This is a genomic window from Amycolatopsis speibonae (assembly GCF_042647925.1).
Lineage (GTDB): Bacteria > Actinomycetota > Actinomycetes > Mycobacteriales > Pseudonocardiaceae > Amycolatopsis > Amycolatopsis speibonae.
The window spans coordinates 1-51,424 of the sequence record NZ_JBHRWK010000096.1; the positions used below are offsets into that span (position 1 = coordinate 1).

The window sequence follows — 51,424 nt, forward strand, 5'->3', positions numbered from 1 at the left end:
TCCCAGTCCGCCCAGCGCAGCAACCGCTGCATCCCGTCCGGCGACACCTCACCCGCCTGTTCAGCCAGCGTCCAGCCGTTCTTCCGCTCCAGGCCCGCCACCAGCCCGGACACATACTCCCGAGCCCGAGCCCGCGGCTCCGAACGCGTGAAACGACCCGAAATCCGCTCATGAACCCGGCCCAGCTCACCCATCGCCACATCAACCACCACACGGATGATCTACCACACGCGCACCAAATGCCGTTGCAGTACTAAGCCTGGAGTTGCTCCACGTGCTCGCCAGCAGCTTCGGAAGGGCGACCGCCAGCCGACGCCGGCGGGGGACGACGGCGCGGGTGTTCAGCACGTCGTAACCAAGGGCCGCGATCTCGTCGAGAATGCCTTCGTAGAGCCCGAGCGCGGTCCGCACGCAGTCGCGGGATTCCTCGCGCAGCAACGGGATTCCCGCTTCGGCGCGGCGGTACACCGCCCGGTTGCGCGCCACCGCGACGGCGAGCGCGCGCCGCACCCGCCGGTCGGGCAGTCCGCGCGCGCGGGACCATTCGAGCAACTCGCGGTCGACGCCGAACGCGGCCAGCTCCTCGGTGGGCAGATACAGCCTTCCCCGGTCGAGGTCTTCGCCGACGTCGCGCAGGAAGTTGGTCAGCTGGAACGCTTCGCCCAGGGCGGCCGCGCCGGGCACGGCGTCGGCGACCGGGCCGACGGTGCCGAAGACCGGCAGCATCTGCAGCCCGATCACCTCGGCCGAACCGTGGATGTACTCCTGGAGATCGGCGTAGGTCGCGTACTCGGTGACCTTGAGGTCCATCGTCATGGACCGCAGGAACGCGTCGAACAGCCCGCGGTCCAGGTCGTGGCGCCGCACGGTGTCGGCGAGCGCGGCCGGCACCGGATCTGCGGGGGTGCCCCCGTCGAAGACCTGCCCGACCATGACGGCGACCTCGTCCAGCGCGACGGCGGGATCGGTGCCGGGCGCGGGGTTGTCGACCACTTCGTCCGCCATCCGCGCGAAGCCGTACAACGCGTGCGCGAACGGCCGCGTCCGCGGCGGCAGCAGTCGCGTCGCGAGGAAGAAGGTGCGGCCGTAGTGCGCGTTGATGCGGCGGCATTCGGTGTACGCGGCCCGCAACGCCGGTTCGGTGATGCCCGCGGCGTCGAGTTCGTTCATCGGCCGGTGACCCTTCCCGCCGCGAGCCTGCCGGAGATCACCGCCGGCGGGATGCCGACGCCCGGTGTCGTCCCGCAGCCCGCCAGGACGACGTTGTCCGCCGCCCGCACCAGGTTCCCCGGCCGGAACGGGCCGGTCTGGGCGAAGGTGTGCGCGAGTGAGAAGGGGGTGCCCGCGGAGAGCCCGCGCTCCGCCCAGCCCGCCGGGGTGATCGACTCGTCGACGGTGAAGCCGTCCGCGAAGCCGGTGAGGCCGCGTTTTTCCAGTGTGCGCAGGAGTTCCGTGCGATAGGCGGGCCCGACGCGGCCCCAGTCGATCTTGCCGCGGCGCAGGTTCGGCGCCGGGGCCAGCACCGAGATCACCTGGTCGCCGCCGGGGGCGAGGCCCGGTTCGGTCGCGGTCGGCCGGGTCACCAGCAGTGACGGATCGCTCATCAGCCTGCCCTCGCGAATGATCTCCGAGAACGTCTTTTCCCAGGCGTGACCGAAGAAGATGGTGTGGTGGCCCAATTCCGGCCACGATTTCGGCGCGTGCCCGTGCAGCACGACGGCCGACGGCGAATACCTCAGCGGCAGCGGACGCCGGGGGCGCGCGCCGAGCAGCCGGTACGCGGTGCCGAGCTCGGTCGCGAGAACCACGGTGTCGCAAGGGATCCGCTCGCCCGAGCGGGTCCGCACCGCGCGCACCCGCGAGGAAACCCTTTCCAGCCAAGCGGCTTCGGTGCCGAAGCGTACTTCGGCACCGGCGCGTTCGGCCGCGTTCGCCATCGACCGCGCGATTTCGCCCATCCCGCCCGACGGGTAATAGACCCCGCCGATGGTGTCCATATAGGAGATGACGCCGTACGCGCCGATCGCGCTGGCCGGGTCGAGTCCGGCGTAGAGCGCCTGGAAGGAGAACAGGCGGCGCACCCTTTCGTCGCGCAGGAAGCCGTCGATCTTCGGGCCGAGCCTGCCGAATCCGCCCAGCGCGGCCAGTTTCGCCAGTTCCGGGCGCACCAGATCGAGCGGGGAGTCGAAGTTCGCGCCGATGAAGTGGTCCTTCTGCACCGCGTACAGCTCGGTCAGCCAGCGGCGCAGACGGCGGTAGCCCTCGGCTTCGGCGGGCCCGGCGGCCGCGCGGATCTCGGCCTCCATCGCCGCCGCCTCGGTGTGCACGGCGATCGTGCTGCCGTCGGCGAACCTCGCGCGATAGGCGGGGTCCAGCCGCGTCAGCGTCAGGTTGTCCGCCAGGGATTCCCCGACCGCCGAGAAAGCCTCGTCGAGCAGTTCCGGCATGGTCAGCACGCTGGCCCCGGTGTCGACGGTGTGACCGCCGAAATCCGCCTGCCCGGCCCGGCCTCCGGGGGTCTTTTCCTGCTCCAGCAGGGTCACCCGGCGTCCGGCGCCGAGCAGGTGCAGCGTCGCCGACAGCCCGGCGAGCCCGCCACCGATCACCACCACGTGGTCACTCGGACCGGTGACGGTGCGCATCAGTACGTCCGCTGGGTCGCCTTGACGACCAGTCCGGTCAGCGCGGCGGGGGCGGGCTCGGCCAGGTGAGCGCGGTCCAGCGCCGCCATCGCGGACTCGGTGAGTTCGTCGATGCGGCGTTCCACCGCGTCGACGGCGCCGACGTCCTGCAGCGCCTCGCGCACGGTCTCGACGGCTTCTTCGGACAGGTGCGCGTCGCCGATGGCGTCGGAGATGACCTTCGACGCGGCGTCCTTGCCCTGTTTTGCGGCCCGCTGGAGACCCAGCGCGACCAGCAGCGTCCGCTTGCCCTCGCGCAGGTCGTCGCCCGCGGGCTTGCCGGTGACCGACGGGTCGCCGAAGACGCCGAGCAGGTCGTCCCGCAGCTGGAAAGCCACGCCGACCTCGTCGCCGAACTCGCGCAGCGTCGCGATCAGGGCGTCGTCGGCGCCGCCGAGCGCGGCACCGAGGTGTAGCGGGCGCAAGACGGTGTACGCGGCCGTCTTGAGCTTGCAGATGTGCAGCGCGGCCTCGGGGGAGGCGTCGCCGGTGGCCTGGGTGCGGACGTCGAGGTACTGACCGGCGAGCACTTCGGTGCGCATCGCGCGCCACGCCGGCCGGGCCGCCGCGAGGGCCGAGGGCGGAAGCGGGGCCTCGCCGAACATGTCGTCGGCCCAGGCCAGTGCGAGGTCGCCGACCAGGACGGCGGTCGCGAGCCCGAACGTGCTCGGCGAACCGAGCCAGCCGCTGTCGGCGTGCAGCTTCGCGCCCGCGATGTGCACCGTCGGCGAACCACGGCGCGAATCGGAGGAGTCGATGAGGTCGTCGTGGATCAGCGCGCACGCCTGGATCAGCTCCAGGCTCGCCACCGCCTGCAGCACGCCTTCGACGTCCGGCCCCGCCGGATCGCCGCCCGCGCCGCGCCAGCCCCACCAGGCGAACGTCGGGCGCAGGCGTTTGCCGCCGCCCAGCACGAATCCGGCCAGCGCGTCGATCCCGACGCCCACGGTCGGTTCGGTGCGGCGGATCTCGGCTCCGGCACGCTCGAGGAACCCGGCCAGCGCCCGCTCGACGTGGGCGGGCAGATCGGCGTCGTAGGCGGACGTGTCCATGGGCACATCTTCCGGGAAGGAGGCCGCCGTGACCCAGTCGGGTGCCTCCGAATGTGGTGAAACAGACGTCAGCCGCGGCCCTTGTCGCGCACCTCCTTGTCATAGTGCCGCTTCGCCCGCGCCCGGTTTCCGCAGTCCGACGAGCTGCACCAGCGTCGTGACCGGTTGCGGGTGTGGTCGGTGAACATCCAGCCGCAGCCGGGCCCTTCGCATTCCCGGACCCGCGCGAGCTCCTCGGAGCGCAGCAACGCCTCGGCCTCCAGCGCGAGGAAGTGCGGCAGCGCGGCGTCGTCCGTCAACGGCACCGTCCACTTCAGCGGGAGAGCGGGCGTGAGTTCGGCGTACCGGTACGCCGCGAGCAGGGGCTTTCGCAGCGCCGCGACGTCCGGTGGAGTCGACACGAGCACCCGGTAGAGCGTCTCGCGGAAGGACTTCACCGTGTCCAGGGCGGCCTCGGAGACCTCCAGACGTTCGGTGCCCGCACCGGCCAGGACGACCCACTCGGACAACCGCACCGGATCCGAAAGCCGGTCTTCCCGTCTGGCCGGATCGCGGCGCCAGGAAACGGTGTTGACCAGGTCCAACGGCACGCTCCCGCCGATGCTGTCGTACCCGTGCCAGTGGCCGTCCACGATTCCTCCTAATGGTCAAACTGAGTTTAGCTTGTTAGAGTCGCCGGTATGACAACGCTCCGGCGGCACTATCTGGCCGGCGCCCGCGTCGGGCTCGGGCTGGGTGTCGCGACCTTCGTCCTCGGCGTCACCTTCGGCGCCTACAGTCAAACTCTGAGCTGGGGGATCGCGGCCCCGATCGTGGCGTCGCTCGTCGTGTTCTCCGGCTCGGCCCAGTTCGCGATGGCCACCGCGCTCGCGGGCGGCGGCAACCTCGCCGTCGCGGTCGGCGCCGCGGCCCTGATCAACGCCCGTTTCCTGCCGATGGGCGCCGCCGTCGCCGCGGATCTGCGCGGCGGGCGCCTGCGCCGGGCGTGGGAGGGCCAGGCCGTCGTCGACGGTTCGTGGGTCGCCGCCCATCTCGGCGGAGGACGCTTCGACCGCGAGAAACTCATCGGCTGCACACTCGTCCAGCTGCCCGCGTGGGTGCTGGGCACGGTGCTCGGTGTCGTGGCCGCGCCACCGCCGGACGTCGTCGCGCGCTTCGGGCTCGACGTCGTCTTCCCCGGCTTCTTCCTGGTCCTGCTCATCGACGAGCTGCGCCGTTCGCGTGAAGCGGTCCGGACAGCGGCGCTCGCCGCCTGCCTGGCCGGGGTCCTGGTGCTGTTCGTACCGGTCGGGCTCGCGCTGATCGGCGCGTCGGCCGCCGCGCTGCTGGGCCTGGGGGTTCGGCGATGACGCTCTGGCTCGCGATCGTCCTCGTGGCGCTGGTCAGCATCGGGTTCAAGGCGGCGGGCCCGGTCCTGCTCGGCGACCGGGAGATGCCGCCGCGCCTCGCCCGGGTGATCGCCCTGCTCGCACCCGCCCTGCTGGCCGGTCTCGTGCTCACCGAGGTGACCGGCCCGGCCTGGTCCGGGGTCGACTGGACGCTCTGCGCCGGGCTGGCCGCGATCACGGTGACCTACCTGCTGCGCGTGCCGGTGCTCGCCGCGATCCTCTGCGGCGTCGTCGTCACGGCGGCCCTGCGCTTCCTGATCTAAGACCAGAACGCGCCGCTCAGCCCGGCTCGGGTGAAGTACGCGGCCGCGTCGGCCGGGGTCCGGTGGGTGTAGCCGTGGTCGAGCCTGCCGTCGTACCAGCCGGCCGCGAGCCGCCACAACGTCGCCAGATCCATGACGTAACCCTTGTCCTGTCCCGTTTCCGTGAGCCATTCGTCCACACAGGACTCGCCGCAGAACAGTCGCTGGTTGCCGCAGGTGTGCACGACGTCGTCCCACATCCGCGCCGCCGGGACCAGGAAGTGCGCGACCAGATCACCCGTCGGCGGGGTCCGGTCGTTGACCATCAGGGCCTGCGGTTCGCCACAGCCGCGACAGCGCGTGGACACCAGCACCTCGGGTTCGGCCTTGACCAGATGCGGGATCGCGAACGCGTCCCACGCGCAGCCGCCCCACCACAGCGTGCCGGCGCCCATCACGGAGAACCCCAGCGGGATCGCCGCGAACGGGTGAGCCATCACGACGTGTTCGCATTCGTCGAGCACCAGGTGCCGTTGCTCCGCGAGCCTGTGCAGCGCCTGCTTCGCCACCGCGAGCGATCCGTGGGCGGCATCGGCCAGCTCAGGCGCCGTCGGTGGCCTCCCGTGCTCGGCGAACGCGCGGTAGACCGCGACGCGGACGTCCTCGTCCCAGCTGGTGTCGTTTTCGGCGCTCATGGCTGCTCCCTGTGCTCGTCTCCGAAGTCTCCCCAGGCGAGCGCCGCTCGGCAACCGCTCGGGTCCGGCTGGAGTCGCACGTCCACAGCCTGAGAGGGGGCTCCCGGCCAGCGGACTTTCCCCCTTAACATGGCGGTATGACGTCGGTGGTCGAGCGGTTGCAGGGTGATGGTCCCGTGTTCTCCATCGAGTTCTTCCCGCCTCGCGACGCGGCCGACGAGGCCGTGCTGTGGAAGTCGATCCGGGAACTCGAGCCGTTGGACCCGGCGTACATGTCGATCACGTACGGCGCCGGCGGCTCCAGCCGGGACGGCACGATCCGCAGCATCGCCCGCGTCGCCACCGAGACCACGCTGGTGCCGATGGCGCACCTCACCGCCGTGAACCACTCGGTCGCGGAACTGCGCAACGTCATCGGCTGGTACGCCGCCGTCGGCGTGCGGAACATCCTCGCGCTGCGGGGCGACCCGCCGGGTGACGTCTACGGCGACTGGGTCCCGCATCCGCACGGGCTCAACTACGCCGAAGAACTCGTCGAACTGGTGCGTTCCCTCGGCGACTTCTGCGTCGGCGTCTCGGCCTTCCCGTACGGCCACCCGAGGTCGGCGAACCTCGAAGCCGACACCGAGTACCTCGTGCGCAAGCTCCGCGCGGGCGCGGACTTCGCGATCGCGCAGCTGTTCTTCGAGCCGGAAGACTTCCTCCGCCTGCGTGACCGGGTGGCGGCCACCGGCTGCGAGGCGCTGGTCATCCCCGGCATCATGCCGCTGACCACGCTCCGGACGCTGCACACGTCGATCAAGCTGTCCGGCGCTCCCGCGCCGCGGCGGCTGCTGGACCGGCTCGAACCGCTGGCCGACGACCCGAAGGCCTTCCGTGCGGCCGGGATCGACGCGGTGACCGAACTGTGCGAGCGGCTCATCGCCGAAGGCGTCCCCGACCTGCACTTCTACACGTTCAACCGGTCCAAGGCCACGCGTGAGGTGGTCGGCAGGCTCGGACTGGTCCCGGCCCGGGCGTAACTCCGTACCGAAGTCGCCCGCGGTCCGGGTAGCGTTCGCCGCATGGCTTCAACTGCGCTGGGTGTACACCAGATCTGTGACCGGTACGTCGACGAGATCGCGGCGGCGGACCCGGTCGAGGCGACGATCCTCGGTGTCGCCGGATACGACGATCAGCTGACCGACTTCTCGCCTGCCGGGCACGCGGCGCGGGCCGCGATCGCCGCCCGCGCGCTCGCCGACATCGAGGCGGCCGAACCCGCCGACGACGCCGAGCGCGCCGCCAAGGCGGTCTTCGCCGAGCGGATCGGGCTGATGCTGGAGATCCACGAGGCGGGACTCGACCTTTCGTCGCTGAACGTGATCGAGAGCCCGGCGCAGAACCTGCGGATGGTCTTCGACCTCATGCCCGCCGAGACCGCGTCGGACTGGGCGACGATCGCGGCCCGGATGGCGAAGCTTCCCGAGGCGCTCGGCCAGCTGCGGGCGTCGCTGCTCGCCGGCGCGGACGCGGGCCACGTCTCCGCGTTGCGCCAGGTCAGCAAGGTCGCCGACCAGGCGGAGACCTGGGCGGGGCTCAAGGAGGACACCGGGTACTTCAGCACGCTGATCTCAGGTGCGAAGGACGTCGACGACCGGCTTCGCGCGGAACTCGACCAGGCCGCCCACATCGCCCAGGAGGCGTACGCGGAGTTCGCCGGGTTCCTCCGCGCCGAACTCGCCCCGCTGGCGCCGGTCAAGGACGCCGTCGGCGCCGAGGTGTACAAGCTGTGGTCCCGGGTGTTCACCGGCGCCACCCTCGACCTGGACGAGGCCTACGCCTGGGGCTGGGCCGAATTCACCCGCATCGAAGCGGAAATGCACGAGGTCGCCGGCCGGATCAAGCCCGGTGCCACCCTCGCCGAGGCGGCCGCCGTCCTCGACGCCGACCCCAAGTACGTCGTGCGCGGCCGGGCGGAATTCCAGGCCTGGATGCAGAACCTGTCCGACAACGCGCTGAAGTCGCTGCGCGGCAAGCACTTCGACATCTCCGACCGGGTGATGGAGCTGGAGTGCAAGATCGCCCCGCCCGGTGGCACCGTCGGCGCGTACTACACCGGCCCCAGCGAGGACTTCTCGCGCCCCGGCCGCATGTGGTGGTCGCTGCCGCAGGGCCGGGACGAGTTCACCACCTGGCGCGAGGTCAGCACCGTCTACCACGAGGGCGCGCCGGGCCACCACCTGCAGATCGCGACCGCGGTCGACCAGTCGGGGTCGCTCAACAAGTACCAGCGGATGCTGGCGTTCACCTCCGGGCACGCCGAGGGCTGGGCGCTGTACTCCGAGCGGCTGATGGAGGACCTCGGGTTCCTCGCCGACGACGGCGAACTGCTCGGCATGCTGTCCGAGCAGCTGTTCCGCGCCGCGCGCGTGATCGTCGACATCGGCATGCACCTGGAGCTGGAGATCCCGGCGGGCACCGGCTTCCACGATGGCGAGCGGTGGACGCCCGAACTGGGCCTGGAGTTCATGCTCACCCGGACCGTCACCGACCCGGCCCACGTGCACGACGAAATCGACCGCTACCTGGGCTGGCCAGGGCAGGCGCCGTCGTACAAACTCGGCGAACGCCTCTGGCTCGCCGCGTGCGACGAAGCCCGTGCCCGGCAGGGTGACGCCTTCGACATCAAGCAGTTCCACACGCGGGCGCTGGCGCTCGGCGGGATGGGGCTGGACACGCTGCGGGAGATGCTGGCTGCCCTGGACTGAGCCGCTGATCCGCTCCCGGTAGTGCCATGAAAGGTCCTTTCCTTGCGAATTTCGCAAGGAAAGGACCTTTCATGGCATTCGGAGGGGCCCTCCGCGTGCCGCAATTCACGTGCTCGCGCCGCCGGAGCCTTGATACGTTCCCCTCATGCACCGGATCTTTCTCGTCACCCCACCCCCCGCTTCCTGAGCGGGGTGTCTCCAGCCGCGCGGCGTTCCCGCCGCCCGGCCGATCCGTGATGCGCTGAAGCACCCCGCGTCGTCGCCGTCCTCAGACACCGACACCAGACGCAGGAGCGTTTCCCCATGTCCGTTGCCGTACCCACGCGCGCCCGATCGTCGGCCGCGCTCGTCCTCGCCGGCGTCCTCTGGGGGACCGGCGGCCTCGCCGGATCCCTGCTCGCCTCCCGCGCGGGACTCCATCCGCTGAGCGTCGCCGCGTACCGGCTGCTCATCGGCGGCGTGATCGCCATCGGCTACCTCGGGCTCACCGGAGGCCTCCGCGGCCTTCCCCGCACAGCAGCGGTCCGCCGTCGCCTCCTGGTGGTCGGCGGCCTGTTCGCCCTCTTCCAGACCAGCTATTTCGTCGCGGTCTCGCTGAGTTCCGTGAGCGTCGCGACCATGACCACCATCGGCAGCGCCCCCGTGCTGCTCACCGTCGCGACGGTCGTCAGGACCCGTCGCCTGCCCGGAGCGTGGACGGCGGTGTCCCTGGCCGGATCCCTCATCGGGCTCGGGTTGCTGCAGTGGACGCCCGGACAAGAGGTCGACGCCGCCGGAGTGCTCTTCGCCCTGCTCGCCGCGGCAGGGTTCGCCGCCCTGACCCTGGTGACCGCGACCCGCGTCGAGGGGCTGGATCCCTTGCCCACCACGGCTTTCGGCTGCCTGATCGGCGGCGCCGCGCTCACTCCCGCCGCGCTGTGGTTCGGGATGGCCGTGCCGGTCCAGGCCGACGTGCTCGCGCTCGTCCTCTACTTCGGCGTCGTGCCGACGGCGCTGGCGTACGCGGCGTACTTCCGCGGCCTCGAAGGCGCGCATCCCGTGCTCGCGGCGTTGTCCGCGCTGCTCGAACCACTGACCGCGGCACTGCTGTCCATGGCCGTGCTCGGGGAACGGCTCGGTGCCGTGGGCTGGTGCGGCGCGGCGGTGCTCATCGCCGCGCTCGCCGTCGCGTACTCGAAGCCCTAGAGGGGCAGCGTCCGGCCGAGGATCGCGAACGCCCTCGGGTCCCCGGCGAAGTGGTAGTCCCGCAGCACGTCGAGGAACCCGACGCGCCGGTACAGGTTCCAGGCCCGGCTGGTGCCTTCCGGCGTGGAAAGGAGCACGTGGGCGTGGGGCACGCCGTCGAGCAGCCGTCGCAGGAGGTCCTCGCCGATCCGCTTCCCCTGGCTTTCGGGGCTGACGTGGATCTCGGTGAGCTCGAAGTAGTCGGACATCCAGTGCTCGGCGGCGGCCTGGCCCTCACGACGGGTCAGGCCGTGGCGGACCTGTTCGTGCCACCACTGGCCGCCGCGGCCCTTGTAGCCGTAGGCGAGCCCGAGCAGGACGCCGTCCGCGTCGAGCGCGGCCATGCAGCGCCAGCCTTCGCGCAGCGCGTGCGTGAGCCACATCGGCGCGCGCTGTTCCGCCGTGCCTTCGGGGTACCGCATGGCGTTGACGTAGATGGTCAGCGCCTCGGGGAGCCGGGCGCGGAACTCGTCCGCGGACAGCTGGACGTAACGGGTGCATTCCGAGGACATCGCGGTCACGGGCGTCCATCCTGCCCGTCGCCCGTGACGTCCGCGGGAGTGCCCCCGGTCAGCGAGACGAGCCCGGCGAACGTCGTGGGGTACACCGACTTCGGATGCCCGGCGGCGGCCCAGACGACCTCGTGAGCGAGCAACGCGGTGTCGACGAGGGTGGTCAACGCCTTCGGGTGACCGACCGGGGCGACGCCGCCGATCGGCTGCCCGGTGTGCGCGCGGACGAAATCGGCGTCGGCCTTGCCGATCTCGTCCGCGCCGGTCAGCGAGGCCAGGAGATCGGTGTCGGCGCGGTGCGCGCCCGAGGTCAAGGCGAGCAGGGCCGTTTCCGTGTCGCCGGTACTGCTGCGGAACACGAGGCTGTTCGCGATCGCGCCGACCTCGACACCGAGCGCTTCGGCGGCTTGCGCGGCCGTGCGGACTTCGGCGGGGAGGATCCGGATCCCGTCCGCGGCGGCCTGCTGACCCGCCTCGGCGAGCGCGGCCGCGACCTTGGCCACCGAGGGATGGCCGGACTGGTCGATGGTGCTCATGAGTCTATGAGATCACGTGGCCGATCCCGTGTCCCGCACCATATGCGGCGATCACTCGGCTACGGGGTTGAAGAAAGGGGCACTTCGGGGTTACATTGAACTTGTTCGAACAGACGTTCGACATTCGGTGAGCGCGCACCGGTAGGTGCCCGGCGCGGGGGCGGGGGAAGCGCCTCGGCACCGGGCACCGGCCGGCGCTCACGTACAGGAGGAGGGTCGTCATGTCCGTTTCGGTCGTGTCCCCCGACGAAGCCGAGAGGCCGGGGGGCACCGCGCAGCCCGCCCTGCCGATGTCGTTGCGCCCGCCGGCACCACCCGCGGCGGTCTCCTTGTACGCACAGGCGAGGCGGGGTCTCGCCGAGGCAGAGCGGGAGAGCGATCCCGCGGAGCGGTTCATCGGGGCCTATCTCGCCGCGCTGCGGGGCGCGGCGGCGGTCCTGGAGGCCCGCGGACGTCCGCACCGGGGCCGGGCCCGGCCGGCGAGCGGCTGGGTGCTGCTCGATTCCGTCGCGCCCGAGCTGAAGGAGTGGGCGGCGTTCTTCGCGGCCAACTCGGCGACGCGCGCCGCCGCACAGGCGGGGATCACCGGCAAGGTCACCGTCGAACTGGCGGACGAGCTGACGCGGGCCGCCGCGGTGTTCCTGGAACTGGTGCGACGGGTGGTGCATGGGCTGCCGATAGGTGATTCGGCGCATGTCGCTTAGCGCGCTGTCTCTCCGGCGCGCTTTCGGATTTCCGTAGCCGGGCCGCGGCATCGGCTGGTGTCGGCGGCCCGCCTCCGTGAATCCGAGGCCGTTGGCAGAACGCGCGCGCGTGCCTGGATCCGGCCGGCCGGATCCAGATGAGAGACACGTTCCAAAGTCGCACGGAGAGGGGGTGCCCGATGGCCGGGCAGGCCATGATCGACCAGAGCAGGTTCCTGGAGGTGATCGGCGCCGAAACCGAGCTCATCGCTCAGGTGGCGCACACCGCGTCCGCCGACGCGCCGGTCCCGACCTGCCCCGGCTGGACGCTCGGCGAGGTCCTGAGGCACGTGGGCAGCGTGTACCGGGTCACCCACCGCTGGATCGTCGACGGACGGCGTCCCGAGCACTGGCAGCGCAAACCGGGACCGCGGCAGACCCTGGAGGAGTACTTCCGCGAGGGCCGGGACGAACTCGTCGCCGAACTGTCCGCGCACGATCCGGACGAACTGGCGCCGACCTGGTGGCCGGCGGACCGCAGCTACGGGTTCTGGCGGCGGCGGATGGCGCACGAGGCGACGATCCACCGGATCGACGCGGAGAGCGCGGCCGGGCGAGACGTGTCGGAGATCCCCGAGGACGTGGCACTCGACGGGATCGACGAGGCGCTGGTGCTCTGGTTCGGCCAGCGGCTGCCGTTGCTGGGGCTGTCCGGTACCAAGACCGGCTCGGTCGGGGTGCGCACCGCGGGCCACACCTGGATCGCCAGAGCCGGGCCCACGGAAACGATCGCCTGGCGATGCTCGGCCGAGGAGGCCCAGCGCGCGGACGATCTGATCACCGGGCAGCCGGACAAGATCTACCGCTGGCTCTGGGGCCGGGCGGGTCCGACGGCGGTGACGGTCAGCGGAGACCAGGACATGGCGGGACAACTCTGGGCCCTTCTGCGGCTCGCGACTCGATGACCGGTCGGTGGGGAAGCCAAACCGGTCAGCGCCAGTCGGCGGAGCTGAAGAGCGGCCGTGGGTTCACCGGCGGCACACGGAAGTGTCGGTGGGGCCGTCTAGGTTCACCGGGGTGACTGCGCGCCTGGTGAACCTGGTCTTCGACTCGGCCCTTCCCAGAGATCTGGCGGGTTTCTGGGAAGGGCTGTTCAGCTGGGACGCCCCGTTCGAACCGGCCTTCCGCTCCGAGCAGGGCCCCAAACACGGCAAGAACCGGCTGCATCTGGATCTGGCGAGCCGGTCGCCCGAGCATCAGGCCGCGCTGGTGGATCGTGCGCTGTCCCTCGGCGCACGGCACATCGACGTCGGCCAGGGCCCGCCGGAGGAGAAACGGGTGCCGTGGGTGGTGCTCGCGGATCCCGAGGGCAACGAATTCTGTGTCCTCGAGCCCCGTGAGCAGTACGAGGGCACCGGTGCGATCGCGTCGGTCGTCACCGACGCCCTCGACCCGGAGCGGCTCGCGCGGTTCTGGTCGGCAGCGCTGGGCTGGGAGATCGGCGTCCGGGAAGAGGCGATCGTCGGGCTGCGGCCACCGGGCGGTCGTGGCCCGTGGGTCGAGTTCCTGGCCTCCGAGGACGAGAAACGGCACAGGAACCGGCTGCGGTTCGAGATCGCGCCACGGCGGGGCATGAGCCGGGCGGCCGCGGTCCGGCGCCTGCGGGAACTGGGCGCGACAGGGCTGGGTTCGACGAAACGGGGCGGCGAGACCATGACGGACCCGGAGGGCAACGAGTTCAGCGTGCTCTCGCCGCGCTGAGTTGTTCGCCTGGGGTTGTTTCGCCTGAGTTGCGCGGCGGCGCCGATCGCTGACCTGGGCGAAACACCGGCGCCGTTGGCAGGCAACAACCGGCCGGGACCGTGGAGGTCATGGAGACCTCTCGAGTCCGGCCCACCGCGGTCCAGTCCGATGAAGAGACAACGACCGCCTCGGCCTGGCGTGTCCGGATCCGCGTGGACGACCGGCCGGGAACCCTGGCCAGGATCGCGATCCGGCTGGCCGACCTCGAATGCAACATCCTCGGGCTGTCGGTACTCCCGGTCCCCGGCGGCGTGCTCGACGAGATCGTCCTGCGGCCGGCCACCGGCCTGCCTCGGCAGCTGCTCGTCGACGCGATCCGCGACGAAGGATGCGAATGCTCCGCCGTCGTCGACGCGGATCTGGCCGAACTGGTCGATCCGGCCACCGCAGCGCTCACCGCGGCCAAGAGAGCCGTCGGGGACCCTGGTGGCCTCACAGAGGTGCTCCGTGGCGTTCTCACGGCCGACGTCGTCACGAAGGTCCCGTCGATCGAGGCGAACCCGGCCCGGACCGAGGGCGGGCACCGGGCGGTGTTCCCGGCGGGGGACGGCAGCGCGTTCGTCGCCCGCCGCCGGTGGTCGCCGTTCGTCGAACTGGAACTGAGCCGGGCCGTCGCGCTGACCGGCCTGATGACCGCCGTCCGCGACAACGTGACCGGGCCGATCGTGCTCGACCGTCCCGACGGCGCCGCGATCGTCCTGCGCAAGGGGATCCCCGGCGACGCGGAAGCGGTGTCCGCGCTGCACCAGAGATGTTCGATGACCACGCTTTTCCACCGCTACCACACCGGGATGCGCACCGTGCCGCGTCGCTGGCTGCACCGGCTCCTGATGCCGCCGCGCGGGATCAGCCTGCTCGCGGTCTGCGGCCGCGAGGTGATCGGCCTCGGTCAGCTGATCCCGTCGGCGGAGGGCGACGCGGCCGAAGTCTCGCTCCTGGTCGAGGATTCCTGGCAGCGCCAAGGCATCGGCAGTGCTTTGCTGACCAGGCTCGCCGTCCTCGCCGTGGCCAAAGGGGAGCGTGAGCTCGCCGCCGTCTGCCTGCCCGGCGACGACTCGCTCTACCGCACCGCCTCTCGCGTGGGGCTCCGCCCCGAACGCGTCCCCGGCGACTCCGGCACCCTGCGTTTCCGGCTCCCCGACCCCCGCGTTTAGCCCTCTGAATGCGGTACTTGCGCGGGCAACGACCGCATCCAGCGGACTACTTGCGGTTCCAGAACCAGTCCTTGCCGCGGGCCTCGCCCAGCGCGCGCTTCTTGCGTTCGGGGGTGAGCCGCTCCAGGTACAGCTTGCCGTCGAGGTGATCGGTCTCGTGCTGCAGGCACTGGGCGAGCACTTCGACGCCTTCGACCTCGACGGGCTCGTTGCGCAGGTCGACACCGCGCACCACGGCGTGCTTCGCGCGGACGACCGGGAACCGCAGCTCCGGCACGGACAGGCAGCCTTCGCTGATCTCGTGCGTCTCTTCGGACAGTTCGACGATCTCCGGGTTGATCACGTACCCGCTCAGCCCGTCGACGTCGTAGCTGAATACCCGCAGCCCGACCCCGATCTGCGGCGCCGCGAGACCCGCGCGCCCGGCCGGTCGCACCCCGTCCATCAGATCGGTCACCAGCGACTCGATCCTCTTGTCGAATGTCGTGACCGGGTCGCATACGGTCTTGAGCACGGGATCCCCGAAGTAGCGCAGGTCGCGCATCACCATGTTCGAACGTCCTTCTCCACTGGCCTGAACGACGAGTCTAGGTGTACTGACCACGGAGGTCAGTACGCCTAGGCCCGCAGGCGCAGTCCCTTGGGGGTCGCCCGGAAACCCGCCTCCTGGAGAACGGCCGAAAGCTCCGAGGTGAGCGCCGCCTCGCCGTCGGCCTTCTGCACCGCGAGCTGACCCAGCCAGCCTTCCCGCACCGCCGTGGACAGCGCCCGCGCGGACGCCCGCAACGTCTCCTGATCCTCGGTGAAACTCAGCAGCGACCGGCCGCCGCGTTCGACGTACATCGCCGGGACACCGTCCACGAGTACCGCCAGCGCGCCCGCTTTCCTCGCCGGACGGTGCTTCGTGTCACCCGTCGCGGCGGGCCACGGCAACGCGGCACCGTAGGGCTGGGCCGGGTCGGCGGCGGCGAGCACGACCGCGCCTTCGGTGGTGGTGCGCTGGTTCCCGGACTGCGCGCGCAGCCTGTCGACGGCGCCCTTCGCCGCGAACTGCGCGGCGCCGAGCCCTTCCACCACGTAACCCCGGACGACCTGGCCCGAATCCTCCATCCCGCGCAAAACCTTGTAGATCCCGGAAAAACCGCCCGTCACCCGCTCGGTGTCGAGTGCTCCTCTGGTGAGAACGCCGTGCCGCTCCAGGAACGCCTCGGTCCGCGCGTGCGCGCGCCTGGTCGGATCCGGTTCGCGATCGGGGGTCAGCGCCCAGCGCCCCGCCACCGTCGGCGGCCCGGTGCGCGACGGCATCGCGGGACGCCCGGCCCGAAGCCGCGCGTACCGGCCGCGAGGAGCTTGCCGGCGGGGCTTGTGCGCCGCGCCGGAACCGGAGACCTGCGCCCGCAGCGGGCCCAATGTGTCCCCGGTGACCAGGCCTGCCCATACGAGATCCCATAGCGCGGCAACGACTTCGCCGTCGTTGGGCGGGGTTTCGACCAAAGGGGACGCGCGCTCCACGAGCTGGCGGAAGAACTGTGCGCCACCCTCCAAAGTGGACAGGATGGCCTCGTGAAGCGGGCTTGAGGGCAGGTCGTCGTCGAGGTCGGGCAGCAGCAGATCGGCGACGTCCGTGGGCGCGAGCGCCAGCCAGCCGTCCCCGCCGGACAGGGAACCGCAGCCGCACCACGTCACCTCGCCCGCCGTGGTGAGTTCGTCCAGCAGCGACGGCGTGTAGCCGGGAAGCCTGCTCGGCAGGATCAGCGACTCGACCGCGCTCGCCGGCAGCGGCGCCCCGGCCAGTTGCTCGACCACGGACAGCACGTCGTCCGCCGTCGGTGCCGACCGTACCCGCGCGCCGATGCCGTGCCACGACGGCAGGAACCGGCCCAGCGCGGCAGGTTCGACCGGCTCGACCTCGGCCCGCAGCCGGGCCAGCGACGCCCGCCGGAGCCTGCGCAGCACCGACGCGTCGCAGAACTCCATCCCGACGCCGTGGGTCTCCGGATGCCCGACCGGGCTCAGCTCGCCCCGGACCAGCCTGCCCTGCGCGGTCAGCCTGTCCAGCACGCCGGTGACCACGGCCGTCCCGAGGCCGAACCGCTCGGCGGCCTGGCGGGCGCTGAACGGGCCGCGGCTGCGCGAATAGCGGGAAAGCAGGTCTCCCACTGGATCCTCGACCGGCTCGGTGAACGCCTCCGGTACGCCGACCGGCAGCGCGGTACCCAGCGCGTCCCGCACCCGGCCCGCGTCCTCGATGGCGATGAAGCGTTCACCGCCGCCGATGCGGACCCGGATCACCCGGCGTGCGGCTTCCAGTTCCTCCAGCCATTCCCGTTGGATTCCCCGCGCGGCTGCCTCCTCGATCGAGAGATCTCCGAGGAACCGCAACAGATCCGCGGCCTCCTCGGCGTTGCGGGCGTGCCTGTCGGGTTCGAGGCGCTGCAACGAGCGCTCGACCTCGCCGACGACCTCGGCGTCCAGCAGTTCCCGGATCGCTTCGGTGCCGAGCAGTTCGGCCAACAGCGTCGAATCCAGTGCCAGCGCCGCCGCGCGCCGTTCCGCGAGCGGTGCGTCGGTCTCGTACAGGAACATCCCGACGTAACCGAACAGCAGACTGCGCGCGAACGGGGACGCCGACGGTGTCTCGACCTCGACCAGCTTGACCTTCCGCGACCGCACGTCGGCCATCAGTTCGCGCAGCCCGCCGACGTCGTACACGTCCTGCAGGACTTCCCGCATCGCTTCCAGCACCACGGGGAAGCGCTCGTACTTGGCCGCGACCGAAAGCAGTTGCGACGCGCGCTGGCGTTGCTGCCACAGCGGTGTGCGGCGGCGCGGATCCCGGCGGGGGAGCAGCAGCGCCCGCGCCGCGCATTCCCGGAACCGCGCGGCGAACACCGCCGAGCCGCCGACCTCGGCGACGATCAACTGCTCGACCTCTTCCGGATCGAGCAGCACGTCGTCGACGCCGATGGTGACCTCCGAGCCTTCGGCGTCCAAAGCCTCCGGCAGCCGCAGCACGATGCCGTCGTCGGAATGCGCCACCTGCGCGTCGACCCCGCGGTTCTCCCGCAGTCGGGCCGCGATCGCGAGCGCCCACGGCGCGTTGACCTGCGCCCCGAACGGCGAGTGCAGGATGATCCGCCAGTCGCCCAGTTCGTCGCGGAAGCGTTCCAGCAGCACGGTCTTGTCGTTCGGCACATGCCGCGTGGCGGCCTTCTGCTCTTCCAGGTAACCCAGCAGGTTGTCGCACGCGTACTCGTCCAGCCCGGCGACGGCGGCGCGTTCCCTGGCCGCCGACGGCTCCGAAGTGGACAGTTCACGGACGAACGCGCCCAGCGCCCGCCCCAGTTCCAGCGGGCGGCCGGGGGCGTCGCCCTTCCAGAACGGCATCCGGGCGGGCTCACCCGGCGCGGGCACCACGATCACGCGGTCGTGGGTGATGTCGGTGACCCGCCAGGAGGAGGTGCCGAGCAGGATCGTGTCCCCGACGCGGGACTCGTAGACCATCTCTTCGTCGAGCTCACCCACCCTCGACCCGGGTTTGCCGTCGGCGCCCGGCGTCATCACGGTGAACAGGCCGCGGTCGGGGATCGTGCCGCCGGAGGTCACCGCCAGCCGTTGCGAACCCGGACGGCCGTGCAGTTCGCCGCTGACCCTGTCCCAGGTGATCCGCGCGCGCAGCTCACCGAATTCCTCGCTGGGGTACCGGCCGGCGAGCATGTCGAGCACGGCCAGCAGCGCGTCGTCCGGCAGGGACGCGAACGGTGCCGCACGGCGGGCGAGGGCGGCCAGTTCGTCGACCGTCCACGATTCGAGCGCCACCATCGCCACGATCTGCTGGGCGAGCACGTCCAGCGGGTTCCTCGGGTACCGCACGGCCTCGATCGCGCCGGAGGCCATCCGTTCCGCGACCACCGCGCAGGAGACGAGGTCGCCCCGGAACTTCGGGAACATCACCCCGCTCGACACCGCGCCGACCTGGTGCCCGGCCCGGCCGACCCGCTGCAGTCCCGAAGCGACCGTCGGCGGCGCCTCGATCTGCACGACGAGATCGACGGCGCCCATGTCGATGCCCAGTTCCAAGGAGGACGTCGCCACGACGCACGCGAGGCGTCCCGTCTTGAGCTCCTCTTCGACGTGAGTGCGCTGCTCCCGCGACATCGACCCGTGGTGCGCCCGCGCGATCACCGGCGCCGCACCCGCGGCGAGCCCGGACTGGCCGATCGCCTCGGCCGGATACCGCTGGTCGGGCTCCAGCTCGCTCTGTTCCGCGACGAGTTCGTTGAGCCGGGCCGTCATCCGCTCGGTGAGCCGCCGCGAGTTGGCGAACACGATCGTCGACCGATGCGCCTGGATCAGTTCGAGGACCCGCTCCTCCACCGCGGGCCAGATCGACGGCCGCCGCGGTGCGCCGTCGACCTCCTCCAGCGAGCCGGGCAGCCGCGCGAGGCCCGCGTCGAGGTCTTCGTTCTGCTTCGGCCCCTGAGGACCGTCGAGATTGGACATGTCCTCGACCGGGACCTCGACGCGGACCTCGATCGTCTTCGCGAGCTTCGGCTGGACGATGGTGACCGGCCTGCCACCGGCCAGGAACGAGGCGACCTCGTCGATCGGCCGGACCGTCGCGGACAGCCCGATCCGCTGGGCGGGCTTCTCCAGAAGGGCGTCGAGCCGCTCCAGGGACAAGGCCAGATGCGCGCCGCGTTTGCCGCCCGCGACCGCGTGCACCTCGTCGATGATCACCGTCTCCACGCCGCGCAGGGAATCCCGCGCGGACGAGGTGAGGATGAGGAACAGCGACTCCGGCGTGGTGACCAGCACGTCCGGCGGCGTTTTGCCGAACGAGCGCCGCTCGGCGGCGGTGGTGTCGCCGGTGCGCATGCCGACGCCGATGTCCGGCACCGGCAGCCCCAGCCGCCGCGACGCCTGTGAGATGCCCGCCAGCGGCGCCCGCAGGTTGCGCTGCACGTCGACAGCCAGCGCCTTCAGCGGCGATACGTAGAGGACGCGGCAGCGTTTCCGCGGCTCGGCAGGGGGCGGCTCGACCGACAGCCTGTCCAGCGCCCAGAGGAAGGCCGAGAGTGTCTTGCCCGACCCCGTCGGGGCCACGACCAGCGCGTGTTCCTTCGCGTGCGCGGCACGCCACGCCCCCTCCTGAGCGCGGGTGGGCGCGGCGAAGGCCCCGGTGAACCAGTCCCTGGTCGCGGGGGAGAAGAGGTCGAGTACGTCTGCCACGCTCCCCATAGTGCGCCGGACCACCGACAGTTTCGCTCCGGGCCTGTGACACGGGACGAGTTCGGCGGGTTCCGCACGTGCGGTGACGTCGCTCATGGGAGCATCACGGCCAGCGCGGCCGGATCGGTACTGGGGCGGCCGCCGTTCGTCTGTGAAGGGGTAAGAGCTGTGCGGATCCTGTCGGTGGACCTCGGGACGTCCAACACCGTGGCCGTCCTTTCGGCGCACGGGAGGCCGCCGCGGGTGGTCGAGGTCGACGGTTCGGCCAACATGCCGTCCGCGGTGTTCGCCACCGAGGAAGGCACGATCATGGTCGGCCGGGACGCCGAGCGCCGCGCCCGCCTCGACCCGACCCGCTTCGAGCCCAACCCCAAGCGCCGTATCGACGAGCAGACGCTCCTGCTGGGCACGGACGTCATCCCGGTCAGCGAGGTGCTGGCCGCGATCCTGCGCCGCGTCCTCGACGAGACCACCCGCCAGCTCGGCGGCGAACTGCCCGACGAGGTCCGGCTCACCCACCCCGCGCAGTGGGGCCCGACCCGCCGCAACGTGCTGCTGTCCGCCGCCCGGCTCGCCGGGATGGGCGGCAACCTGGTGCTCGTCCCCGAGCCGGTCGCGGCGGCGGCGCACTTCGCGTCGTTCCCCGGAAAGACACTCGCGCCGGGACAGGCGCTCGCCGTCTACGACCTCGGCGCCGGCACCTTCGACGTCGCGATCGTCGGCGCGACCCCGAACGGCGGCTTCACCGTCGTCGCCGAAGACGGCCTTCCCGACCTCGGTGGCCTCGACGTCGACCAGGCGCTTCTGGTGCACGTCGGTCGCGAGGTGTCGCACAAGGATCCCCAGCGCTGGCAGCGGGTCCTGCGGCCCGAGTCCACTCCGGACCGTCGTACGCGACGCGCGCTGCAGGAGGACGTGAAGGCGGCGAAGGAGGCCCTGTCACGGCACCCGCAGACCGAGGTCCCGATGCCGGAGCCGTTCGAAGACGTGCTCGTCACGCGAGGCGAACTCGAAGCGCTCGTGCGGCCGTCGATGCTGCGCAGTGTCGAGCTGATGGCGCGCGTGGTCCGCTCCGCCGGGATGACCCCGGACCGGCTCGCCGGGATCTACCTCGTCGGCGGTTCGAGCAGGCTTCCGCTGGTCGGCAGCCTGATCGCGGAGAAGCTCGGCGTCGTCCCCGGCAGTCTCGACCAGCCCGAGACCGCGGTCGCCCTCGGCGCCCAGCACGTCGCCTCCGACGGCATCAGCGCGCGGACGCAGGGCGTTGAAGGGCAGGTCGCGGCGGGAACCGGCGCGCACCCCGGCGTTTCGGGTCCGTACGCGCCGCCGCCGCAGCAGGTCGCGTCGATCCCCGGCTATCAGGGAGGGCCCGGGCAGTCCGGTGGCTTCCCGCAGTCGGGCTACCCGAACAGCGGCCCGCAGCAGGTGCAGCAGCCCGCGCCGACGAACTTCCCGACGTACTCCCTCGCCGGGCAGACCACCGCCGAGAAGGCGCCCGCGAGCAAGAAGAAGCCGCTCGTCATCGGCGCCATCGTGGCCGTCGTCGTGCTGATCGCCGCCGGGCTCACGTACTTCCTGACGTCCTCGTCGGTGACGACCTACACGGCCGACGAATGCAAGACGCCCAGCGCGGCCGACGACAAGGGGCTCACCGGCTGCTTGCGCCAGCTCGCCGGGAAGCTCGCCGACACCGGCGACTGCAAGCCGGGGATGGGCAACGGGCCGGCGAAACCGGCGGAAGACCTCGGCGTGACGTCGACCTGCTCCGCGCCGGGCCGCGCCGGCACCCAGGTGACCTATCTTCAGAGCGGCGCGGCGGACAAGCTCAAGGCCTACACCGACGGACTGCTCAAGTCGGCGGGCGGGGACCGCACCGAAGCCAAGTGGGTGGGCAACGGCCTGGAAGGCCAGTACTCCTCGGCCGCCGGGCGGAACGCCGCCGTCCTGGTGTTCACCGTGACCGACCGGCCGCTGGTCGGCTTCATCTACCAGGTCCCGGCCGAAGGACAGACCCCGACGCCGGGCGAGCTGGCGGATTACTTCGAAAAGAGCGTCCAGCCAGGCGAGTAAGCCTCTATTCGCGCGTGAAGGCCCCCTTCCCTCGGCTGAGCCGAGGGAAGGGGGCCTTCACGCGTTTCCCGGCAGGTGCCGGGCTAGACTTCGCCCGATGCGTATCACGGTCTTCCGGCGGCTGATGGCCGACGAATTCGGTCCCGGACGTGCGGAAACCCTCTCCAGGGATCACGTCTTCGGCGAACTCGGGGGCCGGACCGTCGAACAGGCCCTCGACTCGGGAACCTCGGCCAAGGACGTCTGGCGGGCGGTCTGCGACGCCTTCGAAGTCCCGCCGGAGCGGCGCTGACCTCGGGACAAGGGCAAGAACCCTAGCGCAACGGCGTGTCGGCCACAGGCTCGAACACACGTTCGTCTAGGGTGTTGTCCACAACGGGGTCAGCGATCCACAGCTTGGGCGCGAGGCCTGGAATTGTCGGTGGTCGCCCGTAGCGTCGGACCCGACAGCTCAGAACTGAATCAAGCCCTACCGGCTCAACCAACGAGGTGGACTCCATGGCACCAGCAGCACCCGACAAGGACAAGGCGCTCGAACTGGCCCTCGCCCAGATCGACAAGCAGTACGGCAAGGGCTCGGTCATGCGCCTCGGCGAAGAAGGCCGGGTGCCGATCGAGGTCATCCAGACCGGTGCCATCGCCCTCGACGTCGCGCTCGGGATCGGCGGCCTGCCCCGCGGCCGGGTCATCGAGGTCTACGGTCCGGAGTCCTCCGGTAAGACCACCGTGGCGCTGCACGCGGTCGCCAACGCGCAGCGGAACGGCGGCATCGCCGCGTTCATCGACGCGGAGCACGCGCTGGACCCGGATTACGCCAAGAAGCTCGGCGTCGACACCGACGCGCTGCTGGTCTCCCAGCCGGACACCGGTGAGCAGGCGCTCGAGATCGCGGACATGCTGATCCGCTCCGGCGCGCTCGACATCCTGGTCATCGACTCGGTCGCCGCGCTCGTGCCGCGCGCCGAGATCGAGGGCGAGATGGGTGACAGCCACGTCGGTCTCCAGGCCCGGCTGATGAGCCAGGCGCTGCGGAAGATGACCGGTGCGATGAGCAACTCCGGCACCACCGCGATCTTCATCAACCAGCTGCGCGAGAAGATCGGCGTCATGTTCGGCTCCCCGGAGACCACCACCGGTGGTAAGGCGCTGAAGTTCTACGCGTCGGTCCGCCTGGACGTCCGCCGCATCGAGACGCTGAAGGACGGCGGCGAGCCCGTCGGTAACCGCACCCGCGTCAAGGTCGTGAAGAACAAGGTCGCGCCGCCCTTCAAGCAGGCCGAGTTCGACATCCTGTACGGCAAGGGCATCTCGCGCGAGGGCTCGCTGATCGACATGGGTGTCGACCAGGGCATCCTGCGCAAGTCCGGCGCCTGGTACACCTACGAGGGCGACCAGCTGGGCCAGGGCAAGGAGAACGCGCGCAAGTTCCTGCTCGAGAACCCGGACATCGCCAACGAGGTCGAGAAGCGCATCAAGGAGAAGCTCGGCATCGGCGCCGTCGTCGACGCCGAAGCCGCCCCCGCGCCGGTCGACTTCTAAGAGCCCCAGGACCCCGGCCGTCGTCGCGGGCCGGGTGGATGACTTTCGACTGGAGTGAGAGCTGAATGCGTGCGCCCAAGGTGGATCCGGCGGAGCTGCCGCCGGACGAGCGGAGGAAGAAGGCCAAGGAGATCTGCTTCGATCTCCTGGCCGCGCGCCCGCGTTCCACGGACGAACTTCGTCAGGCGCTGAAGCACAAGGGCTTCGACGAGGAGACGACGGAGACCCTGCTCGGTAAGCTGGACCAGGCAGGGCTCATCAACGACGCCGAGTTCGCCGAAATGTGGGTTCGTTCCCGGCATGCCAACATGGGCTTGTCGCGGAACGCCCTCGTGACGGAACTCAAACGCAAAGGAATCGATGGGGATATCGCCGTCCAGGCCGCCGACGAGGTGGACCGAGAGGCAGAGGAGCAGCGCGCCCGAGAGCTGGTACGGAAGCGCATGCGCTCCTTGGGCAACGTCGACGAGCAGACGGCGATCCGCCGCCTGCTGGGCTTCCTCGCCCGCAAGGGCTATCCCCAAGGGCTGGCCTACACCGTGATCCGCGACGAACTCCGCGAGTTCGGCGCCGAAGCGGCTCTCCTGGACGACCCCGCCCTCGACTGAGCTTCCCTTCACGTGACCTGTCCACCGGCCGCGCGGGCCCACTTGCCCGCCGGCCGGTGTTCTGCGTTCATGGGCTTGGGCCTCGTGAGTGGTAAGCCGCGTTCTGGTGGACTCGTATGTGCCTACTCGCTGGGATCTGGTCTTGCCTCGGTGTCTTCGTGCTGGGTGGAGGGACCGCACGAGCGACACTTACCACTCACGACCAACTCGCCCAAGGCCTGCTCGCTGTGCCTGAAGGTCCCTTCCTCACGCCAGACGCAGGGAAGGTCACCCGCACACACCTCCACCGCGACCAGCGGGCGGAAGTGGCGATACCGGATGCCGTGAAGGCCTCCTTCCCTACCCTGACAGTAGGAAAGGAGGCCTTCACGGACGTGCTGCCTCCTGACGGCGCCTCGCCCTGTGGTCGTGAGTGGTAAGTGCCGCTCTAACGGCACTTGCCACTCACGAGGGCGACCCAGTCGGTCCTGGCGCGCGGTATGCCTGCCGAAGTACGTGAAGGCCCCCTTCATTGCGCCTAGCGCAATGAAGGGGGCCTTCACGTACTTCGGCATGGTGCCAAGGGGGCCTTCACGCCATGCCGAAGTGACGCCGGCGTGTCCGGGGCGAAAGCGTCGATCACGAAGGCCGTAAAGGCCTCCTTCACAGCCTTCGGGGTAGGCAAGGAGCCTCCCGGCGAGGCTCTGACCAGCACCGACGAGACCGATCAGGAATCAAGAAGCACCAGGCACCCGCTGAGAAATAGCGTTACCGGCATGAACTTCATCGACGCCATCACCCTCGAAGCCACCGACACCGAGGCCGCCGAACGCTTCTACACCACCGCCTTCGGGCTCGGCCCCGAGCTGCGGCTGCGGGCCTCGCAGGAGCCCTCCACCGGCTTCCGCGGCTACACCCTCTCCCTCACGGTTTCCCAGCCCGCCAACGTCGACGCGCTCGTCGACGCCGCCCTCGCCGCCGGCGCGACCGTGATCAAGCCCGCCGCGAAGTCGATGTGGGGTTACGGCGGCACCGTCCAGGCCCCGGACGGCGCGATCTGGAAGATCGCCACCTCGGCGAAGAAGAACACCGGCCCGGCCACCCGCGAGATCGACGACATCGTCCTGCTGCTGGGTGTCGCCGACGTGGCCGCGAGCAAGAAGTTCTACACCGAGCACGGCCTCACCGTCGGGAAGAGCTTCGGCCGCATGTACGTCGAGTTCGAGTCCGGTTCGGACCCGGTCAAGCTGGCGCTGTACCGGCGCAAGGCGCTGGCCAAGGACGCCGGTGTGGCCCCGGAGGGCACGGGCTCGCACCGCATCGCGATCTGCGGCACCGCCCCGTTCACCGACCCGGACGGGTTCGCCTGGGAGAACTCCACCCTCGCCGCCCAGTCCTGATGTGCCACTACCGGATGCCCCCGCTCGCCGCTTACCAAGGAGAAAACACCATGAGCACCACGTACGAAGGATTCTCGGCCGAAGAGAAGGCCGCGATGAAGGAACACGCCCAGGACATGAAGAAGGCCGCGCGACGAAGCTCGGCTGCCGACAAAGCAGCGGCGGCGGAGCAGGACGTGGTCGCGAAGATCGCCGAGATGTCCGAAGGGGACCGGATCCTGGCCGAGATGGTCCACGCCGTCGTGAAGACGACCGCCCCGATGCTCGCGCCGAAGCTCTGGTACGGCCAGCCCGCATATGCGCTGGACGGAAAGCTTGTCTGCTTCTTCCAGGCCGCCGCCAAATTCAAGACGCGGTACGCGACGCTCGGCTTCAACGAAGAGGCCCAGCTGGACGACGGCGAGATGTGGGCGACAGCTTTCGCGCTGACCGCGGCCACCCCCGCGGTGAAGAAGCGCGTCGCCGCTCTGGTGAAGCAGGCCGTCAGCTGAGAGTGGCAATGCGCTTTACCGCGTGATTGGCCACTCCCGCCCCAGTGAAAGAACCCTAGGCTCGGGTCGCATGATCACCATCGAGCCGCTGAAGCCCGAAGACCGCGAAGCCTGGGAAAGCCTGTTCCGCGCGTACATCGCTTTCTACGAACGTGTTGCGCCCCAAGAGGTCTACGACCGTGCCTGGCGCGAATTCTCGACAGGGGAGCGGCTGCACGCGCTCGGTGCCCAGCTGGACGGCGAGCTCGTCGGGATCGTGCACTTCCTGGTGCATCCCAGCACTTCCGCGCTCACCGACGTCTGTTACCTGCAGGACCTGTTCACCGCACCGGAAGCCCGGGGCAAAGGCGTCGCGCGGGCCTTGATCGAGGCTGTCGCCGACTGGGCACGTGACCGCGAGTGCGACCGCGTTTACTGGCACACCAAGGAATCCAACGTCACCGCGCGCCGTCTGTACGACCGGGTCGCGATCAACCGGGGTTTCATCCAGTACCAGCTCCCGCTCTGAAAGCCGTGAAGGCCACCTCCACGAAGGTGGCCTTCACGAAACGGGTCAGAGCTTCGAAGCCTCCGCCGCGAAGGCTTCGATCTTCCCGAAGTCCTTGGCCGCCAAAGCGTCCTTCGGCGTCAGCCACGAACCACCGATGCAGCCCACAGTGGACAGTGCGAGGTAGTCCGGCGCGGTCTTCACGGTGATCCCGCCGGTCGGGCAGAACCGCAGCCCGGGCAGCGGCCCGCCGATCGACTTCAGGTACGCCACACCGCCGCTGGCCTCGGCGGGGAAGAACTTCAGGGCCGTCAGCCCGCGTTCGGCCAGCCGCATCGCCTCGGACACCGTGCTCGCACCCGGCAGGAACGGCAGGCCGGTGTCGAAAGCGGCGTCCAGCACCGAGTCCGTGCAGCCCGGCGTGACGAGGAACTTCGCGCCGGCGTCGGCGGCCTGCTTGGCGTGCTCGGGCGCGGTGACGGTCCCGGCGCCGATCACGATCTCCGGGACCTCCGCCGCGATCCGCTCGATGGAGGCGAGTGCCGCCGGGGTGCGCAGGGTCAGCTCGATCACGCCGATCCCGCCCGCGAGCAGGGCCCGCGCGGTGGGCACCGCGTCGGCGGCGTCGTCGAGCACGACGACGGGCATCACGGGGGACAGGCCGAGCAGGTCCGCGCCGGTGGTCACTGGGTTACCTCCACAGGGGTCAACGTGTGCGCCGGAGCGCCGAAATGTTCCGGGGTGAGCGGTCCGAACACGCTCGCGCCCTGATCGGCGGGGCCGACCGCGCGGCGCAGCGCCGCGAACAGCTCCCGGCCGGTACCGGTCCAGGATGCCTCCGAAGGAGGGGAGTCCACCAGTTCACGGCGGGCGAGTTCTTCGTCACCCACGAAGACGTCGAGGGTCCCGGCCTTGGCGTCGAGACGGACGACGTCGCCGTCGGCGATCCGCGCGATCGGGCCGCCCACAGCGGCTTCCGGGGTCACCTGGATCGCCGCCGGGATCTTGCCGGACGCGCCGGACATCCGGCCGTCGGTGAGCAACGCCACCTGGTGCCCGCGGTCCATCAGCACCCCCAGCGCCGGGGTGAGCCCGTGCAGTTCCGGCATCCCGTTGGCCTGCGGGCCCTGCTGCCGGATGACCACGACGACGTCGCGGTCCAGCTCGCCGGCCTCGAAAGCGTCCTTGAAGGACTTCTGGTCGGTGAACACCCGCGCCGGGGCCTGGACGATCCGGTGTTCCGGGGCCACCGCCGACACCTTGATCACCGCGCGGCCGAGGTTGCCCGCGACCATCCGCAGCCCGCCGTCGGCCGCGAAGGGACGCCATGCCGGGCGGAGGACGTCCTCGTCGAGGCTGTGCGTCGGGACGTCCCGCCAGACCAGTTCGCCCTCGGAGAGGATCGGCTCCTGCCGGTAGCGGTGCAGTCCCGGTCCGGCGACGGTCTGGACGTCCTCGTGCAGCAGGCCCGCGTCGAGCAGCGTGCCGACCAGGAACTGGATGCCCCCGGCGGCGTGGAAGTGGTTGATGTCCGCGCTGCCGTTCGGGTACACCCGGGCCAGCAGCGGGATCACCGACGACAGATCCGAGAAGTCGTCCCAGGTCAGCTGGAGGCCTGCGGCCGCGGCGATCGCGACGAGGTGCATCGTGTGGTTGGTCGAGCCACCGGTGGCGAGCAGCGCGATGACGCCGTTGACGACGGCCTTCTCGTCGATCACCCGCGAGACCGGGGTGTACTCCTCGCCGCGCGAGAGCTTCACGACGCGGCGTCCGGCCTCCTCGGTGAGCACGCGCCGCAGCGGCGAGTTCGGCTGCACGAAGCTGGCGCCCGGCAGGTGCAGGCCCATCACCTCGACGACCATCTGGTTCGAGTTGGCCGTGCCGTAGAAGGTGCACGTCCCCGCCGAGTGGTACGAAGCCGCTTCGGCGTCCAGCAGGTCTTCGCGGGTCGCCTTGCCCTCGGCGTAGAGCTGGCGCACGCGCGCCTTCTCCTTGTTCGGCAGGCCCGAGTTCATCGGCCCGGCGGGCACCAGGATCGCCGGGAGGTGCCCGAACGACAGCGCCCCGATCAGCAGGCCGGGCACGATCTTGTCGCAGACGCCGAGCAGCAGCGCCGCGTCGAACATGTCGTGCGAGAGCGCGATCGCGGTCGACATCGCGATCACCTCGCGGCTGAACAGCGACAGCTCCATCCCCGGGCGGCCCTGCGTGACGCCGTCGCACATCGCGGGTACACCGCCGGCGAACTGGGCCACGCCGCCCGCCTGGCGGACCGACCCCTTCAGCATCGCGGGGTACTCCTGCATCGGCTGGTGCGCCGAAAGCATGTCGTTGTAGGACGAGACGATCGCGACGCCCGGCGCCCGCACGGCGCGCAGTGCCGCTTTGTCGACACCTTCCATGGCGGCGAAGCCGTGGGCGAGGTTGCTGCAGTCGAGGCCGCGCCGCATCGGCCCTTCCTCGTGGGAGGCGGCGACGCGCTCGAGGTACGCGGCGCGGGTGCCGGCACTGCGGGCGGCGACGCGCTCGGTGACTTCGGCGATGATGGGGTGGATGTTCGGGGCGGTGCTCATTGTCCGGCTCCGGATCACTGGTCGTGGTGGTCCGCGGGACGGCAACGCTGACGTCGCTGGGTCGTGACAGTGGCCACAGTAACCCAGGGGAAAGCCCGGATCAAAATCGATACAGAAGATCGACTCGCGTGACCTCCGTCACGCCACTGGGTTCTACTGTGCTACTTGTCACATTGCACAACGCGCGGCAGAGTCGAGACGGCGAGGAATCGCTTGCCTTCGAAGGCTCAAGCGGCCAACCGAACCGACCATCGGGAGGTACCGATGTCCACCACAGAGATCGCCGAGCTTCGGCGAGCCATCGGTCAGTTGAGGCAGTGCGTCGGCGCGCTGCGGTCCCGATACGGCGACGCCTCGGCGGTGAAGCGCCTGGCGAACGACGTGGAGCGTCTCGACATCGACGCGACCGACCTCGACACGACCCCGCACGCCGTCCCGGCGCAGGCGAAAGCCGCCGAACGTGTCCCTGTACCCGACACGCCTTACGACCCGGCGCTGTGGCACGGCGCCGATGACGAGGGCGTCGGCGGCTACAAGCGCGACCAGCGGTGAGCGCCCCCGCCGGCAAAAAGGCCGGACGGGGTACGGGGGTCCACGCACCGACGCGGGCCCGGATCGCCGAACGAACGCTGCGCACCGACCGGTGGTGGCTCTCCCCGCTGCTGACCGTCCTCGGCCTCTCCACCTTCATCGTCTACGCGACGATCAGGGCCTTCGTGCGCACCGCGTATTGGGTGCCCGAGTACCACTACCTGACGCCGTTCTACTCGCCCTGCGTCTCGGAATCCTGCGTCGAAGGCTCCCGGCATTTCGGGGCCTGGTTCGGTGAACTGCCGGGCTTCATCCCGCTTGGCTTCCTCGTGCTGCCGTTCCTGCTGGGCTTCCGGCTGACCTGCTACTACTACCGCAAGGCCTACTACCGGGCCGTCTGGTTCTCGCCGCCCGCGTGCGCGGTCGCCGAACCGCACGCGAAGTACACCGGGGAGACCCGGCTGCCGCTGATCATCCAGAACGTCCACCGCTACTTCTTCTACGTGGCCGTGGTCGTCTCGCTGATCAACACCTACGACGCGATCACCGCGTTCCACGGCATCGACGGCGGGTTCGGTTTCGGGCTCGGCAACATCGTGCTGCTCGGCAACGTGGTCCTGTTGTGGGCGTACACGTTGTCGTGCCACTCGTGCCGGCACGTGACCGGCGGCAGGCTCAAGCACTTCTCGAAACATCCGGTCCGCTACTGGATCTGGACCCAGATCACGAAGCTCAACACCCGCCACATGGCGCTGGCGTGGACGACGCTCGGCACGCTCGTGCTGACCGACCTCTACGTGATGCTCGTGGCCAGCGGCGCGATTTCGGATCTGCGGTTCATCAACTAGCGGCGCGGGAATCTCCCGTCCCCGGCGACAAGCTTTGAGGTGGCTCTTTCTATGACCGAGGTCGAACGGCTCAACTATGACGTGGTGGTGATCGGTGCCGGCGGTGCCGGTCTCCGCGCGGTCATCGAAGCCCGTGAACGCGGCTTCAGCGTCGCGGTGGTGTGCAAATCGCTGTTCGGCAAGGCGCACACGGTGATGGCCGAAGGCGGCTGCGCGGCGTCGATGGGCAACGCGAACTCGAACGACAACTGGCAGGTGCACTTCCGCGACACCATGCGCGGCGGGAAGTTCCTCAACAACTGGCGGATGGCCGAACTCCACGCCAGGGAGGCGCCGGACCGGGTCTGGGAACTGGAGACCTACGGCGCGCTGTTCGACCGCACCGCCGACGGCCGGATCAGCCAGCGCAACTTCGGCGGGCACACGTACCCGCGGCTGGCGCACGTCGGGGACCGGACCGGACTCGAGCTGATCCGCACGATGCAGCAGAAGATCGTTTCGCTGCAGCAAGAGGACTTCAAGGAGACCGGCGATTACGAGGCGAGGATCAAGGTTTTCGCCGAATGCACGATCACCGAGCTGCTGACCGACGACGGCCGGATCTCGGGCGCCTTCGGGTACTGGCGCGAGAGCGGGCGGTTCATCCTGTTCGAGACGCCGGCGGTGGTGCTGGCCACCGGCGGCATCGGGAAGTCGTTCAAGGTCACCTCGAACTCGTGGGAGTACACCGGTGACGGGCACGCGCTGGCGCTGCGGGCCGGGGCGACGCTCATCAACATGGAGTTCGTCCAGTTCCACCCGACGGGCATGGTCTGGCCGCCGAGTGTGAAGGGCATCCTCGTCACCGAAGGCGTCCGCGGTGACGGAGGTGTCCTCAAGAACACCGAGGACAAGCGGTTCATGTTCGAGTACGTCCCAGACGTCTTCAAGGGGCAGTACGCGGACAGCGAGGAAGAAGCCGACCGCTGGTACACCGACCAGGAGAAGAACCGGCGCACCCCGGACCTGCTGCCGCGCGACGAGGTGGCGCGCGCGATCAACTCCGAGGTCAAGGCGGGGAGGGGATCGCCGCACGGCGGGGTCTTCCTCGACATCGCCAGCAGGCTGCCCGCGGAGGAGATCCGCAAGCGGCTGCCGTCGATGTACCACCAGTTCAAGGAACTCGCCGACGTCGACATCACCAAGGAGCCGATGGAGGTCGGCCCGACCTGTCACTACGTGATGGGCGGGATCGAGGTCGACCCGGACACCGCGTCGTCGAGCGTGCCGGGGCTGTTCGCCGCCGGTGAATGCTCGGGCGGCATGCACGGATCGAACCGGCTCGGCGGCAACTCGCTTTCGGACCTGCTCGTCTTCGGCCGCAGGGCGGGGCTCGGTGCCGCGTCCTACGTCGCGGAACTGGCCGACCGCCCCAAGGTCAGTCAGTCCGATGTGGACGCCGCCGCGACGATGGCGCTCGCGCCGTTCGACCCGCCGGGCGACGGTGTCGAGGAGAACCCGTACAGCCTGCACACCGAACTGCAGCAGTCGATGAACGACCTGGTCGGCATCATCCGCAAGTCGGAGGAGATCGAGCGGGCGCTGGAGAAGCTCGGGGAGCTGCGCGAGCGGATCAAGCGGGTCACCGTCGAAGGGCACCGGCAGTTCAACCCCGGCTGGCATCTCGCCGTCGACCTGCGGAACATGCTGATGGTCAGCGAATGCGTCGCCAGGGCCGCGCTCACCAGGACCGAGAGCCGGGGCGGCCACACGCGGGACGACCATCCGGGCATGGATTCCCAGTGGCGCAACAAACTCCTGGTCTGCTCGGCCGCGCCGGGCGAGAACCCGGTGGTGCCGGACATCGGCATCGAGGTCAAGGAACAGCTCCCGTTGCGGCAGGATCTGCTGGAGTTGTTCGAGCTGTCCGAGCTGGGGAAGTACTACACCGACGAAGAACTGACTTCGCACCCCGGGAGTCCGGCATGAGCTACAAGGCGAGTTTCCGGGTGTGGCGCGGCGACGCCGACTCGGGTGAGCTGCAGGACTACAGCGTCGAGGTCAACGAGGGCGAGGTCGTCCTCGACATCATCCACCGGCTGCAGGCCACCCAGGCTTCGGATCTGGCGGTGCGGTGGAACTGCAAGGCGGGCAAATGCGGTTCGTGCTCGGCGGAGATCAACGGCAAACCGCGGCTGCTGTGCATGACCCGGATGTCGACCTTCACCGAGGACGAGGTCATCACCGTGACGCCGATGCGGACGTTCCCGGTGATCCGCGACCTCGTGACCGACGTGTCGTTCAACTACACCAAGGCCCGCGAGATCCCGTCGTTCACCCCGCCCGCGGACCTGAAACCGGGGGAGTACCGGATGCAGCAGGTCGACGTCGAGCGCTCGCAGGAGTTCCGCAAGTGCATCGAATGCTTCCTGTGCCAGAACACCTGCCACGTGGTCCGCGACCACGAGGAGAACAAGGAGTCCTTCGCCGGGCCTCGGTACCTGATGCGGATCGCCGAACTCGAAATGCACCCCCTCGACGTCGCCGACCGGCGTGACGAGGCGCAGGAGGAACACGGGCTCGGCTACTGCAACATCACCAAGTGCTGTTCGGACGTGTGCCCGGAGGGCATCCACATCACCGACAACGCGCTGATCCCGATGAAGGAACGCGTCGCGGACCGGAAGTACGACCCCATCGTGTGGCTGGGGAACAAGCTGTTCCGGCGGGACAAGTAGCGAGAAATTCGTGAGTGGCGATCCGGTATTTGCTTACCTGCTGGTGTGGTCGGCGGTCGAGCGTGGAGGATTCGGGACGTTGAGTGTCCCGGATCCTCCACGCTCGACCCTGGCACACTGAATCGCCACCCACGACCACCTGGGCCGGCCCGTCCGCCGAGCCAGAAGGCGTAACTCGCGTGATCACCCGGTAGTTAAAGAAATTGACCATCATCGGGTGGTCACGCAAGATGAGCTCATACACCGATCGAGGGAGTGCGAATGACGAACATGATGTGGCGACGCGAGTTCGCCGACGCATGTCCGGCTCGCCTCGGCATGGTGGAAAAGAACGGCTCCCCGCCGTCGTCTTAGAACGACGTCGCAGACAACGGAGCCGCCCTTCGGGAAACCGAACCGGGCGGCTTTTTCGTGAACCCTTGTAGCTCAACGGAAAGAGTACGGCGCTACGAACGCCGGGGTCCAGGTTCGATTCCTGGCAGGGGTACTTCTGGAACGAAACGCCTCCGGTGCGCAGTGTGCGCCGGAGGCGTGTTCCAGGCCAAACCCCCGGCACGGCGGGGAAACTGTTCCGTCGTACCGGTGCGGCGGTGTGGGCTCCGTGCGGTTCACACCGCCAGACGCGCACGGTCCGGCGACCGGCCGGGATTCATAGCCCCGGCCAGCCTGGCTCGACACCAGGGTGCGCGACTCAGGGCGCCTTGCGGGCGCTGTGCACGTCGCCGCTTTCGTGGCGGTGCAGCACGATGTCCTGGAAACCGTTGTCCCGCAGGGCTTCTTCCAGGTCGAGCCCGTTCGCGGCCACGGCGACGAGCAGCCCGCCCGTCACCAGGCTCGCGATGACCCGGTCTAGATGGCCGGGGGAGTCCAGCAGGGCCACGACGACGTCGAAAGCTCCCATCACCGGCAGCCGGGCGAGCTGGTGGACCTCGTAGGAGATCCCGAGGGGGTCGCGTTCCTCTTCGCGTTGCGCGACCGCGATCAGCGCCTGATCCGCGTCGACCCCGACCACCCGGCGGGCGCCGTCGCCGCGGAAGCGTCGGGGAAAGCGGCCATCGCCGCACCCGACGACCAGGACCGACCTGCCCGCCAGGTCCGGTAGCGCTTCGAGCAACGCCGCGGCCTGGTCCGCCATACGGCCGACGCTAGTCGACCGGACCGCCGTCCCGACAGGACCAACAGGCCTATCCCGCAATACATGAAGGCCCCCTTCCTGTACCTAGGCGCAAGGAAGGGGGCCTTCATGTACTTCTGTGGAGCTAGACCGCCCCGCCGCTCGCGTCGTCGCGGGTGAGGACGACGTTCGCTGTCGCCGCCATGACCGGCCTGGCGCCCTTGGGCGCCTTCTTCCGCCGGGCCAGCTTGTTCTCCAGCCAGCGAGCGAACTGGGTCAGGAGCAGGTTCAGCACGATGAAGATGATCGCGACGACGATCAGCGTCGGGATCGTGTTGCTGTAGAGACCGGTGAGCGGTCCGGAGCCGCGGATCAGCTCGTCGAAGCCGATGGTCAGCTGACCGGCCAGCGCGGTGTCCTTCAGGATGACGACCAGCTGGCTGACCAGTGCGGGCAGCATCAGCGTGACGGCCTGCGGAAGCAGGACGTTGATCATCGTCTGGGTCTTGCGCAGGCCCAGCGCGGACGACGCCTCCGCCTGCCCCTTCGGCAGCGACAGGATGCCCGCACGGAACACCTCGGCCAGGACCGAACCGTTGTAGAGCACCAGACCGGTGACCGCGGCGAAGAGCGGGCGGATCTCGGAGTCGATGCCGGTGTAGTACGCGTAGAAGGCCGCGGCGAAGACCATCAGCAGCAGCACCGGGATGGCCCGGAAGAACTCGACGATCCAGCTGACCGGCAGCCGGATCCACTTGTGCTCGGACAGTCGGCCGATGCCCAGCAACGCACCGATCGGCAACGCGATCACGATCGAGAGCCCGGCCGCCTTCAGCGTGTTGAGCAGGCCGGGAAGCAGGAACTGCGTCCACGTCGTACCGTCGATGAAGGGCTTCCAGAGGGCGCCCGCCCACTGGCCCTTCTCGTCGAAGCCGGTGTAGACGAAGTAGACCACCAGCGCCAGGACGAGCACGAAAAGCACGGTGTAGAGCCAGTTGCGCGCCCGTGCCTTGGGGCCGGGGATGTCGTACAGAACGGCCTGCGTGCTCATCGCTTGACCTCGACCTTCTTGGCAACCCAGCCCAGCAGCAGGCCGAGGGGGAGGACCAGGACGACGAACCCGGCGGCGAACAGGAAGAAGACCACCAGCAGCGAGTCGGACTCGTTCTCCACCATCTCCGACATCAGCAGCGACGCCTCCGCCACCCCGATGATCGAGGCGACCGTGGTGTTCTTCAGCAGGGCGATCATGACGTTGGCCAGCGGTGCGATCACCGACCGGAACGCCTGCGGCAGCACGATCAGCGTCAGTACCTGGACGAAGCCGAGGCCCAGCGCGCGGGCCGCTTCCGCCTGCCCGACGGGGACGGTGTTGATGCCCGATCGCAGCGATTCACAGACGAACGTTGCGGTGTAGGCGATGAAGCCGAGGATCGCGAGCCGGAAGGCGTTGTCTTCCAGCGACGTCGTCGAGTCCGACGAGGCCAGGTTGAGTCCCAGCGTGGAGGACAATCCCAGCGACGTGAAGACGATGATCACCGTCAGCGGGGTATTCCGGAAGATGTTGACGTAGGCGGTGCCGAACGCCCTCATGATCGGAACCGGGCTCACCCGTATCCCCACCAGGATCGTCCCCCAGATCAGGGAACCGATGGCGGAGAAGAAGGTCAGCTTGATCGTCATCCAGAAGGCGCCGAGCAAGTCGTAATTGGGATTGTCGAGGAAATCGAACAAGGTGCTCAACCCAGCCTCGGTATGGGAACGGTGCGCCGCGGTACACGGCGCACCGTTCGATTCCTTCAGTTCAGCGGCTCAGGGGAGCCTGTTCACGAGATGGCCGGGGGCTCCGGGATCTTGTAGCCCGACGGACCGACGTTCTTCTCCAGAGCGGCCTTCCACGCGCCGTCCTGCTGCATCTTCTTGATGGCGTTGTTGATCGCGGTGACGCTCTCGGTGTCGTCCTTCTTCAGGCCGACGCCGTACTTCTCGTCGGTGAAGCCCTTGCCGACCAGCTTCAGCTTGCCGGGCTGCTGCGCGGCGTAGCCGGCGAGGATCACGTCATCGGTGGTCATCGCGTCGACGGTCTTGTTGAGCAGCGAGGTGACGCAGTCGGTGTACTTGCCGCGCTCTTCGAGCTGGACTTCCTTGGCGTACTTTTCCTTGACGTTCTGCGCCGGGGTGGAACCCTTGACCGAGCAGAGCTTCTTATTGCCGGTCAGCGACTCGGGGCCGGTGATGTCGGTGGCGTCTGCGCGGACCAGCAGGTCCTGGTGGGCGATGAAGTACGGGCCCGCGAAGGACACATCGTTCTTGCGCTTGTCGGTGATCGAGTAGGTGGCGACGATGAAGTCGACCTCACCCTTCTTGATCAGGTCCTCGCGCTGCGCGGACTGCGCTTCCTTCCAGCTGATCCCCGACTCTTCGACGCCGAGTTCCTTGGCGATGTACTTCGCCACGTCGACGTCGAAACCGGCATAGGTGCCGTCGGCCTGCTTCTGGCCGAGGCCCGGCTGGTCGAACTTGATGCCGATGGTCAGCTTCTTGTCGTTCTTGGCCTTCGCCACCAGGTTCTTGGCGCCGCTGGAGCCGCTGCCGGCGTCCGACCCGCCGCCACCACAGGCGGAGAGGGCGAGCCCGGCCGCCACGACGGCCGCGCTCATTCGCAGAACTCGGTTCAACCGCATTCTTTTCAGTTTCCTTCCGAATCTTGTCCAGCCTGACCGGCCGGCGGGGAAGTCCTTAGTGGGTCAGGATCTTGCCGAGGAAATCCTTGGCGCGGTCCGTCTTCGGCTTGGTGAAGAACTCGTCCGGGGTGGAATCCTCGACGATCTCGCCGTCGGACATGAACACCACCCGGTTCGCCGCGCGCCGCGCGAAGCCCATCTCGTGGGTGACGACGAGCATCGTCATCCCGTCCTTCGCGAGCGTGGTCATCACGTCGAGGACCTCCTGGACCATCTCCGGGTCCAGTGCCGAGGTCGGCTCGTCGAACAGCATCACCTTGGGGCGCATGGCCAGCGCGCGGGCGATCGCCACCCGCTGCTGCTGCCCGCCGGACAGCTGCGCCGGGTACTTCTCCGCCTGGTTGGCGATGCCGACGCGCTCGAGCAGGTCCATCGCGGTCTTGCGGGCCTCACCCGAGTTGACCTTGCGGACCTTCATCGGCGCGAGCATGACGTTCTCGACGATCGTCTTGTGCGCGAACAGGTTGAACGACTGGAACACCATGCCGACGTCGGCGCGCAGCGCGGCCAGCGCCTTTCCCTCGGCGGGCAGCGGAACGCCGTCCACCGCGATCTCGCCGGAGTTGATGGGTTCCAGGCGGTTGATCGCCCGGCACAGCGTCGACTTGCCAGATCCGGACGGCCCGAGCACGACCACGACCTGCCCACGAGGCACCTCGAGGTTGATCTCCTTGAGCACGTGCAGGTCGCCGAAGTACTTGTTCACGGCGGCCGCCTTGATCATCGGCGCCGCCACCTCCGCGGTCATCTGGCCTCCAGGAGCGTTCGTTTGCAGGGGACTGCGGGGTCAGGCACCACGCGATGGCGGAAACCTACTCCCGTCGGACCGCTTGTAAAGGCGGCTTGACCAATACTTAGGGTTTCAAGTCCGTATCGTTCTCAAGCCACCGGACGGCCCGATCCGCCACCGTCCGGCGCTGATCAGCCTAGACAAGGCAGGGGTGTCCCGTAACCGGGGTCACACAAGATCTGTGACGCATCGTGACCATCACCGCGTGCGACGGGTCGCTCACAGGGCCGGGACAGGCAGCGCGAGGGGTGACTCACCCCATAGAGTCGTTCTTCAAGTCGTCGCGGTGCGGGGACGGCGTGAAAGGGAAAACACGGGTGCGGGTACTGCTGGTGGAGGACGACGACCGGGTCGCGGGTGCCTTGACGCCCGCGCTGGCCCGGCGTGGCCTGACGATCAAACGCCTGGCCTCCGGCGCCGGGGTGCTCGATCTGGTGCACGAGGTCGACGTGATCCTGCTCGACCTGGGGCTGCCCGACATCGACGGGATCGTGCTGTGCCGCCGGATCCGCGCGGTCAGCGACGTCGCGGTGATCGTCGTTTCGGCGCGGGGCGAGGTCGACGACCGGATCCAGGGCCTGCGGTCCGGTGCCGACGACTACCTGGTGAAGCCCTACGACGTCGACGAACTCGTCGCCCGCGTCGAGGCCGTGCGCCGCCGCCGCGGCGAACGCCCGGTCGCGCCCGAACCGCCGGGCGTCATTCGGGCGGGTGACGTCTCGGTCGACATCGGGCGCCATGAGGTGCAGGTCGACGGCCGGCCGGTTTCGTTGTCCCGCAAGGAGTTCCAGGTCCTCGCGCTGGTGGTCACCGCTCGCGGCGCGGTCTGCGCCCGTGACCACGTGCTGAGCGAGGTCTGGGGACACCGGGGGCCCGCGGAGAGCCGCTCGCTCGACGTCCACGTCGCCACCCTGCGGACCAAACTGGGCAGGCCGGCGCTGATCGAGACCGTCCGCGGCGTCGGGTACCGCCTCGGCGGCGCCTACGGCCCGGCCGAAGAGGGCTGAGCCGGTGCGAGTCCGGCTCCAGGCGATCGTGCTGACGCTGGTCGCGGCGCTCGTGTTCGGCCTCGGCATCCCGCTCGCGCTCAGCGTCGCGGCCAGTGTGCAGCTCGACCTCTTCCTCGACCGTCTCACCGACACCTCCCGGTTCGCGTCGCTGGCCCAGCGCCCGCTGGTGGAGAACCGGCCGGACCTGATCGTGGACGAACTCCGCCGCTACACCGAGGTCTACGGGGTGCCGGTGGCGATCGCCGACCAGGACGGCGAGGCCGTGGCCCGGGTGCCCGGCGAGACGACCGGGATCGACCTCAAGGACCCCGTCATCGCTTCTCATCTGCAGGAGGCGCTGGCGGGACGGCGTTCCGAGCCCGGGCCACTGCTGATGCCGTGGACCACCGGGCCGCTGGTGCTGGCCGAGCCGATCCTGATCGACGGCGAGGTGCGGGGCGCGGTGATCACCTTGTCCTCGACCGACAAGGCCCGCGCCGATCTGCTGCGGTGGTGGCTGCTCATCGCGGCGGGCGCGCTGCTGGCCTTCGGGTTCGCGCTGCTGGTCGCGGTGCCGGTGGTGCGCTGGATCCTGCGCCCGGTCCGGCGGCTCGACGACGCCACCGGCGCGCTGGTCGCCGCCGTGGTCAGCGGACGCGAGGTGAAGCGGGTGGAGGAGTCCGGCGGGCCGCCGGAACTGCGTCAGCTCGAACGGTCCTTCGACCGGATGGCCGCCAGTGTCGACGAGGCGCTGACGGCGCAGCGCGCGTTCGTCGCCGACGCCTCCCACCAGCTGCGGAACCCCTTGACGGCGTTGAAGATCCGGCTCGGCAACCTCGACGGGCACGTCGACGACGAAATGGCCGCGGCGGACCTCGAAGCCGCCGTCGTCGACGCTCGACGGCTCAACCAGATCCTCGACGAGCTCCTCTCGCTGGCCCGCGCCGAGGCCTCGGGCGGTGAACTGGTGCCGGTCGGTCTCGACGAGGTGGTGGGCGCCCGGGTCGCCGACTGGACCGTGGTCGGTGCGGCACGCGACGTCTCGCTGGTCGTTTCCGGGCTGGGCGGCGGGTTACGGGTGCTCACACCCGCGCGTGGGCTCGAAGTGGTGCTCGACGCCCTGCTGGACAACGCGCTCAAGTTCACCGAGCCGGGAACCGAGGTCACCGTCACCGTCGGCGTCGTGGGGGAGAAGGCCGAGATCGCCGTCCGCGACCACGGGCCCGGCCTCCGGGACGACGAACTCGACCGCGCGGCGGACCGGTTCTGGCGCAGCACCGCGCACCAGAACGTGCCCGGCTCCGGCCTCGGCCTCGCGATCGTCACCGAGATCCTGGTCCGTTCGGACGGTTCGCTGCGGCTGGGCTCGCCCGGGGGCGGCGGCCTCGAAGTGACCGTGACCCTGCCTGTCGCCGCTCCTAGTCCTTGAGCGACCGGAAGTACCGCAGCGCACCGGGATGCAGCGGCAGGGGAGAGGTCTCGATGGCGGGATGGACGTCGATCGACAGCGCCGCCCCGGCCGCCTTGACCAGCTGATCCCGTGCGTCGAACAGTCCGCGCACCAGCGCCTCGGCGACGTCGTCGCGCATCGACGTGGGCACCACCAGGAAGTTCGGCAGGACGAGCGTGGTCACCGGCTCCGCCAGGTTGTAGGCCGTCACCGGGATGGTCGCCGTGCGGTAGACCGGGCTGGTGGCCCGCAGTGCGTCCGCGAGGTCGGTGATGTCGAGCAGCCGCAGCCCGACCGTCCGCACCCGCTCCGTGATCGACGGTGTCGGCAGGCCACCGGACCAGATGACGGCGTCGATCTGCCTGCTTTCCAGAGCGGGCAGCGCCTCGGTGAGCCCGAGATTGCGCCGGTCGATCGCGCCGGTCAGCCCGGAGGCCCGCAGTAGCTGCTGCGACAGGAACTCGACGCCGGAGTCCGGCGAGCCGATCGCGACCTTGCGCCCGCGCAGCTGGGCGAACGACTTGATCGACGAGTCGTCCCGCACGATGACGTGCAGGTAGTCGTCGTGCACCCGGGCCAGCGCGGCCAGTCCGACGGATTTCGCGGCGGCGACGTCGGCGGCCACGAAAGCGACGTCGGCCCTCCCCGCGCGCACCCGGTCGATGTTGTCCGGGGAGCCCTGCGTCTCCTGGATCTCCGGCCGCTCGGTGTCCAGCTGCGAGGCCCACGCGTCGGCCAGCGCCTCGGCCAGTTTGTCGTAGACGCCGCCGTTGAGCCCCGCCGCTATCCGCACCTTCGTCCCGGACAGATCCGGCCCGCACCCGGTGACCAGGGCGCAGACCACGGCGATCACCGCCGCCAGTACCCCTGGTCTCCTCATGAGGGTCGATCGTGCCATGGAACCCCGCCCGCGTACCCTCGAAGGCGAGATGAGCGCGCGCACTTACCAGATCCGCACCTTCGGCTGCCAGATGAACGTGCATGACTCCGAACGTCTTGCCGGGCAGCTCGAGGACGCCGGCTACGTTCCGGGTGACGGCGAGGCCACACCCGACCTGATCGTGTTCAACACCTGCGCGGTGCGGGAGAACGCGGACAACAAGCTGTACGGCACCTTGGGGCACATCCGGCCGCAGAAGACCGCGAAACCGGGTATGCAGATCGCCGTCGGCGGCTGTCTCGCGCAGAAAGACCGCGGCGAGATCGTCAAACGCGCGCCCTGGGTCGACGTCGTGTTCGGCACGCACAACATCGGCGCGCTGCCGACGCTGCTGGAGCGCGCGCGGCACAACGCCGAGGCCGAGGTCGAGATCCTCGAAGCACTCGAAACCTTCCCCTCGACGCTCCCGGCGAAGCGCGACTCCGCGTACGCGGGCTGGGTGTCGGTTTCGGTCGGCTGCAACAACACCTGCACCTTCTGCATCGTCCCGGCGTTGCGGGGCAAGGAACGCGACCGCCGCCCCGGCGAGATCCTGGCCGAGGTCGGGGCGCTCGTGGCCGAAGGCGTGCTCGAAGTGACCCTGCTCGGCCAGAACGTGAACTCCTACGGCGTCGAGTTCGGTGACAAGCTCGCGTTCGGGAAGCTCCTGCGCGCCTGCGGTTCGGTGGAGGGACTGGAGCGCGTCCGCTTCACCTCGCCGCATCCGGCTGCGTTCACCGAGGACGTCATCGACGCGATGGCCGAGACGCCGAACGTGTGCCACCAGCTGCACATGCCGCTGCAGTCCGGCTCGGACCGGGTGCTGCGCGAGATGAAGCGGTCCTACCGTTCGGCGCGCTACCTCAAGCTCCTCGACCGCGTGCGCGAGTCGATGCCCGACGCCGCGATCACCACCGACATCATCGTCGGCTTCCCCGGCGAGACCGAGGAAGACTTCCAGGCGACGCTCGACGTCGTCGCGCAGGCGCGGTTCTCCAGCGCGTTCACCTTCCAGTACTCGATCCGGCCCGGCACTCCCGCCGCCGAGATGGACGGGCAGCTGCCGAAGGAGGTCGTGCAGGAGCGCTACGAGCGGCTCGTGAAAGCGCAGAACGACATCTCCTGGGACGAGAACAAGAAGATCGTCGGACGACGGGTCGAGCTGCTGGTCGCCTCCGGCGAGGGCCGCAAGGACTCCGAGACCCAGCGCATGAGCGGCCGCGCCCGCGACGGCAGGCTCGTGCACTTCACGCCGACGGGGTCGCTGGTGGACCGCTCGGTGCGGCCGGGCGACATCGTCGAGACCGTGGTGACCTACGGCGCTCCGCACCACCTGGTCGCCGACGGCGACCTCCTGTCGCACCGCCGCACCAAGGCGGGCGACAACTCCGAGGCCGGGCTCCGGCCGAAGACCAACGGCGTGACGCTGGGCCTGCCGGGCTTCGGTGCCCCGGCCGTCACGCCGGAACCGGTGAGCGGGTGTGCACTGTGACCGAACCGAAGAACCACCCCGAGATCGACGAGCTCGCCGCCGAGATCGACGAGGTCGGCCAGCGAGCGGCCAAGACGATCGAGCTGGGCAGGCGCGGGTTCTCCATCGCCGTGCTGGCTTTCGTGCTGCTGGTCGCCCAACTGCTGCCGTGGGTCGGCGAACACGCCGGCTGGGAGGTGCTGCTCGGCCGGGGCGGCGGGATCCCGCAGCTGTTCGCCGTGACCTCCACCGGAGTCGGCGTCTTCGCTTCCGCGGTGGCGCTGGTGACCCGGCGCTGGTGGCTGGCCTGGGTCTGCGCCGCTGGCGGCTGGTTCGCCTCCGTCGACGGCATGCTCGCGATCTGGTCCCAGCAGTCCTCGCACGCGACCGGCGCGGCCGGTGGCGGCCCGGGCTTCGGGATGCTCCTCGCCTGGTTCGCCACCGTCGCGCTGGCCATCTACTGGATGCGGGCCGCTTTCTCGCGCAGCTAGACGACTACAACACCGAAAACGCTCGAAGTCGCACTGGCGTAGAGCGTGGTTTCCGGGTGGAACACCCTCAGCGTGAGCGAAGCCTTGACGCTGAAGCTCAGGCTGAGGGAGAAGCTGCCGTTCGGCCTGCAGGAACCATTGCTCAGGTCGACCCAGACGCCCGCGACGAGCTTCTGGACCACGATGAGCTCCAGGGCTTCGGTCGCGTCGCCGTCAGCTTCGTCGGGAACGACGTCGAGACGGCCCTTGAGCTTGGTCTCCTCGCCGACCTTGACCTTGCTCTTGTCGGCCTTCGCTTCGAGTTTGACCTTTTTCTTGTTGTGGACGCTCGTCTGCGCGGACGAGGCCGGTGCCGCGACGGCCGTTGCCGCCGGGACGAGCCCGGCCAGGACGATCCCTGTCACCAGGACGGCGAAAGTCTTGGAGATCCGTGAAATCGGCGTGTGGTTCATGCTCGAAGTGGAGCATGGCTGAGCGCGGAGAGCGCCCCGATACGCACGAACGTGCGAGCCTTCGCTCCACAATGGAGTGAAGCGCGTGAAGGCCCCCTTCCCTCGGCTCAGCCGAGAGAAGGGGCCTTCACGCGCTTCGGGGCAGGAGGAGGTTACCGGTCCGCGATGGCCGCTTCCGCCGCCTCGAGCCACTCACGCCACTGCGCGGCCTGCTCGTCCGCCTTCTTCGCGCGCCGCTCGTCGCCGGCCGCGCGGGCCTTTTCCGCCTGCGACTCGAACTGCTCGACCCGCTCGCGGAACTGCGCCGCCCTGGCCTGTGCCTCCGGGTCGGTCCGCCGCCACTTGCTGTCCTCGGCCGACTTGATCGAGTCCTGCACGGTCTTCAGGCGGCCGTCCAGCTCGCGGATGCGCTCACGCGGGACCTTGCCGATCTCGTCCCACTGCTCCTGGATCTTGCGCAGGTGGTTCTTCGCGGCGTCGAGGTTCGCGGCAGGGTCGATCTTCTCGGCCTCGACGAGCAGCTCTTCCTTCTGCTGCGCGTTGGCCGCGAACTCGGCGTCCCGCTCGGAGAACACCGAGGAGCGGCGTGCGAAGAACTTGTCCTGCGCGGCGCGGAAGCGCTGCCAGAGCGCCTCGTCGCTGTCCTTGGGCGCGCGACCGGCGGCCTTCCACTCGGTCATCAGATCCTTGTAGCGGCCCGCCGTGTCACCCCACTCCGACGACTCCGCGATCGACTCGGCTTCGGCGATCAGCTCTTCCTTGCGTTGCTTGGCGCCGGCGCGCTGCTTGTCGAGCTCGGCGAAGTGCGAGCCACGGCGCCGGTTGAACGCCTCGCGGGCCTTGGAGAACCGCTTCCACAGCTCGTCGTCGGTCTTGCGGTCGACGCCCTTGACGGTCTTCCACTCGTCCAGGATGGTGCGCAGCCGATCACCGGCGGCCTTCCACTGGGTCGACTCGGAGGCGAGCTTCTCGGCCTCGTCGGCGAGGGCCTGCTTGCGGACGACGGCGGCCGCGCGGGCTTCTTCACGTTCCTGCTTGGCCGAGGCCAGCGCTTTCTCGGCGTGGGCGATGACCTGCTCGATGCGGCCGCCCAGCGCGGCGAGGTCGCCGACGACGGCGGCTTCGGCGAGACCGTCGCGCAGCTGCGTGGCCGTGGCCAGCGCGTGCTTCGGGTCGCCCGCGCCGGACTCCAGCCGCGTCTCCAGCAGCTCGACCTCGGTGCGCAGGTCGTCGAAGCGCCGCGCGTAGTGGAGCAGACCCTCGTCCGGGCTACCGGCCTGCCAGACGCCGACCGCACGCTCGCCGTCGGCCGTGGTGACGTAGACCGTTCCTTCGTCGTCGACCCTGCCCCAAGCGGACGGGCTGGGTTCGGCGGGCGGCACGGGGGGTGCGGCGTGCCCGCCACCGAGCGCGTGCGGCACCGGGTGCGGTGCCGGGGTACCGGTGGACGTGTTCTCCTGGGCCATCGCAGGCTCCTTATCGCCTGTACGCCCGCTGGTGCGGGCGCCCCGCCTAGCGGCGGGGCCGGGTAATGCGTTGCCGTCTTGCTTCGGGGGCATCAACCCCTTGCGGCATTCAAGCAGCTCAGCGTCCACCGTGGTACCGGATGAATCACCAGAGGGCAGTGATCCTACTTCCGGTGGACCCTCCGTGTCGGTCGGTTGCGGGGGGTCAGAAGCGGGGAAGGTAACGTCGGCGGCCGTGATCCGCCGTGTCGCCGTGCTCCCGCAACCCCCGCTGCTCATCCCCGAACTGGCCGCCGGAGCGGCGGACGAGTGCGCCGAGCTGCGCGAAGCCTGCCTCGCCGCCGCGCGGCGCCTGACCAGCGCTTCGCCGGACTGGGTCGTCGTCGGCGCCGCCGCGGGGGCGCCCGAGGTGCCGGAACACGCGAGCGGTTCCTTCCGGGGCTACGGCGTCGACCTCGGTGTCTCACTCAGCCGGGTGACAGCGCCCGAAACGGAGCTGCCGTTGCCCGCGCTCGTGGCCGGCTGGCTGCGCGAGCAGGGAGGCGCGTCCTCCGTCCGGGTCCACCTGGTCGACCCCGCGACCCCTCCCGGCCAGTGCGAACTGTTCGGCCGTGAGCTGGGGGAGCCCGTCGCGGTCCTCGTCCTCGGCGACGGTTCGAGCAGGCACGGCCCGCGTTCCCCCGGTGGTGAGGACGAGCGCGCGGAGGGTTTCGACGCCGGGGTCCGCGACGCCCTGGCCAAGGGCGACGCCGGCGCGTTGGCCGCACTCGACCCGTCCCTGGCCGCCGAACTCGGGGCAGGCGGCCGCGCGCCCTGGCAGGTCCTCGCCGGGCTGGCGGCGGGCGGGAGCTGGACCGCCGAGGTTCTCTACTCGGCCGCGCCGTTCGGCGTCGGCTACCACGTCGCTGTCTGGGAGCAGGCGTGATCCGGCCGGTCGCGGTCGTCGGGCCCACGGCGACCGGGAAGACCTCGCTGGCCGTCGAACTCGCCCTCACCCTCGGGGGTGAGGTGGTCAACGCCGACGCGCTCCAACTGTACCGCGGGATGGACATCGGGACGGCCAAGGCGACCGCCGAGGAGCGGCGGGGCGTGCCGCATCACCTGCTGGACGTCCTCGACGTCACCGAGACTGCGTCCGTCGCCGCGTACCAGCGTGACGCGCGCAAGCGTGTCGAAGAGCTCCTCGACGCCGGCCGCGTGCCGGTCCTCACCGGCGGGTCGGGCCTCTACGTCCAAGCGGTGCTCGACGATCTCAAGTTCCCGGGCACCGATCCCGGCGTGCGCGCCCGGCTGACCGCCGAAGCCGACGAAATCGGCGTCGCCGCGATGCACGCCCGGCTCACCGAGCTGGACCCGATCGCCGCCACGGCCATCCTCCCGACCAACACCCGCCGGATCGTGCGCGCGCTGGAGGTCATCGAGATCACCGGCGCACCGTTCTCGGCGAACCTGCCGAAACCGGGGCCCGCGCGCTACGGCACGGTCCTGATCGGTATCGATCGCGAACCGGCGGAACTCGACGCCCGCGTCGACCGCCGCGTCGAGATCATGTTCGAAGCCGGGCTCGTCGGCGAAGTACGGACGCTGCTGGGCGAAGGACTTCGCGACGGGCTCACCGCGTCGAGGGCGCTGGGCTATCAGCAGGTGATCGCCGCACTCGACGGCGACGGCGATCTCCAGGCCGCCGCCGAGGCCACCGCGCAGGCCACCCGGCGGTTCGTGCGCAGGCAACGTTCCTGGTTCCGGCGGGACAAGCGGATCGAGTGGTTCGACGGCGGGTCGGACCGGCTGGCCGAGCGCGTCCTCGAGGTGACGGCCCAGTAATCTGGCTGCCATGGGCGGCATCGAATTCCTTAAGGGACACGGCACACAGAACGATTTCGTGCTGCTTCCCGACCCTGACGGCCGCCTCGAGCTGACCGAGGCGCGGGTGGCGGCGCTGTGCGACCGTCAGCGTGGTCTCGGCGCCGACGGTGTGCTGCGTGTCGTGCGGTCGGCCGCTCTCGGCGAAGAGTCCGAGGGCGAATGGTTCATGGACTACCGCAACGCCGACGGGTCCATCGCGGAGATGTGCGGCAACGGCGTCCGGGTCTTCGTCCGGTACCTGGTCGATTCCGGGCTCGTGCCCGAGCGCGACTTCGTCATCGGCACCCGCGCCGGCGACCGGCCGGTCCGGATGCACGCGGACGGGTCGGTGACCGTGGGGATGGGGCCGGCGACGATCACCGGCACCTCGGTCACCGTCGTCGCCGGGAAGCCGTTCTCCGGTGTCGCGGTGAACGTCGGCAACCCGCACCTGGTGTCGGTCGTCGAGGACGAAGTCGACGAGCTCGACCTGCGTGACCAGCCCGACTTCGACTCCGACGTGTTCCCGGAGGGCGTGAACCTCGAGTTCATCAACCTCCTGGGGGACAACGCGCTGAAGATGCGCGTCCACGAACGCGGTGTCGGCGAGACGCGGTCCTGCGGCACCGGCACGGTCGCCGCTGTCGCCGCCGCGCTGCACCTCGCGGGCACCGACACCGGCGAAGCGACCGTCGACATCCCCGGCGGCCGCGTGGTGGTCGAGGTGCGCCGCGGCGAGTCCACCCTGACCGGCCCGGCGGAGATCGTCGCCCGCGGGGAACTCGACGAAGCCTGGTGGGCCGGTCTCGGCGCTTAGCCGACCGCGACGGGCTCCTGAGGAAGGTCGCGAAGCTTCCGGATCGGGGAGAAGACCACCCACAGCAGCGCGGCCGTCTCACCGACCGCGACGAACCACAGCGTCCCCCGGATCCCGATCGCCTCACCCAGCACGCCGCCGATCAGCCCGCCCAGCGGCAGCATGCCCCACACCACGAAGCGCACGCTGGCGTTCATCCGGCCGAGCAGCCTGTCCGGGCAGACGGCCTGCCGGTAGGTGACCTGCGCGACGTTGTAGACGATGATCCCGAACCCCGCGATCGCCAGCGCCGCGGGGAACAGCACGATCCGCCAGCCCGGCGCGGCGAGCGGGAGCAGCAGCTGGAACGGCCAGGTCAGCAGCGGGACGAGCCAGATCGATCGCGCCTGACCGATCCGCCGGGTGATGCGCCCGGCCAGGATCGCCCCGATGATCCCGCCCACGCCGCCGGTCGCCAGGACGACGCCGATGACAGCCGGGGAAAGGCCCAGCTCGCGGTTCAGGAACAGGATCTCCACCGCGGTGAAGGCGCCGTTGAACAGGTTGGCTGTCGCGGTGCAGGCGACGATCGAGCGCAGCGCGGGGTCGGTGAACACGAACCGCAGCCCCTCGGCGATCTGGGGGAGCAGCTTCTCTCCGCCGTTCCGCTCGGGAACCTCTTCGACGGTGCGGATCCGCAGCAGGCACAGCGCGGAGGTCAGGAACCCCGCCCCGGTCATCAGCACGGCGTTGGCCGCACCCGCCAGCTGCACCAGCCCGCCGCCGATGCCCGGTCCGGTCAGGAACGCCACCGACTGGCTGGCCTGGAGCTTCGCGTTGCCCTCCAGCAGGTGTTCCCGGCCGACCAGGGACGGCAGATACGACTGGTAGGCCACGTCGAAGAACACCGTCGCGACGCCGACGAGCGTGGCCACCACCAGCAACTGCGCCAGCGACAGCACACCGGCCCACCAGGCGAGAGGGATGCTGAGCAGCAGCGCCGCGCGGACGAAGTCGGCCCGCAGCATGAGCACCCGCCGCCGCATCCGGTCCACCCACACCCCGGCGGGCAGCCCGATGATCAGGAACGCGATGGTCTCGGCCGCGGTCAGCAGCCCCATCTCGAACGGCGTCGCGGCCAGCACGGTGGCCGCGAGCAGGGGGATCACGGTGTGGCCCGCGAACGCGCCCACCTGACTGGCCGTGTCGCCCGCCCAGAGCCGTCGGAAGTCCGCGTGGAAGAAGAGGGAGTCTCTGCGCACGACGCCACCCTGGCCTGAGTGATTGGAAACTGTCAATCACTTTCGGCTCTAGGCTGTCGCGGTGCCTACTCCACGACGCGCCGCCACCGAGGCCGAGATCGCCGCCATGGCCTCCGGAATAAGGCTGCGCATCATCCGGTTGACCTTCTCCGAAGCGCTGACCAACAAGGAACTCGCCGAACGGCTCGATCGCGATCCGGCGACGATGCTGCATCACGTGCGCAAGCTCGTCGACACAGGGTTCCTCGAAGCGCTCCCCGCGCGACGCGGCACGCGCGGCGCGAAAGAAATTCCCTATCGCTCGACCGGGTTGTCCTGGCATCTTGATTCCAGCGACAGGGGGATCGATCAGGCGGTCTTCGAGGCCTATCTGGCCGAAATCGCCGATGTGGGATTCGACGAGGTGCACCAGACTCGAATGGTCGTCCAGGTACCGGACGAGCAGATCGCCGAGTTCGAAGCACGGTTGACGGAGTTGCTCGACGACTTCATCTCCCGGCCCGCCGATCCCGCCGCGAAACGCACGGCCATCTACCTGTCGAAGTATCCGAGCAGGTAATGAATTCGGTCCCGCCGCCGAAACGTGGGACCATGGAGGCACGATGACGGAACTGACACACAACGATCTGAACGACAAGGACCCTTCGACCGGCGAACTGGAGCTCGAGGACCGCGCCTCGCTCCGCCGGGTAGCGGGCCTGTCCACCGAACTCGCGGATGTCACCGAGGTCGAATACCGGCAGCTGCGCCTGGAGCGCGTCGTTCTGGTCGGTGTGTGGACCGAGGGCAGCGCCCTCCAGTCCGAGGCCTCGCTCGCCGAACTCGCCCGGCTCGCCGAAACGGCGGGCTCCGAGGTGCTGGAAGGCCTGGTGCAGCGGCGGATCCGCCCGGATCCCGCCACCTACATCGGCTCGGGCAAGGTCAAGGAACTGCGCGAGATCGTGGCGGCCACCGGGGCCGACACGGTGATCTGCGACGGTGAGCTCTCGCCCGGCCAGCTGCGCCAGCTGGAGGAGAAGGTCAAGGTGAAGGTCATCGACCGCACCGCCCTGATCCTCGACATCTTCGCGCAGCACGCCAGCTCCAAGGAGGGCAAGGCGCAGGTCGAGCTGGCCCAGCTGCAGTACCTGATCCCGCGGCTTCGCGGGTGGGGTGCGGCGCTGTCCCGGCAGGGCGGTGGCCGGGCCGGCGGTGCCAACGGTGGTGTGGGCCTGCGTGGTCCCGGTGAGACGAAGCTCGAAACCGACCGGCGGCGGATCAACAAGCGCGTGTCGAAGCTGCGCCGCGAGATCGCCGCGATGGACACCATCCGCGAGACCAAACGCGGTCGCCGGGTGGCCAACGAGGTGCCGAGCGTCGCGATCGTCGGCTACACCAACGCCGGCAAGTCGAGCCTGCTCAACGCGCTGACCGGCGCCGGGGTGCTGGTCGAGGACGCGCTGTTCGCCACGCTGGATCCGACGACCCGGCGGGCGCAGACACCCGACGGCCGCACCTACACGCTGACCGACACCGTCGGTTTCGTCCGGCACCTGCCGCACCAGCTGGTGGACGCGTTCCGTTCGACGCTGGAGGAGGCGGCGAGCGCCGACCTGCTCGTGCACGTCGTCGACGGTTCCGACCCGACGCCGGAAGAGCAGGTCAACGCGGTACGCGAAGTGCTCGCCGAGATCACGAAGCGCCGCTCCGAGCCGCTCCCGCCGGAGTTGCTGGTGATCAACAAGGCCGACGCCGCCGACGAGGTGTCGCTGGTCCGGTTGCGGCATCAGATGGCCGGTTCGGTGCAGGTGTCGGCCCGGGCAGGCACCGGCATCACGGAGCTGGCCGAAGTGATCGCGGAGCGGTTGCCGAGGCCGGAGGTCGTGGTCGAGGTGCTGATCCCGTACTCGCGAGGCGAGCTCGTCTCCCGCGCACACGGCGATGGCGAGGTGCTGGAAGAGGAGCACGTCGAGACCGGTACACGCCTGCTCGTCCGGGGCAGGCCCGAGCTGGCCGCGGCGCTGAGCGAGTTCCAGACGGACGGCTCGGCTCTGTAAGCAACTACGTGAAGGCCCCCATTCCCGCGCTGGACGCGGGGAAGGGGGCCTTCACGTAGTTTTGGGGACGACGATGGAGGCGCTCGTGGGTGAGTACGTGCCCGTCCCGACGCGCGCTGAGGTGCGAAGGGTGCTGGACGACCTCGCCACCGGCGCGCTCACGCGTACGCAGGCTTCCGACTGGGCGCGCCCATGGGTCGTCGAGGTCTATTTGAGGGGTAAGGCAAACCTGGCGTGTTTGTGCCCGGTGTCGGGTGACTCTGTGCGACACCGGGCCTGTGGCGTCGACTGTGTGGATTCTGGTGCGTTGGATGATGCTGTTGGTTTATTCGGGGTGGTGGCGTCTACGCTGGTCAGGGTCTTGTGATGATCGCGGATCTGTGGAGTGTGGCTGCTGATGTCGT

The 51,424-nt window shown here is 69.7% G+C and carries 49 protein-coding genes, 1 tRNA gene and 1 pseudogene; 30 read left to right on the plus strand and 21 right to left on the minus strand.

Annotated elements, in window-relative coordinates; translation table 11 throughout:
- The 5 genes and pseudogenes from ACFOSH_RS39445 to ACFOSH_RS39465 all read right to left on the minus strand — a co-directional run.
- Positions 1-194, minus strand: a pseudogene (locus tag ACFOSH_RS39445) (IS701 family transposase); the annotation flags it as partial.
- A 7-nt stretch (positions 195-201) separates the two neighbouring features.
- Positions 202-1,170, minus strand: coding sequence for a phytoene/squalene synthase family protein (locus ACFOSH_RS39450; protein ID WP_378246086.1), 969 nt, complete (start codon positions 1,168-1,170; stop codon positions 202-204).
- Positions 1,167-2,642: a phytoene desaturase family protein gene (crtI, locus tag ACFOSH_RS39455; protein WP_378246088.1), complete on the minus strand. Its 1,476-nt coding sequence runs from the start codon at positions 2,640-2,642 to the stop codon at positions 1,167-1,169. The genes ACFOSH_RS39450 and crtI overlap by 4 nt, the downstream gene beginning before the upstream one ends.
- Positions 2,642-3,733, minus strand: coding sequence for a polyprenyl synthetase family protein (locus ACFOSH_RS39460; protein WP_378246090.1), 1,092 nt, complete (start codon positions 3,731-3,733; stop codon positions 2,642-2,644). The genes crtI and ACFOSH_RS39460 overlap by 1 nt, the downstream gene beginning before the upstream one ends.
- A gap of 68 nt (positions 3,734-3,801) precedes the next feature.
- A complete protein-coding gene (locus ACFOSH_RS39465) occupies positions 3,802-4,365 on the minus strand; it encodes a CGNR zinc finger domain-containing protein (RefSeq protein ID WP_378246092.1) in 564 nt (187 codons plus the stop codon).
- A gap of 48 nt (positions 4,366-4,413) precedes the next feature.
- On the opposite strand from ACFOSH_RS39465, the gene ACFOSH_RS39470 reads away from it, so the two are divergent.
- Entirely contained in the window at positions 4,414-5,082 is a 669-nt protein-coding gene (locus tag ACFOSH_RS39470; protein ID WP_378246094.1) for an AzlC family ABC transporter permease, read from the plus strand.
- Complete coding sequence (locus ACFOSH_RS39475; protein ID WP_378246096.1) at positions 5,079-5,384, plus strand: AzlD domain-containing protein; 306 nt, start codon at positions 5,079-5,081, stop codon at positions 5,382-5,384. Before ACFOSH_RS39470 ends, ACFOSH_RS39475 begins: the two co-directional genes overlap by 4 nt.
- Here ACFOSH_RS39475 and merB read toward each other — a convergent pair.
- A complete protein-coding gene (merB, locus tag ACFOSH_RS39480) occupies positions 5,381-6,058 on the minus strand; it encodes an organomercurial lyase (RefSeq protein ID WP_378246098.1) in 678 nt (225 codons plus the stop codon). The genes ACFOSH_RS39475 and merB overlap by 4 nt on opposite strands.
- 137 nt (positions 6,059-6,195) lie before the next feature.
- Between merB and metF the strand changes: the two genes are divergently transcribed.
- The 3 genes from metF (at position 6,196) to ACFOSH_RS39495 (ending at position 9,993) form a co-directional block, all read left to right on the plus strand.
- Entirely contained in the window at positions 6,196-7,080 is an 885-nt protein-coding gene (gene metF / locus ACFOSH_RS39485) for a methylenetetrahydrofolate reductase [NAD(P)H] (protein ID WP_378246100.1), read from the plus strand.
- Positions 7,081-7,122: 42 nt separating this feature from the next.
- Positions 7,123-8,808 carry a DUF885 domain-containing protein gene (locus ACFOSH_RS39490; RefSeq protein WP_378246102.1) on the plus strand — a complete coding sequence of 562 codons (1,686 nt, stop codon included), beginning with the start codon at positions 7,123-7,125 and terminating at the stop codon, positions 8,806-8,808.
- A 303-nt stretch (positions 8,809-9,111) separates the two neighbouring features.
- Positions 9,112-9,993, plus strand: coding sequence for a DMT family transporter (locus tag ACFOSH_RS39495; protein ID WP_378246104.1), 882 nt, complete (start codon positions 9,112-9,114; stop codon positions 9,991-9,993).
- Here the strand turns inward: ACFOSH_RS39495 and ACFOSH_RS39500 are convergent.
- Entirely contained in the window at positions 9,990-10,553 is a 564-nt protein-coding gene (locus ACFOSH_RS39500) for a GNAT family N-acetyltransferase (RefSeq protein WP_378246106.1), read from the minus strand. The genes ACFOSH_RS39495 and ACFOSH_RS39500 overlap by 4 nt on opposite strands.
- Positions 10,550-11,080 carry a YbaK/EbsC family protein gene (locus tag ACFOSH_RS39505; RefSeq protein ID WP_378246108.1) on the minus strand — a complete coding sequence of 177 codons (531 nt, stop codon included), beginning with the start codon at positions 11,078-11,080 and terminating at the stop codon, positions 10,550-10,552. The genes ACFOSH_RS39500 and ACFOSH_RS39505 overlap by 4 nt, the downstream gene beginning before the upstream one ends.
- 221 nt (positions 11,081-11,301) lie before the next feature.
- Here ACFOSH_RS39505 and ACFOSH_RS39510 point away from each other — a divergent pair, with 221 nt between their 5' ends.
- The 4 genes from ACFOSH_RS39510 to ACFOSH_RS39525 all read left to right on the plus strand — a co-directional run bounded on the left by ACFOSH_RS39510 (position 11,302) and on the right by ACFOSH_RS39525 (position 14,720).
- Entirely contained in the window at positions 11,302-11,784 is a 483-nt protein-coding gene (locus tag ACFOSH_RS39510; protein ID WP_378246110.1) for an SAV_6107 family HEPN domain-containing protein, read from the plus strand.
- A 179-nt stretch (positions 11,785-11,963) separates the two neighbouring features.
- A complete protein-coding gene (locus tag ACFOSH_RS39515; protein WP_378246112.1) occupies positions 11,964-12,728 on the plus strand; it encodes a maleylpyruvate isomerase family mycothiol-dependent enzyme in 765 nt (254 codons plus the stop codon).
- Between the two features lie 112 nt (positions 12,729-12,840).
- Complete coding sequence (locus ACFOSH_RS39520; RefSeq protein WP_378246114.1) at positions 12,841-13,524, plus strand: VOC family protein; 684 nt, start codon at positions 12,841-12,843, stop codon at positions 13,522-13,524.
- 110 nt (positions 13,525-13,634) lie between these two features.
- Positions 13,635-14,720: a GNAT family N-acetyltransferase gene (locus tag ACFOSH_RS39525; protein ID WP_378246116.1), complete on the plus strand. Its 1,086-nt coding sequence runs from the start codon at positions 13,635-13,637 to the stop codon at positions 14,718-14,720.
- Between the two features lie 46 nt (positions 14,721-14,766).
- On the opposite strand, the gene def is transcribed toward ACFOSH_RS39525, so the two are convergent.
- Both def and ACFOSH_RS39535 read right to left on the minus strand, forming a co-directional pair.
- Positions 14,767-15,270, minus strand: a complete 504-nt coding sequence (gene def / locus ACFOSH_RS39530; protein ID WP_378246118.1) for a peptide deformylase — start codon at positions 15,268-15,270, stop codon at positions 14,767-14,769.
- 68 nt (positions 15,271-15,338) lie between these two features.
- On the minus strand, positions 15,339-19,961 hold the full coding sequence (locus ACFOSH_RS39535; protein ID WP_378246173.1) for an ATP-dependent helicase: 4,623 nt from the start codon (positions 19,959-19,961) through the stop codon (positions 15,339-15,341).
- Between the two features lie 159 nt (positions 19,962-20,120).
- Between ACFOSH_RS39535 and ACFOSH_RS39540 the strand changes: the two genes are divergently transcribed.
- From ACFOSH_RS39540 to ACFOSH_RS39570, 7 genes are all read left to right on the plus strand, one after another.
- On the plus strand, positions 20,121-22,022 hold the full coding sequence (locus ACFOSH_RS39540; RefSeq protein ID WP_378246120.1) for an Hsp70 family protein: 1,902 nt from the start codon (positions 20,121-20,123) through the stop codon (positions 22,020-22,022).
- A 97-nt stretch (positions 22,023-22,119) separates the two neighbouring features.
- Positions 22,120-22,314 (plus strand): DUF3046 domain-containing protein, encoded by a 195-nt coding sequence (locus ACFOSH_RS39545; protein ID WP_093938916.1) that lies wholly within the window; start codon positions 22,120-22,122, stop codon positions 22,312-22,314.
- A 206-nt stretch (positions 22,315-22,520) separates the two neighbouring features.
- The gene (gene recA / locus ACFOSH_RS39550) at positions 22,521-23,561 is read left to right on the plus strand and encodes a recombinase RecA (protein WP_184902196.1); all 1,041 of its coding nucleotides are present in this window, start codon (positions 22,521-22,523) and stop codon (positions 23,559-23,561) included.
- A gap of 80 nt (positions 23,562-23,641) precedes the next feature.
- Positions 23,642-24,169, plus strand: a complete 528-nt coding sequence (locus tag ACFOSH_RS39555) for a regulatory protein RecX (protein ID WP_378246175.1) — start codon at positions 23,642-23,644, stop codon at positions 24,167-24,169.
- A 755-nt stretch (positions 24,170-24,924) separates the two neighbouring features.
- Complete coding sequence (locus ACFOSH_RS39560) at positions 24,925-25,548, plus strand: glyoxalase (RefSeq protein WP_378246123.1); 624 nt, start codon at positions 24,925-24,927, stop codon at positions 25,546-25,548.
- 50 nt (positions 25,549-25,598) lie between these two features.
- A complete protein-coding gene (locus ACFOSH_RS39565; RefSeq protein ID WP_378246125.1) occupies positions 25,599-26,039 on the plus strand; it encodes an iron chaperone in 441 nt (146 codons plus the stop codon).
- A 70-nt stretch (positions 26,040-26,109) separates the two neighbouring features.
- Complete coding sequence (locus tag ACFOSH_RS39570) at positions 26,110-26,547, plus strand: GNAT family N-acetyltransferase (RefSeq protein WP_378246127.1); 438 nt, start codon at positions 26,110-26,112, stop codon at positions 26,545-26,547.
- 45 nt (positions 26,548-26,592) lie between these two features.
- Here ACFOSH_RS39570 and eda read toward each other — a convergent pair whose 3' ends face one another.
- The gene (eda, locus tag ACFOSH_RS39575) at positions 26,593-27,213 is read right to left on the minus strand and encodes a bifunctional 4-hydroxy-2-oxoglutarate aldolase/2-dehydro-3-deoxy-phosphogluconate aldolase (RefSeq protein ID WP_378246129.1); all 621 of its coding nucleotides are present in this window, start codon (positions 27,211-27,213) and stop codon (positions 26,593-26,595) included.
- A complete protein-coding gene (edd, locus tag ACFOSH_RS39580; RefSeq protein ID WP_378246131.1) occupies positions 27,210-29,099 on the minus strand; it encodes a phosphogluconate dehydratase in 1,890 nt (629 codons plus the stop codon). The genes eda and edd overlap by 4 nt, the downstream gene beginning before the upstream one ends.
- A gap of 264 nt (positions 29,100-29,363) precedes the next feature.
- On the opposite strand from edd, the gene ACFOSH_RS39585 reads away from it, so the two are divergent.
- The 5 genes from ACFOSH_RS39585 (at position 29,364) to ACFOSH_RS39605 (ending at position 33,682) form a co-directional block, all read left to right on the plus strand.
- A complete protein-coding gene (locus tag ACFOSH_RS39585) occupies positions 29,364-29,651 on the plus strand; it encodes a hypothetical protein (RefSeq protein ID WP_378246133.1) in 288 nt (95 codons plus the stop codon).
- A complete protein-coding gene (locus tag ACFOSH_RS39590) occupies positions 29,648-30,478 on the plus strand; it encodes a hypothetical protein (RefSeq protein WP_378246135.1) in 831 nt (276 codons plus the stop codon). The genes ACFOSH_RS39585 and ACFOSH_RS39590 overlap by 4 nt, the downstream gene beginning before the upstream one ends.
- 51 nt (positions 30,479-30,529) lie before the next feature.
- Positions 30,530-32,446, plus strand: a complete 1,917-nt coding sequence (locus ACFOSH_RS39595; protein ID WP_378246137.1) for a fumarate reductase/succinate dehydrogenase flavoprotein subunit — start codon at positions 30,530-30,532, stop codon at positions 32,444-32,446.
- Positions 32,443-33,195 (plus strand): succinate dehydrogenase/fumarate reductase iron-sulfur subunit, encoded by a 753-nt coding sequence (locus ACFOSH_RS39600; RefSeq protein ID WP_378246139.1) that lies wholly within the window; start codon positions 32,443-32,445, stop codon positions 33,193-33,195. The genes ACFOSH_RS39595 and ACFOSH_RS39600 overlap by 4 nt, the downstream gene beginning before the upstream one ends.
- Before the next feature lie 415 nt (positions 33,196-33,610).
- Positions 33,611-33,682, plus strand: a tRNA-Arg gene (locus tag ACFOSH_RS39605).
- A 204-nt stretch (positions 33,683-33,886) separates the two neighbouring features.
- Here the strand turns inward: ACFOSH_RS39605 and ACFOSH_RS39610 are convergent.
- The 5 genes from ACFOSH_RS39610 to ACFOSH_RS39630 form a co-directional block, all read right to left on the minus strand.
- Positions 33,887-34,330 carry a class I SAM-dependent methyltransferase gene (locus ACFOSH_RS39610; protein WP_378246141.1) on the minus strand — a complete coding sequence of 148 codons (444 nt, stop codon included), beginning with the start codon at positions 34,328-34,330 and terminating at the stop codon, positions 33,887-33,889.
- Positions 34,331-34,454: 124 nt separating this feature from the next.
- Complete coding sequence (locus ACFOSH_RS39615) at positions 34,455-35,360, minus strand: amino acid ABC transporter permease (RefSeq protein WP_378246143.1); 906 nt, start codon at positions 35,358-35,360, stop codon at positions 34,455-34,457.
- Positions 35,357-36,052, minus strand: a complete 696-nt coding sequence (locus tag ACFOSH_RS39620; protein ID WP_378246145.1) for an amino acid ABC transporter permease — start codon at positions 36,050-36,052, stop codon at positions 35,357-35,359. The genes ACFOSH_RS39615 and ACFOSH_RS39620 overlap by 4 nt, the downstream gene beginning before the upstream one ends.
- A gap of 83 nt (positions 36,053-36,135) precedes the next feature.
- Complete coding sequence (locus ACFOSH_RS39625; RefSeq protein ID WP_378246147.1) at positions 36,136-36,993, minus strand: glutamate ABC transporter substrate-binding protein; 858 nt, start codon at positions 36,991-36,993, stop codon at positions 36,136-36,138.
- 55 nt (positions 36,994-37,048) lie between these two features.
- Positions 37,049-37,777, minus strand: a complete 729-nt coding sequence (locus ACFOSH_RS39630) for an amino acid ABC transporter ATP-binding protein (protein WP_378246177.1) — start codon at positions 37,775-37,777, stop codon at positions 37,049-37,051.
- Between the two features lie 383 nt (positions 37,778-38,160).
- On the opposite strand from ACFOSH_RS39630, the gene ACFOSH_RS39635 reads away from it, so the two are divergent.
- Positions 38,161-38,850, plus strand: coding sequence for a response regulator transcription factor (locus ACFOSH_RS39635; RefSeq protein ID WP_378246149.1), 690 nt, complete (start codon positions 38,161-38,163; stop codon positions 38,848-38,850).
- Positions 38,851-38,854: 4 nt separating this feature from the next.
- A complete protein-coding gene (locus ACFOSH_RS39640) occupies positions 38,855-40,261 on the plus strand; it encodes a sensor histidine kinase (RefSeq protein WP_378246151.1) in 1,407 nt (468 codons plus the stop codon).
- Here ACFOSH_RS39640 and ACFOSH_RS39645 read toward each other — a convergent pair.
- A complete protein-coding gene (locus ACFOSH_RS39645) occupies positions 40,251-41,162 on the minus strand; it encodes a TAXI family TRAP transporter solute-binding subunit (RefSeq protein ID WP_378246153.1) in 912 nt (303 codons plus the stop codon). The genes ACFOSH_RS39640 and ACFOSH_RS39645 overlap by 11 nt on opposite strands.
- Positions 41,163-41,178: 16 nt before the next feature.
- Here ACFOSH_RS39645 and miaB point away from each other — a divergent pair, with 16 nt between their 5' ends.
- Positions 41,179-42,693: a tRNA (N6-isopentenyl adenosine(37)-C2)-methylthiotransferase MiaB gene (gene miaB, locus ACFOSH_RS39650; RefSeq protein WP_378246179.1), complete on the plus strand. Its 1,515-nt coding sequence runs from the start codon at positions 41,179-41,181 to the stop codon at positions 42,691-42,693.
- Positions 42,690-43,163, plus strand: coding sequence for an Rv2732c family membrane protein (locus ACFOSH_RS39655; protein ID WP_378246155.1), 474 nt, complete (start codon positions 42,690-42,692; stop codon positions 43,161-43,163). Before miaB ends, ACFOSH_RS39655 begins: the two co-directional genes overlap by 4 nt.
- Here ACFOSH_RS39655 and ACFOSH_RS39660 read toward each other — a convergent pair.
- Both ACFOSH_RS39660 and ACFOSH_RS39665 read right to left on the minus strand, forming a co-directional pair.
- Positions 43,160-43,615 (minus strand): hypothetical protein, encoded by a 456-nt coding sequence (locus ACFOSH_RS39660; RefSeq protein ID WP_378246157.1) that lies wholly within the window; start codon positions 43,613-43,615, stop codon positions 43,160-43,162. The two genes, ACFOSH_RS39655 and ACFOSH_RS39660, sit on opposite strands and share 4 nt — an antisense overlap.
- A 152-nt stretch (positions 43,616-43,767) precedes the next feature.
- On the minus strand, positions 43,768-45,081 hold the full coding sequence (locus ACFOSH_RS39665) for a DUF349 domain-containing protein (protein WP_378246159.1): 1,314 nt from the start codon (positions 45,079-45,081) through the stop codon (positions 43,768-43,770).
- A 235-nt stretch (positions 45,082-45,316) separates the two neighbouring features.
- Between ACFOSH_RS39665 and ACFOSH_RS39670 the strand changes: the two genes are divergently transcribed.
- Genes ACFOSH_RS39670 through dapF form a run of 3 tightly spaced genes read left to right on the plus strand, consistent with a single transcriptional unit; the run spans position 45,317 to position 47,743 of the window.
- A complete protein-coding gene (locus ACFOSH_RS39670) occupies positions 45,317-46,006 on the plus strand; it encodes a class III extradiol dioxygenase subunit B-like domain-containing protein (protein ID WP_378246161.1) in 690 nt (229 codons plus the stop codon).
- Positions 46,003-46,905 carry a tRNA (adenosine(37)-N6)-dimethylallyltransferase MiaA gene (miaA, locus tag ACFOSH_RS39675; protein WP_378246163.1) on the plus strand — a complete coding sequence of 301 codons (903 nt, stop codon included), beginning with the start codon at positions 46,003-46,005 and terminating at the stop codon, positions 46,903-46,905. The genes ACFOSH_RS39670 and miaA overlap by 4 nt, the downstream gene beginning before the upstream one ends.
- 10 nt (positions 46,906-46,915) lie before the next feature.
- Entirely contained in the window at positions 46,916-47,743 is an 828-nt protein-coding gene (dapF, locus tag ACFOSH_RS39680; protein ID WP_378246165.1) for a diaminopimelate epimerase, read from the plus strand.
- Here dapF and ACFOSH_RS39685 read toward each other — a convergent pair.
- Positions 47,740-48,984, minus strand: coding sequence for an MFS transporter (locus tag ACFOSH_RS39685; protein ID WP_378246167.1), 1,245 nt, complete (start codon positions 48,982-48,984; stop codon positions 47,740-47,742). The two genes, dapF and ACFOSH_RS39685, sit on opposite strands and share 4 nt — an antisense overlap.
- A gap of 61 nt (positions 48,985-49,045) precedes the next feature.
- On the opposite strand from ACFOSH_RS39685, the gene ACFOSH_RS39690 reads away from it, so the two are divergent.
- Positions 49,046-49,543, plus strand: coding sequence for an ArsR/SmtB family transcription factor (locus tag ACFOSH_RS39690; protein ID WP_378246169.1), 498 nt, complete (start codon positions 49,046-49,048; stop codon positions 49,541-49,543).
- A gap of 43 nt (positions 49,544-49,586) precedes the next feature.
- On the plus strand, positions 49,587-51,020 hold the full coding sequence (hflX, locus tag ACFOSH_RS39695) for a GTPase HflX (RefSeq protein ID WP_378246171.1): 1,434 nt from the start codon (positions 49,587-49,589) through the stop codon (positions 51,018-51,020).
- The last annotated feature ends 404 nt before the right edge of the window (positions 51,021-51,424 follow it).

Excerpts from the sequence above, each read along its gene's own strand:
- ACFOSH_RS39570 (WP_378246127.1), top strand. The coding sequence starts at position 26,110 with ATGATCACCATCGAGCCGCTGAAGCCCGAAGACCGCGAAGCCTGGGAA.
- ACFOSH_RS39495 (WP_378246104.1), top strand. The coding sequence starts at position 9,112 with ATGTCCGTTGCCGTACCCACGCGCGCCCGATCGTCGGCCGCGCTCGTC.
- ACFOSH_RS39525 (WP_378246116.1), top strand. The coding sequence starts at position 13,635 with ATGGAGACCTCTCGAGTCCGGCCCACCGCGGTCCAGTCCGATGAAGAG.
- ACFOSH_RS39535 (WP_378246173.1), bottom strand. The coding sequence starts at position 19,961 with ATGGGGAGCGTGGCAGACGTACTCGACCTCTTCTCCCCCGCGACCAGG.
- ACFOSH_RS39585 (WP_378246133.1), top strand. The coding sequence starts at position 29,364 with ATGTCCACCACAGAGATCGCCGAGCTTCGGCGAGCCATCGGTCAGTTG.
- ACFOSH_RS39515 (WP_378246112.1), top strand. The coding sequence starts at position 11,964 with ATGGCCGGGCAGGCCATGATCGACCAGAGCAGGTTCCTGGAGGTGATC.
- ACFOSH_RS39625 (WP_378246147.1), bottom strand. The coding sequence starts at position 36,993 with ATGCGGTTGAACCGAGTTCTGCGAATGAGCGCGGCCGTCGTGGCGGCC.
- ACFOSH_RS39665 (WP_378246159.1), bottom strand. The coding sequence starts at position 45,081 with ATGGCCCAGGAGAACACGTCCACCGGTACCCCGGCACCGCACCCGGTG.
- ACFOSH_RS39615 (WP_378246143.1), bottom strand. The coding sequence starts at position 35,360 with ATGAGCACGCAGGCCGTTCTGTACGACATCCCCGGCCCCAAGGCACGG.
- def (WP_378246118.1), bottom strand. The coding sequence starts at position 15,270 with ATGGTGATGCGCGACCTGCGCTACTTCGGGGATCCCGTGCTCAAGACC.
- ACFOSH_RS39450 (WP_378246086.1), bottom strand. The coding sequence starts at position 1,170 with ATGAACGAACTCGACGCCGCGGGCATCACCGAACCGGCGTTGCGGGCC.
- ACFOSH_RS39560 (WP_378246123.1), top strand. The coding sequence starts at position 24,925 with ATGAACTTCATCGACGCCATCACCCTCGAAGCCACCGACACCGAGGCC.
- ACFOSH_RS39505 (WP_378246108.1), bottom strand. The coding sequence starts at position 11,080 with ATGAGCACCATCGACCAGTCCGGCCATCCCTCGGTGGCCAAGGTCGCG.
- ACFOSH_RS39470 (WP_378246094.1), top strand. The coding sequence starts at position 4,414 with ATGACAACGCTCCGGCGGCACTATCTGGCCGGCGCCCGCGTCGGGCTC.
- metF (WP_378246100.1), top strand. The coding sequence starts at position 6,196 with ATGACGTCGGTGGTCGAGCGGTTGCAGGGTGATGGTCCCGTGTTCTCC.
- ACFOSH_RS39490 (WP_378246102.1), top strand. The coding sequence starts at position 7,123 with ATGGCTTCAACTGCGCTGGGTGTACACCAGATCTGTGACCGGTACGTC.
- ACFOSH_RS39510 (WP_378246110.1), top strand. The coding sequence starts at position 11,302 with ATGTCCGTTTCGGTCGTGTCCCCCGACGAAGCCGAGAGGCCGGGGGGC.
- ACFOSH_RS39660 (WP_378246157.1), bottom strand. The coding sequence starts at position 43,615 with ATGAACCACACGCCGATTTCACGGATCTCCAAGACTTTCGCCGTCCTG.
- recA (WP_184902196.1), top strand. The coding sequence starts at position 22,521 with ATGGCACCAGCAGCACCCGACAAGGACAAGGCGCTCGAACTGGCCCTC.
- ACFOSH_RS39460 (WP_378246090.1), bottom strand. The coding sequence starts at position 3,733 with ATGGACACGTCCGCCTACGACGCCGATCTGCCCGCCCACGTCGAGCGG.
- merB (WP_378246098.1), bottom strand. The coding sequence starts at position 6,058 with ATGAGCGCCGAAAACGACACCAGCTGGGACGAGGACGTCCGCGTCGCG.
- ACFOSH_RS39645 (WP_378246153.1), bottom strand. The coding sequence starts at position 41,162 with ATGAGGAGACCAGGGGTACTGGCGGCGGTGATCGCCGTGGTCTGCGCC.
- ACFOSH_RS39630 (WP_378246177.1), bottom strand. The coding sequence starts at position 37,777 with ATGATCAAGGCGGCCGCCGTGAACAAGTACTTCGGCGACCTGCACGTG.
- ACFOSH_RS39475 (WP_378246096.1), top strand. The coding sequence starts at position 5,079 with ATGACGCTCTGGCTCGCGATCGTCCTCGTGGCGCTGGTCAGCATCGGG.
- ACFOSH_RS39610 (WP_378246141.1), bottom strand. The coding sequence starts at position 34,330 with ATGGCGGACCAGGCCGCGGCGTTGCTCGAAGCGCTACCGGACCTGGCG.
- miaB (WP_378246179.1), top strand. The coding sequence starts at position 41,179 with ATGGAACCCCGCCCGCGTACCCTCGAAGGCGAGATGAGCGCGCGCACT.
- crtI (WP_378246088.1), bottom strand. The coding sequence starts at position 2,642 with ATGCGCACCGTCACCGGTCCGAGTGACCACGTGGTGGTGATCGGTGGC.
- ACFOSH_RS39565 (WP_378246125.1), top strand. The coding sequence starts at position 25,599 with ATGAGCACCACGTACGAAGGATTCTCGGCCGAAGAGAAGGCCGCGATG.
- hflX (WP_378246171.1), top strand. The coding sequence starts at position 49,587 with ATGACGGAACTGACACACAACGATCTGAACGACAAGGACCCTTCGACC.
- ACFOSH_RS39595 (WP_378246137.1), top strand. The coding sequence starts at position 30,530 with ATGACCGAGGTCGAACGGCTCAACTATGACGTGGTGGTGATCGGTGCC.
- dapF (WP_378246165.1), top strand. The coding sequence starts at position 46,916 with ATGGGCGGCATCGAATTCCTTAAGGGACACGGCACACAGAACGATTTC.
- ACFOSH_RS39600 (WP_378246139.1), top strand. The coding sequence starts at position 32,443 with ATGAGCTACAAGGCGAGTTTCCGGGTGTGGCGCGGCGACGCCGACTCG.
- edd (WP_378246131.1), bottom strand. The coding sequence starts at position 29,099 with ATGAGCACCGCCCCGAACATCCACCCCATCATCGCCGAAGTCACCGAG.
- ACFOSH_RS39545 (WP_093938916.1), top strand. The coding sequence starts at position 22,120 with ATGCGTATCACGGTCTTCCGGCGGCTGATGGCCGACGAATTCGGTCCC.